The following is a 55,768-nucleotide window of genomic DNA, read 5'->3' as shown; positions in this document are numbered from 1 at the left end:
CCTTGCCGGACGACGGGGGGCGTGGGGGGCCGCACGGCCCTCACCCATGGTTCGTAGCCGACGCCCCCTTAGATGCCGATCAACCGCACGGACCGGCCGCGGTCACTCCCGGAAGGACGGCCCCAGCAGTTCGGCCAGCACCTCCTGCGGTTCGCGGCCCATGCTGCGCAGCACCACGGTCTCGTACCCCTCGTCGCCGAGCGCCGAGCGGACGGTGCTCTCGTAGTGGACGCGCACCGGGCCCAGCTCCGGCGTGCCGCGCTGGGGGTGCCCGACCGAACTCCACAGGGTCTCGCCGACGGCGTAGGCCTGCGCCGCGGGCTCGGCGGAGCCCTCGGCCGCGAGCGCCGCCGCCAGCACGTCCAGGCCCAGCGCCAGCCCGAAACCGTCACCGATGCGGCGCTTGCCGTCCAGCATCGAACGGGCGTACGTGACCGCCTGCGGCGCACGGTCCTGGAAGAGCGAGATGAGGGCCAGCTGGTAGTCGGTGTAGGCGCGGGTCCACCACTCCCCGAGCGCGACGCAGTCCGCGCGCAGGGACTCGGCCTCCTCCCGCGCCCGGTCCAGGAAGCCCTGGCCGGTGAGGGCGAAGACCCGGACGAGGCGGCACATCATCGCGCCCGGGGTCGGGGCACCCGCCGACCGCGCCAGCGTCAGGTCGGCCGTGTGCCCGGCGGCCATGGGACGACCCGTGAGCAGATGGATGAGACCCACCAGGTACGCCGACCGCAGCCGGCCGTCCGCGTCCCCTTCCTGCTCGGCCTCCCGCCCGCAGGCTTCCGCCAGGTCGCCGGCGACCTGGATCTCCCCGCGCAGGACCTGGGCGACGCCGAGCGCCCACAGCGCCCGGACCCGCGCCGGGCCGGGCGCCCCGGGAAGGGCGAGGGCGTCCTCCAGATAGTCGGCGGCCTCCGGGAGGTGGCCGCAGCAGCTCCAGAAGAACCCGAGCAGGCCGGTCAGCTCGACCGCCGCGCAGGAGCGCGTGGTGAGGTAGTGGTCGAGCGCGGCGCACAGATCGGCGTGTGCTTCCTCTATCCACCGGTACCACCGGGTCTGGTCCGGGCCCAGCCAGCCCGCGTCGGCGAGGCGCGCCTGCTCCAGGAAGAACCCGGCGTGCCGCTCGGACACCTCCCGCGTCTCCCCCAGTTCGTCGAGCCACATCCGCCCGTACTCACGGACGGTGTCGAGCATGCGGTGGCGGCCGCCCCGCACGGTCAGGACCGACCTGCGCTCCAGGCCCTGGAGCGCCGACGCCAGCTGCGGCGGGGTGAGCGGGCCGCCGCCGCACACGGCGTGCACGGTGCCGGCGTCGACCGGACCGCGGAACACCGACAGCCGCGCCCACAGCAGGCGCTCCGTCGGGGTGCACAGCTCGTGGCTCCAGCCCACGGTGGTGCGCACCGCGCGGTGACGCGGCGGTCCGGCGCTCCGGTCCGCGGCGATGTCCAGGCGGGAGAGCAGCGCCTCCTCGACCGCCTCGATGTTCTGGTCGGCCAGCTGGCCCGCCACCAGTTCGACCGCGAGCGGGACGCCCTGCAGCCACCGGCACAGGCGGCCGGCGGCGAGCAGATCCGTGGTTCCGTCCAGGGCGACGCCGAGCGCGGCGGCCCGGTCGCACAGAAGTCGCACCGCGTCCGTCTCCGCGGGGAGCGGGTCGACCTCTATGACCCGTTCACCGGCCAGACCGAGCGGCTCCCGGCTGGTCGCCAGCACCGTCAGCCCCGGACTGGCCCGCAGCAGCCGGTCGACCAGGTCGCGGCAGCCGCTCGTGACGTGCTCACAGGAGTCCAGGACGAGCAGGCGTTCCTGGTCGGCCAGCCATCTGCCCAGCGCGTCGACCGGGTCGATCGCCGTGTGGTCGGAGAAGTCGAGCGCGTCCGCGACCGTGGCGGTGAGCAGCCGGTCGTCGGGCAGCGGCCAGAGATCGGCCCACGCGACCGCCCGGCCGCCCGCGTCGTGCACCCGGTCCGCGGCCTGGAGGGCGAGCCGGCTCTTGCCGACCCCGCCCACCCCCGTGAGGGTCACCAGGCGCGGCTCGCGCAGCGCCTCGTCCAGGCGGTCCAGTTCGTTCGCGCGGCCGACGAAACCGGTCGGTATCTCAGGGAGGTTGCTCAGCACGTACCCAGTCTGGCGTGCCGGTCCGCGTTCGGGGGAGACCTTCGGCCACGGAGCGACCCGCCGCACGCGGCCGTGTCACCCGACCGGGGGACGATCGAAACCGGCCTCGAAGGCATCCGTCATCGACATCGGGGCATCCGCCACGTACGGCAACTCAACCGGACGGAAACAGAGATGAGAGTGACGACGTGTCGTTTCCCGAACACCCCGCATCTTCCGGCGACGCCCACCAGACGCACCACGACGCCGACATGAGGCGCTCCAACGGCATGGCGGTCGCCGCCCTCGTCCTCGGCATCCTGGCCGTCCTGCTCTTCTGGACCGTCATCGGCGGGGCCCTGCTCGGTCTGCTGGCCCTGATCTTCGGCATCATCGGCGCGCGCAGGGCACGCGGCGGACGGGCGCCGCGCCGCGGGATGTCCATCGTCGGCGCCGTACTCGGCGTGCTCGGTCTGATCGCCTCCGTGGTGATCATCGCGATCGGCGCGTCGATCCTCAACTCGGACGAGTTCAAGGACTTCGACGACTGCGTCCAGCACGCCGATTCGCAGAGCGAACGGGACGCCTGCGCCGACGACTTCGAGCAGGACGTGAACAACTGACGCGGCCCGCCGGCGACGAGGCCCGCCGCGTCAGCCCGGCCGCTCCGTCAGGAGGTCGCTCGGACGCTCGCCGGGAAGGAACGTCACCTGGGGCGCGCCCGTACGCGGATGCACGCTCACCTCTCCCACGACCCCGTACACCTCGACGAGCAGCGACGGCGAGAGCACCTCGGCCGGCGGGCCCGAGGCCACGACCTCCCCCTCGCGCAGGACGTGGAGGCGGTCGCAGTAGTACGCGGCGAGGTTGAGGTCGTGCAGGGCGAGCAGCACGGTCGCCGGCAGCCGGCGCAGCACGCCGAGGACGTCCAGCTGATGGCGGATGTCGAGGTGGTTGGTCGGCTCGTCGAGGACCAGCAGGGCCGGCCGCTGGGCGAGGGCGCGGGCGATGAGGACCCGCTGGCGCTCGCCGCCGGAGAGCCGGTCGAAGGGACGGTCGGCCAGCCGGTCGGCGTCCACCGCGGCGAGGGCGTCGTCGATGATGGCGGCGTCCTCGGCCGTGTCCCCGGCCAGCATCCGCTTGTGCGGCGTGCGGCCCATGGCCACGACCTCCCGGACGGCGAGGTCGAAGTCCGCGGCCGAGTCCTGCACCACGGCCGCCACCGTGCGGGCGAGTTGCCGCGCGGGCATCGACCAGGTGTCGGCGCCGTCGACGCGGACCGTGCCGGTGTCCGGGCGCAGGACGCGGTAGACGGCCCTGAGCAGGCTGGACTTGCCGCTGCCGTTGGGGCCGACCAGGCCGATCACCTCGCCCGCCGAGGCGGTCAGCGAGACGTCGCGCACCAGGTGGCGTGCTCCGGCGGTGAGGGTGACGCCCTGGACGGACAGGTCGGTCGCGGCGCTCATGCCCCTCCTCGGTCGGTACCGCGCCGGGCGTCCCGGCGCATCAGCCACAGGAAGAACGGCCCGCCGCACAGCGCGGTGAGCACGCCGACCGGGATCTCCTGGGGCGCGGCGACGGTGCGTGCGGCGATGTCGGCCCAGATCAGGAAGACCGCTCCGGCGAGCGCGGCCGTGGGCAGCACCCTGCGGTGGTCGCCGCCGACGAACAGCCGTACCACGTGCGGGAGGATCAGGCCGACGAAGCCGATCGGGCCGGACGCCGCGACGAGTACGCCGGTGACCAGGGACAGCAGCACGAACATGCGGGCCCGGAAGCGGGCCACGTCCAGGCCCATCGTCGTCGCCGCCTCCTCACCGGCCAGCAGCAGGTTGAGGTTGCGGGCCTGCACCAGGAGCACGCCGATGCCCAGCAGCACCGCCAGTCCCGGCAGCCACAGGGTCTCCCAGTTGACGCCGCCGAGACCGCCGAGGGTCCAGGCGAGCACCGCCCGGGCCTCGTTGCCGCGGTCGGTGGTGAGCAGCAGCAGGTCGAGGACGGCCGTGAGCACCGCCGCGATCGCCACCCCGGACAGGACCAGGCGCGTCGAGGTGATGCGCCCGCCGGTGCGGGCGGTGGCGTACACGATCGCCAGCGCGCCGAGGGCGCCGGCGAACGCGGCGGCGGACAGCGACAGGGGACCGAGGAAGCCGACGCCGAAGACGATGACCGAGACCGCGCCGAGGGAGGCGCCGGAGGAGACGCCGAGCAGGTACGGCTCGGCGAGCGGGTTGCGGACCAGCGCCTGGAGGGCGGTGCCGACCACCGCGAGACCCGCTCCGGTCACCGCTCCCAGCAGGACGCGCGGCGCCCGTACGTCGAGGACGATGGTCTCCCGCGCGCGGGACCAGTCCGGTTGGGTGAAGTCGGCGCCCAGGGCGTGCGTCACGATCCCCCAGACCTGGCCGGGCGGCACCTGGACCGAGCCGATGGCCAGCCCGGCCGTCACGGAGGCCACCAGCAGGGCCGCCAGCGCGAGCGACGTCCCCGCCATCGTCGTACGCCCCGCCCGGCGCGACCGGGCGGCCGACGGATCCTGTTCTGCTACCGCCTTGGTGGCGGTGCCCGTCACCGGAAGCTCTCGGGGTGCAGTCCGCGGGCGAGGTCACCGACGGCGTACGCCGACCGGATGCCGACCAAGGTCGCGGTCAGCGGCAGGACGACGAACCGCTTGTTCTTGACGGCGGGGACGTCGGCGAGGGCCGGCTGGGAGAGCAGGAACTTCTTCTTCTGCTCGACGCTGCCGGCTCCGGCGTAGTCGTAGATCGCGATGACCTCGGGCCTGCGCTCGACGACCTGTTCCCAGGAGACGTCGCCGAACACCTCGTCGAGGTCGCCGAAGACGTTCTTGCCGCCGGCCAGCCGGATCAGGTCGGTGCCCAGGCCCTTGCCGCCCGCGGTGAAGGCGCTCTTGTCGCCGCTGTCGTAGACGAAGACCGGCACCTCCGGTTCGCCCTTCACGGCGGCGGACGCCTTGGCCACGCGGCTCTTCAGGTCGGCGATCAGCTTGTCGGCGCGGTCGGGGACGCCGAAGACGCTCGCGACGGTACGGATCTCGGCGTAGGTGTCCTCCATCGTCACCCGCCTCTTGCCGCAGTATTCGCGGTTGAGGTAAGTGTCGATGCCCGCGTCGGCGAACGCCTTGCGGGAGCGGCCCTCGTTCTCGGCGAAGGCGCTGCCATAGCCGCCGTAGACGAGGTCGGGCTCGGCGTCGAGGATCTTCTCGAACGACGGTTCCCGCTCGGCGAGTTCGGGAATCGCCTCGTAGTCCTTCTTCAGCTCCGGCAGGACGGCCGAGTCGGGGAAGGCGGTGCCGACCATGCGGTCCTTCAGACCGAGCGCGAGCATCAGCTCCGCGGGGTGCTGATGGATGGTGACCACGCGGGACGGCGGCTTCTCGTAGGTCGTCTTCACACCGCAGTTGTCGATGGTGACGGGGAAACCGGCGAGGGACGACGCCGATGCCGAATCGTCCTTGCCGGCGTCACCGGCCCCGTCGGACGAGCCGCACCCGGCGGTCGCCAGGGCCGCCGACAGGGCGAGCGCCGCGGCCGTGCCGCGCAGGCTCCGGCGGCGTCGGGCAGGGGAGAACAGGGCTGACACGTAAGCCTCCTGGGGAGTCCGCGCTCCTCGGATCGGGCCCGCGACAGGCCAGTGTCCTGACTCCCGGGCCGACGGCCCCCGGCTGCCCGCCCGGTGGGCGCGGGGCAGGTCGAGGGCGTGATGCCCGGTCACAGTGGCGGGACCGTGCCGGATTCGCACCGGCTTCCTGTCTCCCGTCGCGGCTATGACCTGGCGATATTACGTTCCTTTGAGCCGGGCGCAAAGCGCGGGTGTTCAGCGGGCACGCGGTGCCCGTCCACGGGGCGGGGCCCGCTGACAGCTCCGGCGACGGGATGCGAGGATGCCCGGAGCAATTGGGCGACGGCGGCCCGAGGAAGCCGGTGCGATTCCGGCGCGGTCCCGCCACTGTGATCGGCGAGCGAGCCCCCACACGACCACTGCCCGCACCGGGTGGGAAGGGGTGGGGCGAGCGACGACCCGAGAGCCAGGAGACTCACGCGGTCGCCTCCTCGACGGACCACCGGGGCGGATCTCCCCGGGGAGAGGGACGATGCCGTATGCCCGCCCAAGCCGGCCCGGCCGAAGCGACGCCCGGCGTACCCGCGGACCCGACGCCCTCACGCGTCGTCGTCTGCCGGGACTGCTGCTGCGGCACCCCGAAGATCATCGGCGTCGACCACGCGGCGCAGACGGCGCGTCTGCGGGCCCGGGTGCCCGTGCGGGTGTCGGACTGCCTCGACGTGTGCGAACAGGCCAACGTGATCGTCGTCCAGCCCTCCGCGGCGGGCCGCGCCGCCGGTGCCCGCCCCGTCTGGCTGGGACTGGTCAACGACCCGGACGCCACCGAGGACATCGCCGACTGGGTCAGCGCCGGCGGCCCCGGCGTCGCACCGCGGCCGGACATCCTCGACCTGTACGCCATCACGCCCCCGCGACGCGGTACGGCCTCCTGACTCAGCGCTCACGAGGAGCAACCGGTGTCCGGAAACGTTCAGGCGCCGCCCGCCGACGTCACCGCCGCCCTGCACGACGTGGCCGCCCTCGGCGGCTTCTTCGTCCTGCGCGTCGGCGGCGAGGACGCGGGCTGGCATCCGCTCCACCTCTCCTACGCGCGGGGATTCACCGACCTCGCCGAGGCCGTCGCGGACCGCCACCGCGCGCCCGAACCGCGGATCGGCGTGTCCATCGCCCACCTCGGCCACGCGGCACGCCTCTGGTCGCCCGCCCTGGCCTGCGTACTCCTGCACGGCATCGTCCTGGACCTGAGCCGGCTGGAGCGGGCCGACGACGGCCCGGCCCTGCGCATGCCGTACCCCGCCGGTCTGCGCGGCGGCGGGGCACGTCCGTCTCCCGCCCGCGCGCTGTACGAGCAGGTGACGGCCCACCTGGAGGCGCTGGCCCAAGGGCTCCGCGTGAAGGTCGCGCCACGACTGCTGGACGGCAACGCGGCCTCGGCGCTCGTCGAGGCAGCCCGCGCCCTGCTGGCGGCCCACCCCGCGCTGCGTGAGCCGCTCACCGGCCTCACCACCGAGCTGCTGAACACCGGACGGCTCGTGGGCACCGGAGAGATCACCGGACCGGATCTCACGTTCCGGCGCCGCAGTTGCTGCCTCTACTACCGCGCGCCGAACGGCTCGAAGTGCGGCGACTGCTGTCTGGCGGGGTAGCGGGGGCGGTCACCGGCCGTCGGGGCCGAGGGCGTTCAGCAACTGTTCGGTCCAGATGACCTTGCCCTGCGCGTGGTACCGGGTGCCCCAGCGCTGGGCGCACTGGGCGACGAGGAACAGGCCGCGGCCTCCCTCGTCGGTGGTGGCGGCCATGCGCAGGTGGGGTGCCGTGCTGCTGCCGTCGGAGACCTCGCAGATCAGGCTGCGGTCGAGCAGCAGCCGGACGCGCACCGGTTCCGCCGCGTGCCGGATGGCGTTGGTGACCAGCTCGCTGAGGATCAGCTCGGTGGTGAACGCCGTCTCCTCCAGGCCCCACTCGCTGAGTTGGCGCGTCGCGTCGGCCCGGACGCCGGCGACGGCCGCCGGGTCGCGCGGCACGTGCCACTCGGCGACCCGGTCGGCGGGGAAGGCCCGGGTCCGGGCCACGAGGAGGACGATGTCGTCATCGGGGCGGTCGGGGAGCAGCGCGTCCAGCAGCGCGGCACAGGTCTCGTCCGGTGTCCGGTCCGCGTCGGCGAGTCGGCTGCGGAGCAGGTCGAGGCCCGCCTCGATGTCCCGGCCCCGGTCCGTCACCAGCCCGTTGGTGAACAGGACGAGCCGACTGCCCTCGGGGAGCCGGAACTCGGCCGGCGTGAAGGGCAGGCCACCGAGGCCCAGCGGAGGGCCGGGCGGCAGCTCGGGGAAGTCCACGCTGCCGTCCGGGCGGACGACGGCCGGCGGCGGGTGCCCGGCGCGGGCCATGGTGCAGTCACCGGAGACCGGGTCGTACACGGCGTAGAGACAGGTGGCACCGACGATGTCCGAACCGCTGCTCGTCCCGGTGCGGTCCCGGTCGAGGCCGGCCACCAGTTCGTCGAGGTGGCCGAGGAGTTCGTCGGGAGCCATGTCGAGACCGGCGAAATTCTGCACGGCGGTCCGCAGCCGGCCCATGGTGGCCGCGGCGTGCAGACCGTGACCGGCCACGTCGCCCACCACGAGGGCGACCCGCGCGCCGGACAGCGGGATCACGTCGAACCAGTCGCCGCCCACGCCCGCCTGCGCCGGCAGGTAGCGGTAGGCGATGTCGAGGGCGTTCTGCACCGGCAGCCCGTGCGGCAGCAGGCTGCGCTGCAGAGCCACCGCGACGGTGTGCTCGCGGTGGAAGCGCCTCGCGTTGTCGATGGCGACCGCGGCCCGCGACGCCAGTTCCTCGGTGATGGACAGGTCCTCCCGCGTGAACGGCTCGGAGCCCGCACCGCGCCAGAAGTTGGCCACGCCGAGCGCGACGCCCCGGGCGCTCAGGGGAACCGAGATCAGTGAGTGGATGCCGTATTCGAGGACCCTGGGGGCGCGGACGGGATCCTGGTGCTGCCAGCAGGTCTCCGCGCGCAGGTCGGCGATGAGCACCGCGTGACCGGTGTCGAGGCCCGTCGTGGCGGGCGTACCGGGCCGAATGACGACCGCCTCGCCGACCGGGATCAGCGGAACGTCGTCGCGGACGCCGTGCCGGGCCACGCGGTGCATGACCAGGTCGCCCGGGGCGGGCTCCTCGCCGCGCCGCACCGCGTCCAGCAGTTCGACGGTGACGAAGTCCGCGCAGCGGGGCGTCGACGCCTCGGCCAGCTCCTCGGCGGTGCGCACCACGTCCAGTGTGGTGCCGATCCGGGCACTCGCGTCGTAGAGGAGCTCCAGCCGCTTGTGGGCGCGCTCCGCCCTGCTCCGCTGGAGGTACAGCTCGGTGGTGTCCCGCAGCGTGGCCACGGAGCCCGAGGCCACGTCGTCCCGGTCCACCCGGCGCAGGCTGACCGCCAGGAGCCGGTCCCCGGCCGTGTGCATCTCGTCCGTGCGGGTGTCGCCCGAGGCGAGCAGCTCGACGATCCCCGGGTCCAGTCCGAGGCGGCCGAGGGGGAGCCCCTCGCACTTCTCGGGGAGACCGAGGAGGCGCCGCGCCTCGTCGTTGGCGAGTACCAGGCGGTCGCCGTCGACGATCAGCACACCCTCCCGGATGGTGTGCAGCACCGCGTCGTGGTGCTCGTACATGCGGGTGATCTCGACCGGTCCGAGACCGTGGGTCTGCCGCCGCAGCCGCCGGCTCACCAGGGCCGCGGCGCCGAGGGCCAGTGCGAGTGAGGCGGCGCCCGCGGCAAGGAGGGCGGGCAGTTGGCGGTGGGCCGACTCGTTGACGTTGGTGATCGTGATGCCGACGGCCACACCGCCCACCACGCGGCCGTCCGCGTCCCGCACGGGGACGTCGGCGTTCACCGTCGGGCCCACGCTCGTGTCGAACGACCGGGTGACCGTCCGGCCGCCGAGGACCTCCTCCAGCAGTCCCGGTGGGCCGACGACGCGCGTCCCGATCAGCGCCGGGTCGGGGTGGGTGAGGCGGATGCCCTCGTCGTCGAAGACCACGACGTAGTCGACGTCGGAGGCCTCGCCGACCGCCTGGGTACGGGGCTGGAGCACCGCGGTGGGGTCGTCTCCCGTGACTGCCGTCGCCGTGCCCGGGGCCGTGGCGAAGGACTCCGCGACGCCCAGGGCGGTGCGGCGGGCGTCGTCGGTGCTGTCGCGCTGCGCCTGGAACACCAGGAACACCACAGCGGTGACGATGAGCAGCAGTGTTGTGCCGACCTGCAGCAGAAAGACCTGGCCGGCGATGCTCCGCCGTGGCAAGCGGTCCATAGCGTCAGTTTTCATCACTCACGCAGGTGCGACCAGTCAGGCCGCGCCGGGACCGAGGCGTGACCGGGAGGCTCAGAGGGGAAGCGGCGCCTCGGACCGGGCCGGATGGCGCGGGCCGAGGAAGACGACGATGCCCCGGCCGTCGGGGGAGGGGTGGGTCACCTGGGTCCAGCCCCGGCGGCGGTAGAAGGCGAGGGCCCGTCCGCCGCGGACCGACGTCAGCAGCCAGGCGCGTCCCCCGGGCGCGTCCTCGGTCACCGCGTCGAGCAGGCCGCCCGCGAGGCCGGAGCCGCGGTCCGCTCGGCGGACGGCCAGTTCGTCGATCTCCCGGGCGCCGCACAGCCACTCGGCGGTGCGGTCGGCGCCGAGGCCCGCGGCGGCCTGCGGGTGGCAGCGGTCGGTGGGGAAGGACGCCGGGGTCGTCCACGCGGTGGCGAAACCGACGACCTCCCCGTCCCGCACGGCGGTCGCCGCGGTGAACCCGGGCCGGCCCACGTCCACCCGCAGCCGCGCCGCGAACTCGCTCGCCCGCTCCTCGTCCTCGTTCCAGGGCGGCGCGCAGAAGGCGTCGACGTACACCGAACGCAGCGCTTCGGTGTGCGCGAGCAGGCCGGTTCCGCGGTGGACACGGATGCCGGAGGTCATCGGGCGGTCACCGGCAGCGGAGGGGGAGGAGGGCGGCGCGAGGATCCCCCGCTCGCGCCGCCCGGTCGATGGCCGGCACCCAGCCGGCACCCATGGGCACGACAGCACCCACCCCTTCCTGCGCAGGACAAGCTGTTGCGAACAGTGTGCAATAAGAACGGGGTGATGTGCACGGGTGATGTGCACCCGAGCGGCCCCGCGCAGGTGGGCGCCCCGTAGAGTGCGTCTTCGGCAGAGCGCGTCTGCCGCGTCTCCCGGACCCCGAGGTACTCAGCAGTGACCACCGCCCAGACCCCCGCCCCGGCCGTCGTCGGGATCGGCGCCGACGGCTGGGAAGGGCTCGCGGACACCGCGCGAGGGACCCTGCTCGACGCGGACGTCGTGATCGGCGGCGCACGCCAACTCGATCTGCTGCCCCGGGAGTGCACCGGGGAACGGGTCGCCTGGCCCTCCCCGCTGCGGCCCGCGGTCCCCGGCCTCCTCGCCGCGCACGCCGGCCGCAGGATCGCCGTCCTGGCCAGCGGCGACCCCATGTTCTACGGCATCGGCCGCGCCCTCACCGAAGAACTCGGGCCCGGCGCCGTGCGCGTCCTGCCGCACCCCTCGTCCGTCTCCCACGCCTGCGCCCGCCTCGGCTGGCCCCTGGAGGACGTCGAGGTCGTCACGCTCGTGGGACGGCCCGCGGCCCGCCTCGCCGCCGCCCTGCACGACGGCCGGCGCCTCCTCGTGCTCAGCGCGGACGCCACCACCCCCGACGAGGTCGCCGCCCTGCTCAGGGACCGGGGCTTCGGCCTAAGCCGGATGCGGGTGCTGGAACAGCTCGGCGGCGCGAAGGAGCGCACGACGACGCCGGCCACCGCCGACGACTGGCCGCCGCCGCACCCGCCGGGCGACCCCCTCAACATCGTCGCCGTCGAGTGCCGCCGGGCCCCGGACGCCCTGCGCCTGGGCGCGGTGCCGGGCCTGCCGGACGCGGCCTACGAGCACGACGGGCAGCTCACCAAACGGCACATCCGTGCCGCCACGCTCGGCGCGCTCGCCCCCGCCCCCGGCGAACTCCTGTGGGACGTCGGCGGCGGCTCCGGCTCGATCGCCGTCGAGTGGATGCGTACGCACCCCGCATGCCGGGCGATCACCGTCGAACGCGACCCCGCCCGCGCCGAGCGCATCACCCGCAACGCGGAACGGCTCGGCGTCCCCGGTCTCCAGGTGGTGACCGGTGCCGCCCCCGACGCGCTGGCCGGGCTGCCCCGGCCGGACGCGGTGTTCGTCGGCGGCGGCCTCACCGCCCCCGGACTGCTGGCCGCCTGCTGGGACGCGCTGCCGGACGGCGGCCGCATGGTGGCCAACACCGTGACGCTGGAATCCGAGGCGCTGCTGGCCGACGCCCACCGCCGCCACGGCGGCGAACTGGTCCGCCTGGCCGTGGCGCACGCCGTCCCCGTGGGCGGCTTCACCGGGTGGCGGCAGGCGATGCCGGTCACCCAGTGGGCCGTGCAGAAGACCGTCGAACCATCCGCAGGAGCAGACACATGACCGTGTACTTCATCGGTGCCGGCCCCGGCGCCGCCGATCTGATCACGGTGCGCGGCGCCCGGACGCTCGCCGCCTGCCGGGTCTGCCTGTACGCGGGCAGCCTGGTGCCGCGCGAACTGCTCGCGGAGTGCCCCACCGACGCGAGGCTGGTGGACACCGCGCAACTCACCCTGGACGAGATCACGGCCGAACTGGTCCGCGCGCACGAGGACGGCCACGACGTCGCCCGGCTGCACTCCGGAGACCCCTCCGTGTTCAGCGCGGTCGCGGAGCAGATGCGGCGGCTGGACGCGGCCGGGGTGCCGTACGAGGTGGTCCCCGGCGTTCCGGCCTTCGCCGCCGCGGCGGCCGCCCTGAAGCGGGAGCTGACCGTGCCGACGGTCGGGCAGACCGTCATCCTGACCCGCGTCGCCCAGCAGGCCACCGCCATGCCCGAGGGCGAGGACCTCGCCACCCTCGGCCGCAGCGGCGCGCTGATCGTGCTGCACCTCGCCGCCCGGTACGTGGACCGCGTGGTGGACGAACTGCTGCCGCACTACGGCGCCGACTGCCCCGCCGCCGTCGTCGCCTACGCCTCCCGCCCCGACGAGCTGGTCCTCCGCGGCACGCTCGACGAGATCGCCGGGAAGGTGAAGGACGCGGGGGTGCTGCGCACGGCCGTCATCATGGTCGGGCGGACACTCGGCGCGGAGCAGTTCCGCGACAGCCACCTGTACTCGACGGAGAGGGACCGGCATGTCTGCTGAATCCGCCGCACCGGCCGAAGAGGTCATTCCGATCCTGCGGGTGCGCGACGCCGCGGCGGCGGTGCGCTGGTACGCCCGGCTGGGCTTCGTCCAGCAGTGGGAGCACCGCTTCGAACCGGGATTCCCCGTGTTCACCGAGGTCGCCGGCGGGCGGGTCCGGCTCTATCTGTCGGAGCACGAGGGCGACGCGCGCCCGGACACCCTGGTGTACCTGCGGGTCGCCGACCTCGACGCGGTCGCCGCCGAGTTCGGCGTCGCACCCGAGGAGCAGCCCTGGGGACGGGAACTCGCCCTCCGGGACCCCGACGGCAACCGCCTGCGGGTGGGCCCGGTGCGGGACGAGACGGGCGACGCGGACGGCTAGTCCCCCTGTCCCGCGTTCAGGCCACCCCGCTGCGGCCCACCACCGTCCCCGCGCGGTCGACGCAGATCACGTCGACCGCGACCGGCGCCCCGCGCAGCACGGCCAGCGACTGGTCGCGGGCCGCCCTCGCCACCAGGTCGCCCAGCGGCACCCCGGCCGCCCGGCACAGCTGGAGGGCGGCGAGCCCGGTGTTGGCCCCCGCCACCTCGGCGGCCAGGGCCTCGTCGGCGCCGCCTCGTCGGGCGAGCCCGGCGAGGAAGCCCTTGTCGACCTGGGAGCGCGCGGAGTGCAGGTCGAGGTGGCCGGCGGCCAGCTTGGAGAGCTTCGCGAAGCCCCCGCACACCGTCAGGCGGTCCACGGGATGACGGCGTACGTACTTCAGCACGGCACCCGCGAAGTCGCCCATGTCCAGCAGCGCGTCCTCGGGCAGCCCGTACTCCTCGACGACCGTCCGCTCCGAGGTGGAGCCGGTGCACCCCGCGACATGCGTACGCCCCGCCGCACGGGCCACGTCCACCCCGCGCCGGATCGAGTCGATCCACGCCGAGCACGAGTACGGCACCACGATCCCGGTGGTGCCGAGGACGGAGAGGCCGCCGAGGATGCCGAGCCGGGGGTTCCAGGTGGAGCGGGCGATCTCCTCGCCGTCGTCGACGGAGACGGTGATCTCGACGTCGCCGCTGCCGCCGTACCGCTCGGCGACGCGTGCGACGTGGTCGCGCATCAGCTGCCGGGGCACGGGGTTGACGGCCGGTTCGCCGACCGGCAGCGGCAGGCCGGGGCGGGTGACCGTGCCCACGCCCGGGCCGGCGCGGAAGACCACCCCGGCCCCGGCGGGCAGCCGCCGTACCGTCGCCCGGACCAGCGCCCCGTGCGTGACGTCCGGATCGTCGCCCGCGTCCTTCACGATCCCCGCCATCGCGTACCCGTCGGTCAGCTCCTCGGCCGCGAGCACGAAGGACGGCGTCTGTCCCCTGGGCAGCGTGATCGTCACCGGGTCGGGGAAGTCACCCGCCAGCAGCGCCGTGTACGCGGCGGTCGTCGCCGCCGTCGCGCAGGCACCCGTGGTCCAGCCGGGACGCAGACCGGTGTGCTTGAGTTGGGCGCCGCGACCGCCCCTGGCCTCGCCGCTCACGTCCCGCTCACCCGGATCCCGGTCGAGGGACGAAACCGCAGAAAGGGAACGACCCTGCCGTGCACGTACTGATCCTCGGCGGCACCACGGAGGCCCGCCGGCTCGCCGAACTCCTGGCGGCCGAACCCCTGTCGGGGCTCCGCGTGACGAACTCCCTGGCCGGTCGGGTGGCCGCGCCCCGGACGCCGCCCGGGGAGGTGCGCGTCGGCGGCTTCGGCGGAGCCGAGGGGCTCGCCGTCTGGCTCGGCGAGCACACCGTCGACCTGCTCGTCGACGCCACCCACCCGTTCGCCGGCACCATCAGCTTCAACGCCGCGCGGGCCGCCGCCACCGCCGGGGTTCCCCTGCTCGCCCTGCGCCGCCCCGGCTGGGCGCCGGTGGACGGGGACGACTGGCACGAGGCCGGGTCCCTCGCGGAGGCCGCCGCGCTGCTCCCCGAGCTCGGCGGGCGGATCTTCCTCACCACCGGCCGGATGGGTCTCGCCGCCTTCGCCGGTCTGCGCGACCTGTGGTTCCTCGTGCGGTCGGTCGACGCGCCCGACGCACCGCGTCCGCCCCGCATGGAGGTACTGCTCGACCGCGGCCCGTTCACCCTCGACGGCGAGCGCGAGCTGCTGCGCCGGCACCGGATCGACGTCCTGGTCACCAAGGACAGCGGGGGAGAGGCCACCGCGCCGAAGCTGGCGGCCGCCCGTGAGGCCGGGGTGCCGGTGGTCGTGGTGCGCAGGCCGCCGGTGCCCGGGGGCGTGCCGGTCGTGAGCGGGCCCCGGGAGGCGGCGCGGTGGGTCCGGGAGGCACACGCGAGGCGTCGGCCGCCGGGCGCCCCTCACGTCTCCGGGTAGCGGCGGGGCGTCCACACGACCTCTTCGCCGTCGCCGCGCCGCACCACCCGGGTCTGGGACGAGCCGACCAGCAGGATCGTGCGCATGTCGACCTCGGCCGGATCCAGGTCCGCCAGCCGCACGATCCGCACCCGCTCGCCGGAACCGCCCACGTCCCGGGCGACCACGACGGGCGTGTCCGGCGCCCGGTGCTCGAGGAGCAGCTCGCGGGCCTTGCCGACCTGCCAGGTCCGGCTGCCGGAACCCGGGTTGTACAGCGCCAGCACCAGGTCGGCGCCGGCCGCGGCCCGCAGCCGCTCGGCGATGACCTCCCACGGCTTGAGCCGGTCGGACAGCGAGAGGGCGGCGTAGTCGTGCCCGAGCGGCGCCCCCGCGCGGGCGGCGGCCGCGTTGGCGGCGGTCACCCCGGGCAGCACCCGCACCGGAACGTCCGCGTGCTCCTCGGCCGAGGCGGCCTCCAGCACGGCCGTGGCCATGGCGAAGACCCCGGGGTCGCCGCCGGAGACGACCGCGACCCGGCGCCCCCGCCGGGCGAGCCCCAGCGCGAACTCCGCGCGCTCGGCCTCCACCTTGTTGTCCGATCCGTGGCGCCGCTGACCGGCCCGGACCGGGACACGGTCCAGGTAGGTGGTGTAGCCGACCAGGTCGTCGGCGGCGGCGAGCGCGCCCCGCGTCTCGGGCGTCAGCCACAACGGCCCGGCCGGCCCCGTCCCGACGACCACGACCTCCCCGACGGCACCCGGCTCCGGCACCGGCGGCTCGGCGTCCACCTGGCTCGGCAGCACCGCCACCGAGAAGTAGGGCACCGACTCGGCCTCCACGTCGGCCAGCTCCGCGAGGCGCTCTCCCGCCATCGTGGCCCGCTCGACATACCGCGCCCCGGCGAGCCGTCCCGACCCCTCCAGCGCGCGGCGCACCTTGGCGAAGGTACGGCCCAGCTTCATCACCACGGCCGAATCCGTCGCGGCGAGCCGGGCCGTCAGCTCCTCCTCGGGCAGCGTGCCCGGCAGGATGGTCAGCACCTCCTCGCCCTCGACGAGCGGCGTGCCCAGCCGGGCCGCGGCGGCGGACACGGACGTCACACCGGGGATCACCTCGGTGTCGTACCGGTCGGCGAGCCGCTTGTGCATGTGCATGTAGGAGCCGTAGAAGAGCGGGTCGCCCTCCGCGAGGACGGCGACCGTGCGGCCCGCGTCGAGGTGGGCGGCGAGCCGCGCCGACGCCTCGGCGTAGAAGTCGTCCATGGCGCCCTGGTAGCCGCCCGGGTGGTCGGTGGTCTCGACGGTGAGCGGGTAGACCAGCCGTTCCTCGACGTGGACGGCGCGCAGGTGCCGCTCCGCGATGGAGCGGGCGATGGACCGTCCGTGCCGGGCGCTGTGATACGCGATCACGTCCGCCTCGGCGATGGCCTCGACCGCGCGCACGGTCATCAGGGACGGGTCGCCGGGACCGAGCCCGACCCCGTACAGCTTGCCGCTCATTCTTCCTCGCTCGCGATCGCGTTGAGTGCGGCGGCGGCGATGGCGCTGCCTCCGCGACGGCCCCGGACGACCAGGTGCTCCAGGCCCGAGGGGTGGGCGGCCAGGGCGTCCTTGGACTCGGCGGCGCCGATGAAGCCGACGGGCACGCCGATGACGGCCGCGGGCCTCGGTGCCCCCTCCTCGATCATCTCCAGGAGCCGGAAGAGGGCGGTGGGCGCGTTGCCGACGGCGACCACGGAGCCCTCCAGGCGGTCGCGCCACAGCTCCAGCGCGGCGGCGCTGCGCGTGGTGCCCAGCTCCGCCGCCAGCCCCGGGACGGCCGGGTCGGAGAGGGTGCACAGCACCTCGTTGTCCGCGGGCAGCCGCTTGCGGGTCACACCGCTGGCCACCATCTGCACGTCGCAGAGGATCGGCGCACCGGCCAGCAGGGCCTCGCGGGCGCGGGCCACCACCGTGGGCGTGTGGCCGATGTCGCGCACGAGGTCGACCATGCCGCAGGCGTGGATCATCCGGACGGCGACCCGGCTGACGTCGGCGGGCAGCCCCGTGAGGTCCGCCTCCGCCCGGATCGTGGCGAAGGACTGGCGGTAGATGGCCGCTCCGTCCTTCTCGTATGCGTGCGTGGTCACGGTGCTCTTCCCGCTGCTCTCGGTCGTCGTACGGCTCATGGGGTGATCGCCGCCAGTGCGGTGGCGAGATCGGAGGGGTCCGTCAGGACCGTGGTGCGTGTCGGTCCGCCAGGCGGGCCGACGGTGAGGCGGTAGCCCCCCTCCGGGACGGCGACCAGGTCGATCCGCTCGCCCCGCGGGTGGCCGCAACGGCGTTCGCAGCCGGACCAGTACAGGGGGAGCGGGGACCTGCCCGCGGCGGACAGGCTGTCGGCCGCGTCGGCCCGCACGTCGGCGTGGGACTTCCCGCACCCCGGGCGGCCGATGCAGGCGCCGACGCGCGGCCAGGGGGAGGCGGCGTCGGTGACGAGACCGGCGGCGGAGAGGAGGGCGAGGGCGTCGGCGGTGTCCGTCGCGCCCAGGCCCCCGACGGGGACGACGACGCCGCGCCACGGCGTCAACCGCAGTTCGGCGTCCCGCGTCAGGGCGGCGACGCGCGTCAGCTCCCGCCACTGCGGGCCGGTGAGACGGCCCAGCGGTACGTGCACGCACAGGGCGTCCCCGACGAGCCCGGGAGGAGGCCCGTCCGTGCGGGTGGTGTGCGTCCGCTCCTTGACGTGGGCGACTCCCGCCTCGGAGAGACGGCGGTCCACCGCCCGCGTCAGGACACGCGCCGGTACGGCGAGTTCGTCCACCCGCCACACCCGCGCCCCGGACTCGCGCGCGACGTCGAGGAAGGCCTCGGCCGCCAGCAGCGCCGCCCGGGACGCCTCGCCCGCGGCCACCCGCCAGGCGTCGTCCACCGAGCCCAGCGCGACCAGCGCGTCGTCGTCGCCGACCGCCCGCACGGTGACGTCGGCGCCGAGCCCGGTCACGTCCCCGCGCCCGTCGTCGAGCGCGAACAGGAACCGGCCCGACAGCTCCCGCGCCCGCTCACTCGCGCACAACGCGGCGTCCAGGGCCGACAGCCAGGGCCGTACGTCCCGGAGACCGCGCCCGTCGAGGCCGGACAGCGGTGAGGCGACGATGTTGCGCACCCGTTCGTGCCCCGGCGAGGGCAGCAGCCCGGCCGCGTCCAGCAGCCCGGCGAGCTCCCCGCCGCAGCCGTCGCGCAGCCCCCGCAGCTGCACGTTGCCCCGGGACGTCAGATGAAGGTCCCCGTCGCCCAGCCGCCGGGCCGCGTCCGCCAGCGCCTCGGCCTGTTCCACGCCCAGGACCCCGCCGGGTATCCGTACGCGGGCGAGGGCACCGTCGTCGGCGGCGTGCAGCCGCAGCGTCCCCGGGCAGGCGTCACCACGGTCCCGTGAGACCGCTGTGGCCTGGGAGGATATGGAAGGGAGCGCCGAGGACATGGCGGCGAGCATACCGACCATCACACCGGTGGCACCCCCCGCCCTTCTCGGCGGGACCCTTACTATGCTCCTGGGTGGATCATCCGGTCCGCCCGCCGCCAGACGGCGACAGGGGAGGAAGCCCGGTGTGAATCCGGCGCGGTCCCGCCACTGTGAGTCCGGCCACCCTGAGGGGCCGGACGAGTCAGAAACTCCCGCCGTCTCTCACCGCCCGGGGCGCGGACCCCGAGGAAGGGCAGACGCCGCATGCCGCATTCGTCCGGGGAGCGTGCCTCGCACCCCAGCATCCTGCTCCTGTCGACGTCCGACACCGACCTGCTGAGCGCCCGCGCCGCCACCGGCCCGGTCACCTACCGGTTCGCCAACCCCGCCCGCCTCCCGCTCGACGACCTGCCCGCCCTGCTCGACGGCGTCGGACTGGTCGTCGTACGCCTCCTCGGCGGCCTGCGTGCCTGGCGCGAGGGTCTCGACCTGCTCCTCGCCGACGGCCGCCCCGTCGTGGTGCTCAGTGGCGAACAGGCCCCGGACGCCCAGCTGATGGAGGCCTCCACCGTCCCCGTCGGCCTCGCCGCGGAGGCCCACGCCTATCTCGCCCACGGCGGCCCCGCCAACCTGGAGCAGCTCGCCCGCTTCCTCTCCGACACCGTGCTGCTCACCGGCCACGGTTTCGACCCGCCGACGCCCGCCCCCACCTGGGGCCCGCTGGAGCGCGCGCCGCGCCCGGACGCGGACGGCCCGACCGTGGCCGTGCTCTACTACCGCGCCCACCACATGAGCGGCAACACGGACTTCGTGCACGCCCTGTGCGACGCGGTCGAGGACGGCGGCGGACGGCCGCTGCCCCGTTACGTGGCCTCGCTGCGCGCCCCCGAGCCCGAACTCATCGAGGACCTGCGGGCGGCCGACGTGATCGTCACCACCGTCCTCGCGGCCGGCGGCACCAAGCCCGCCGAGGCGTCCGCCGGCGGCGACGACGAGTCCTGGGACGCCGGCGCCCTCACCACCCTCGACGTCCCCATCCTCCAGGCCCTGTGCCTGACCGGCTCCCGCGCCGACTGGGAGAGCAACGACGAGGGCGTCTCCCCGCTGGACGCCGCCAGCCAGATAGCCGTCCCCGAGTTCGACGGCCGCCTGATCACCGTGCCGTTCTCCTTCAAGGAGATCGACGCGGACGGCCTCCCCGCCTACGTCGCCGACCCCGAGCGCGCCGCCCGCGTCGCCGGCATCGCCGTACGCCACGCCCGCCTGCGGCACATCCCGGCCGCCGACAAACGCCTCGCCCTGGTCCTCTCCGCCTACCCGACCAAGCACTCCCGCATCGGCAACGCCGTCGGCCTGGACACCCCCGCCAGCGCGGTGGCCCTGCTGCGCCGACTGCGCGAGGAGGGCTACGACTTCGGCGCCGGCACCGACGCCGAGGTCCCGGGCCTCGCCTCGGGCGACGGCGACGAACTGATCCGCGCGCTCATCGAGGCCGGCGGCCACGACCAGGACTGGCTCACCGAGGAACAGCTCGCCCGCAACCCGGTGCGCATCCCGGCCGCCGACTACAAGCGCTGGTACGCGACCCTGCCCGGCGAGCTGCGCACGGCCGTCGAGGAACACTGGGGCCCGGCACCGGGCGAGATGTTCGTCGACCGCAGCCGCAACCCGGAGGGCGACATCGTGCTCGCCGCCCTGCGCCGCGGCAACCTGCTGATCCTCATCCAGCCGCCGCGCGGCTTCGGCGAGAACCCCATCGCCATCTACCACGACCCCGACCTGCCGCCCTCCCACCACTACCTCGCCGCCTACCGCTGGATCGCCGCGCGGGCCGAGGACGGCGGCTTCGGCGCCGACGCGATGATCCACCTGGGCAAGCACGGCAACCTGGAGTGGCTGCCCGGCAAGAACGCCGGCCTGTCCGCCGCCTGCGGCCCCGACGCCGCCCTCGGCGACCTGCCCCTGATCTACCCCTTCCTCGTCAACGACCCCGGCGAGGGCACCCAGGCCAAGCGCCGCGTGCACGCCACCCTCGTCGACCACCTCGTGCCGCCGATGGCCCGCGCCGATTCCTACGGCGACATCGCGCGCCTGGAGCAACTCCTCGACGAGTACGCGCAGATCGCCTCCATGGACCCGGCGAAGCTCCCGGCGATCCGCGCCCAGATCTGGACCCTGATCCAGGCCGCCAAGCTCGACCACGACCTTGGCCTGGCGGACCGCCCGGACGACGACGGCTTCGACGACTTCCTGCTGCACGTCGACGGCTGGCTCTGCGAGGTCAAGGACGCGCAGATCCGCGACGGACTGCACGTCCTCGGCAACCCGCCGGCCGGCGCCGACCGGGTCAACCTCGTCCTCGCCATCCTGCGCGCCCGCCAGATCTGGGGCGGCACCACCGCCCTGCCCGGCCTGCGCGAAGCCCTCGGCCTCGACGAGTCCGCCGCCACCCGCACCACGGCCGACGCCGCCGAGGAGCAGGCCCGCGCACTGGTCCAGGCCATGGACGACGCCGGCTGGGACCCCGCCGCCGTACCGTCCGAGCACGGCGAACAGGTCGCCGCGGTACTGGAGTTCGCCGCCCGCGAGGTCGTCCCCCGGCTCGCCGCCACCACCGCCGAGATCGACCACGCCGTGCACGCCCTGAACGGCGGCTTCGTCCCCGCGGGACCCTCCGGTTCACCCCTGCGCGGGCTGGTCAACGTCCTGCCGACCGGCCGCAACTTCTACTCCGTCGACCCCAAGGCCGTCCCCTCCCGCCTCGCCTGGGAGACCGGCCAGGCCCTCGCCGACAGCCTCCTGGAGCGCTACCGCACCGACAATGGCGCATGGCCCACCTCCGTCGGCCTGTCCCTGTGGGGCACCAGCGCCATGCGCACCGCCGGCGACGACGTCGCCGAGGTCCTCGCGCTGCTCGGCGTGCGCCCCGTCTGGGACGACGCCTCCCGCCGCGTCACCGGCCTCGAAGCCATCCCGTACGAGGAGCTGGGCCGCCCGCGCATCGACGTCACCCTGCGCATCTCCGGCTTCTTCCGCGACGCGTTCCCGCACACCGTCGGCCTCCTCGACGACGCGGTACGCCTGGCCGCGTCCCTGGAGGAACCGGCCGAGGCCAACCACGTCCGCGCCCACGTCCAGGCCGACCTCGCCGAACACGGCGACGAACGCCGCGCCACCACCCGCATCTTCGGCTCCCGCCCCGGCACCTACGGGGCCGGTCTGCTCCAGCTCATCGACTCCCGCGACTGGCGCACCGACGCCGACCTGGCCGAGGTCTACAGCGTCTGGGGCGGCTACGCCTACGGCCGCGAACTCGACGGCCGCCCTGCGCGCGACGAGATGGAGACGGCGTACAAGCGGATCGCCGTGGCGGCCAAGAACACGGACACCCGCGAGCACGACATCGCCGACTCCGACGACTACTTCCAGTACCACGGCGGCATGGTCGCCACCGTGCGCGCGCTGCGCGGCACCGCCCCCGAGGCGTACATCGGCGACTCCACCCGCCCGGAGACGGTCCGCACCCGCACCCTGGTGGAGGAGACCTCCCGCGTCTTCCGCGCCCGCGTGGTCAACCCCAAGTGGATCGAGGCGATGCGCCGCCACGGCTACAAGGGCGCCTTCGAACTCGCCGCCACCGTCGACTACCTCTTCGGCTACGACGCCACCACGGGCGTGGTCGCGGACTGGATGTACGACAAGCTCACCGAGGCGTACGTCCTGGACCCCGCCAACCGCGAGTTCCTCCAGCAGGCCAACCCCTGGGCCCTGCACGGCATCGCCGAGCGCCTGCTGGAGGCGGAGTCGCGCGGCATGTGGGAGAAGCCCGACCCGGCCGTCCTGGAAGCCCTGCGGCAGGTGTACCTGGAGACCGAGGGCGATCTGGAGGGGGAGGACTGACGCCCCGTCGGGGGCGGGTGCACGACGCCGGACCTAGGACCAACGGCTGATCAACAATCACCACTGACGCTGTTAGCGTGCAACTGCACATCATTGGCAATAACGTCGGAGGATGTTGGACATGGCGGTGTACTCGCTCCCGGAGCTTCCCTACGACTACTCGGAACTCGAGCCGGTCATCAATCCGCAGATCATCGAGCTGCACCACGACAAGCACCACGCGGCCTACGTGAAGGGCGCCAACGACACGCTGGAGCAGCTCGCCGAGGCGCGGGACAAGGAGCAGTGGGGGTCGATCAACGGCCTGGAGAAGAACCTGGCCTTCCACCTCTCCGGGCACATCCTGCACTCCATCTACTGGCACAACATGACCGGTTCGGGCGGCGGTGAGCCGCTGGCCGCCGACGGCGTGGGCGACCTCGCCGACGCCATCACCGAGTCGTTCGGCTCCTTCGCAGGTTTCAAGGCGCAGCTCACCAAGGCGGCCGCGACCACGCAGGGCTCCGGCTGGGGTGTGCTGGCGTACGAGCCGCTGAGCGGCCGTCTGATCGTCGAGCAGGTCTACGACCACCAGGGCAACGTCGGCCAGGGCTCCACGCCGGTCCTGGTCTTCGATGCCTGGGAGCACGCCTTCTACCTGCAGTACAAGAACCAGAAGGTCGATTTCATCGACGCCATGTGGGCCGTCGTCAACTGGCAGGACGTGGCCAAGCGCTACGCCGCCGCCAAGGAGCGCGGCGACAGCCTCCTGCTCACTCCGTGACCGCACCGCTCGGACGCGGGGCCTCCGGCCGGGAACTCCACCCGGCCGGGGGCCCTCCGCGTCAGGAGAGCACGCGGTAGGTCACGTGCGTGACCTGGGTCGCCGCGCGTGAAGCCACCTGCTCCAGCCGCAGCGACGGGACACCGTCGAAGAGCCGGGTGCCGGCGCCGAGCGTGAGCGGCACGATGTGCAGCCGAAGCTCCTCGATCAGGCCGGCCGCGAGGTACTGGTTGACGGTGGTCGCGCCGCCCTGCACCTGGACGTCGCCGCCGTCGGCCGACGCCCGTGCCTGTGCCAGCGCCGACTCGATCCCGTCGGTGACGAAGTGGAACGTCGTGCCCCCGGCCATCGCCTGCGGCTCGCGCGCGTGGTGGGTGAGGACGAACACCGGTGCGTGGAACGGCGGATCGTCGCCCCACCAGCCGTTCCACGGCCGGTCCCACTCGCCCCGGACCGGACCGAACATGTTGCGTCCCATGATGAACGCCTTGGCGGCGGCCATCCGGTCCAGCTCTGCCCTGTTCTCGTCGGGCGTGTCGAACATCCAGGCGTGCAGCTTCTCGCCCGAGCCGTCCCCGCCGTCGTCGCCGAACGGGCGTTCCTCACTCTGGCCGTGCCCAGCCGCGTACCCGTCGGCCGTGACCGTGATGTCGCAGATCACCTTGCCCGTGTGTGTGGTGATGGCACTCTCCTCGTCGTGAGGGTCGCTACGTCCGTACCGACCAGACCTCCGGACCTCCGCCGCGCCATTCGATCAGGTCCGAGGTCTCCACGTCGACGTCCTCCAGCCCGGCCCGCCGCAGGAACTCCTCGACATCCCGCACGCCGTACGCCAGTCCGAGGATCTCGCCGTCCGCACGGACCCGCCGACCGCCGCTGGGGGACGGCCGGCCCACCACCACGGGACGCCTGGCCATGCCTCCAGGTTCCGCTTTAATCTTGTTTGATGCGAGTTGTCCCCAGATGGGTCCTGCTCACCTCAGGGTGCGCGCCCGTCCTGCTGATCGGAGGCTGGACGGGCGCGGCGCTGTTCGAAGGGCCTGCCTACGACCCCGTCTCCCAGACGATCAGCGTCCTGGGTGCCTACGGAGCCCCGGGATTCTGGGTGATGTCGGCGGCGTTCCTCGCCCTGGGCGCCTGCCATCTGCTGACCGCCTGGGGGCTGCGGGCCGCCGCCACCGCCGGCCGGGTGGCCCTGGCCGGCGGCGGTCTCGCCGCCCTGGGCGTGGTGGTGCTTCCCGCGCCGAGCAGCGGGGGATCCCTGCGCCACGGCGCGGTGGCGGTCGTCGGATTCACCCTGCTGGCGGTGTGGCCGGTCCTCGCCGCCAACGGTGGTTCTGCCGCCCCCTGGGCGCTGCGGCTGATGCCCTCGATCACGGTGACGGTCTTGATGGCGGTCGGCGGGGCGTGGTTCCTGATCGAGATGCACCGGCAGGGCGACGTCGGCATCGCGGAGCGGGTCGTGACCGCCGTGCAGGCGTTGTGGCCGTTGATCGTGGCCGCCTCCTGCCTCCGCCACACCGGGAACCGGGTGCGGCGGACATCGGGCGGCCCGTAGCCTTCGCGGCGGTCGGGGTCACAGGGAGGTGCCGCGGCCGGAATGGCTCCCGGCCCGGACCGCGGGGGTGCGGTCCGCCCACGGCCGGGCCCGTTCGAGGTGCCCCGCGAGGCGGAAGAGCAGGTCCTCGCGTCCGTGGTCGGCGGCGAACTGCATGCCGATCGGCAGCCCCGTCCCGGGGTCGGCGGTCAGCGGCACGGACATGGCCGGGTTGCCGGCCACGTTGAACGCCAGAGTGAACGGCGAACGGTCGTTGAGCCGGTCGATCCAGCCGGCTCCGTCCAGCGCCGACGCACCCTCGGTGTAGGCGCCCAGCCGCATCGGAAGCTCCGGGAGGGTGGGGGTGAGAAGGACGTCGTGGGTGGCGAAGTACCGCCCCAGGCTCCGGGCGACCGCGTTGCGTATCGCGAGGGCGGCGACGAACCGAGGGCCGCTGACGCGCTGTCCGTAGTGGTAGCTCGTGAGGGTGGCCGGCTCGAGGGTGGAGGCGTCGGCCGGCCGTCCGAAGGCGGTGGCCACGGCGTCGACCGTGGCGGCGAGGTTGGCCGTGAACAACTGGGCGGTGGCCGACACGAACTCCTCCCAGTCCGCTCCGAGACCGACCGTGGTCTCCTCCACCCGGTGGCCGAGCGATTCGAGCAGCCGCACGGTGCGGGTGAGCGCGTCGGTCACCGGCGGGGCGGTGCGACGTCCGCCCCAGGCATGGGTGAGGACGCCGATCCGCAGTGCACCCGGCTCGCGGGTGACTTCCTCCAGGTAGGGGCGGGAAGGCTGTCGGGCGGCGTAGGGGTCGCCGGGTTCCGGTCCGAGGATGCGGTCGAGCAGCGCCGCGCTGTCACGGACGGTCCGGCTCACGCCGCCCTGCACGGCGAGGCCGTTGAAGGTCTCGTCGGCGTCCGGGCCCAGGGAGACGCGGCCGCGGGTGGGCTTCAGTCCGAAGAGCCCGTTGCAGGCGGCGGGGATCCGCAGCGAGCCGGCGGCGTCGGTGGCGTGGGCGAGCGGAACTACCCCGGCGGCGACGGCCGCGCCCGCACCCCCGCTGGATCCGCCCGCGCTGCGCTCCAGGTCCCACGGGTTGCGGGTCGGACCGTACAGCAGGGGCTCCGTGGTGATGCTGTAGGCCAGTTCCGGCGTCGCGGTACGGCCGAATGTCACGAGGCCGGCGCGGCGGAAGCGCCGCATCAGGAAGGAGTCGGCGGGGGCGACGTTCCCGGCCGCGAGGCGGCTGCCCAGCTCCGAGCGCCTCCCGGCCATGGTGACTCCGATGTCCTTGATCAGGAAGGGCACCCCGGCCAGCGGCGTACCGCCCGGGGCCGGCTCGTCGTCGGTGGGCCAGGTCTCCACGACGGCGTTGACCCGCCCGTTGACCTCGAGCGTGGCCTCGCGTGCGGCCGCTTCGAGTTCGGCGGGGGTCACCTCGCCCCGGGCCACCAGCCGCGCGAGGCCGACCGCGTCGAGACGCGCGTACTCGTTCACTTTCATCGTCACTCCACAGGAGAGTCGGTACCGGACGGTCCCGGACGATACCCAACGGTATCGTCCGGGACGGACTGGTACCGTAACAGGAGGTGAGAGGGTCCCAGCCGAACGGACGCCGCGGAGGAGTCATGACATCGACCGTCAGAAGGCCGAGCAGGGTGGCGAAGCTGCCCCCTCGCGAGCGCATCCTCGACGCGGCCGAAGAACTCTTCCAGAGCGAGGGGATCCGGCGCGTGAGCGTCCAGGCCATCGCCGACAGGGCCGAGACCACCAAGATGGCGGTCTACCGGCACTTCGCGACCAAGGATGCCCTGGTGGCGGAGTGGCTGCGGATCGTCGCTGCCGACTACCAGGCCGCCTTCGACCGCGTCGAGGCCGACCATCCCGGCCGGCCGAAGGAGCAGATCATGGGCCTGGCCCGCTTCATCGCCGAGGGACTCCCGGCGATCTCGCACCGGGGCTGCCCCTTCATCAACTCCCTCGCCGAACTCCCCGACCGCGCCCACCCCGCACGGCAGGTGATCGAGGAACACAAGGCCCGCCAGACACGCAGGCTGACCGCCATGTGTGTCGAGGCCGGGATGCCGGACCCCGACCAGACCGCGGCCCAGATCACCTTCCTCCTGGAAGGCGCGCAGGTCAGCACACAGAACGGCAGCATCGACCAGGCGGGGGACCGGCTGTTGAGGATCATCGAGGGGATCGTGGACCCGCACGCCACCCTCGGCTGAGGGGGCTCAGCCCGCCGAGGCGATCGCCCTCACGCGACTGATTCCCCGTCACGGCGCGCGCCCCGCTTCCGGCCTGCCGGGGCCTCAGGAGAGCGGCCAGGTGCGCAGGAAGGCGTCGGCCGCCTCCTGCAGTTCGTCGCGGCAGACGCCGCTCGCGGCCTGTACGGCGAGGCCGAACGCGAAGGTGGTGAGGCAGCGGGCCAGCAGCCCGGGATCGGTCTCCGGAGGCAGGTCGCCCTCCTCGACGGACCGCCGGAACCGGTCGCGGACGGACGCGTGGCTGTCGTTGCGCCAGCCGATGAGCAGCTCACGGACCTCACGCCCGGCGTCGCTGGCCGTCAGGGCGCTCTGGACGCCCAGACACCCCTGCGGATGGGACGGGCGAGTGGTGGTGCGAACGGTGCCGGCCAGGATCGCGGTCGCGACGCCGAGGGCGGTCGGCTCCTCCAGGGCCCGGGCCAGGTACGCGCTCGGGCCCCCGGTGTAGCGCTCCAGGGCCTTGCGGAACAACTGCTCCTTGTTGCCGAAGGCCGCGTACATGCTGGTGGTGGAGATGCCCATGGCGCGCGTGAGGCAGGACAGGCTCGCTCCCTCGTAGCCGTGCTCCCAGAAGACCAGCATGGCGCGCTCGAGAGCCTGATCGGTGTCGAACCCTCGCGGTCGGCCGGCGGGGCAGCTCTGTTTCGTCTCCACCCCCGCACTCTATCTCTTCCGCATCGATCGCTACAGAAGTGCTACGGTGCTAATTCCGCATCGATCGATGCGGAAGTGGGATCGTCGATGGGAAACTCATGACCGTCACCCTCATCACCGGGGCCAACAAGGGCCTCGGCTTCGAGACAGCCAGACAGCTCCTGGACCTGGGTCACGTCGTCTACATCGGCGCGCGTGACGCCGAGCGGGGGGAGAAGGCCGCGGCGACGCTCGGCGCGCGGTTCGTGCAACTCGACGTGACCGACGACGCGTCGGTGAGCGGCGCGCTGGCGGCGATCGACGCGGCCGAGGGCCGGCTCGACGTCCTGGTGCACAACGCGGGCATCCTGGGAGACGGAGCCCTCGACGGCCCCACGGCTCTCCGGGTGTTCGACACCAACGCGGTGGGCGTAGTACGCGTCACGGAGGCGGCGCTGCCGCTGCTGCGCAGATCATCGAACCCCACGGTGGTCACCGTCTCCAGCAGCGCCGGGTCGTTCTGGGCGGTGAACAACCCCGACCGGCCGGAATACCACCTGCCGACCACGCTCTACTCCGCCTCCAAGTCGGCGGCCACCATGCTGACGGTCCAGTACGCCAAGTCCCACCCGGGCATCAGGTTCAACGCGATCGAGCCCGGCTTCACCGCCACCGACATGACCATGACCGCGGGGTTCGAAGGCGGCCGGACACCGCAGGAGAGCGCCAGGACCATCGTGCGGCTGGCGACGCTGGGCGCGGACGGTCCGACGGGGACGTTCCAGGACGAGAACGGGGAGTTGCGCTGGTAGGCGCGGAAATCGGATTGCTTCGCAAGGGACGGCTGGCTTGGCTGGGCGCATGACCGAACTGCGTACCGATCGCCTCGTCCTCCGCCGCTGGCGCGACTCCGACCTCGCACCGTGGGCGGCGATGAACGCGGATCCCGAAGTGCGAGAGCACCTGGGCGACCCGCTCACCCGTGAACAGAGTGACGCCTCCGTCGCCGGCTTCCAGGCCGACTTCGACCGGCGGGGCTACGGATGGTGGGCCGTCGAGGTCCGGGCCACGGGCGAGTTCATCGGTTTCGCGGGGCTGGACGAGGTGGAGGAGGGGCTGCCGTTCACCGGTGTGGAGATCGGCTGGCGGCTCGCCCGGTCGGCCTGGGGCCGGGGTTACGCCAGTGAGGCCGCGCGGGCCGTGCTGGCCCACGGCTTCGAGGTCCTGGACCTGCCCGAGATCCTCGCCGTGACCACGGCGACCAACGTCCGTTCCCAGGCGGTGATGCGCAGGATCGGCATGACCCGGGACGCGGCCGACGACTTCGACGACCCGGATGCGCCCGAGGGCCCCCTGCGTCCGAACGTGCTGTTCCGCATCGCCCGCGACGCCTGAGGTACGCCCCGGTCTTCCGGCTCACGTGTCCTCGTAGCGGGCGACGATCGCGGCGGCGCGGTCGCGCAGGGCGGTCCGCAACGACTGCGGGGCCAGGGCTTCCGCGTCCGTACCGAGCTGCCACAACGCCCACTCGGCGTGCCGGGTGTCCTGGAAGGTCACCTCCAGCCGCAGCCGGCCGTCCGCGTCGGGTTCTTCCGCGCGGACGGCCAGCGCGGTGTCCAGCAGGTCCTCGCGCCGCGCCGGGCTCAGCCGTACGAGCACGGTGACGTGGTCGCCGCCGGCGAGGAACCGCGCGGAACGTTCCCGCCAGATCCGGTCCAGATCGACCCGGTCCGGCCGCTCCGCGGCTTCGGGGAGTTCCTCGGCGGCCCGCATCCGGGACAGCCGGTAGGTGCGGTCCGCCCCCGATCGCGTGGCCAGCAGGTAGCTCTGGCCGCGCACGGTGACCAGGCCGATCGGGTCCACCGTGCGCCACTGCGGGCTCTGGTCCACCGCCGCGTAGTGGATGCGCAGCTTGTGTCCGGCGAGCACCGCGCGCCGGACCTCGATCATCGTGGTGTTGGGCACCTGCTCGGTCGGCAGCCGACGGGAGAGCAGGTCGGTCTTCGGGTCGACGAGAAACCTTTGCGCCGCGTCGCTCGCGGTGGTCCGGTGGTTCTCGGGCAGCGAGTCGACCACCTTGCGCAGGGCCGAAGCGAGCGCCGGGCCGAGGCCGAACACCTGCTCGCCGCGGCTCGATCCGGTGGTCAGCAGGGCGAGGGTCTCGTCGTGGTTGAGGCCGGTGAGCTCGGTCCGGAAACCGGGTGCCAGCGCGAAACCGCCGTGCCGGCCGCGTTCGGCGTAGACCGGGACGCCGGCCGTGGACAGCGCCTCGATGTCGCGCAGCACGGTGCGAGTGGACACCTCCAGCTCGCGAGCGAGCGTGTCCGCGGTCAACCGACCGCGCTGACGCAGCAGGAGCACCAGTGAGACCAACCGGTCGGCGCGCACGCGGGAACTCTATCCGAGTACATGACTATCGGTGTCGTGATTCGTTGGCACGCTGGCTGACACAACGTCGAAGCCGGCGACAACCCGGCCGGCGGTCGTCCGTACTCCCGATGAACCGAATGGAGCCGACGTGGCAGTGGAACGAACCCCGGTCAATCCGGTGACCTGGTCGAAGGACCTGGGATTCAACCAGGGGGAGGTCGTCTCCGGGCACACCCGGACCCTGTACATCTCGGGCCAGACCGCGATGAACGGCGACGGCAAGCCCCAGCACGACGGCGACATGGCCGCGCAGTTGGCACTGAGCGTCGACAACCTGGAGGCCGTGCTCGGCGAGGCGGGCATGTCCCTCGCGAACCTGGTCCGGCTCAACGTCTACACGACCGACGTCGATCTCCTGCTCCCGCACTACGGCGTGCTGGCAGCGCGATTGGGCGCCGCAGGGGTGGCGCCCACCTCCACGATGCTCGGCGTCTCCCGACTGGCGATCCCCGGCCAGCTGGTCGAGCTGGAGGGAACCGCCGTCGCGTGACGTGACCCCGCCGCGCGCCCCTGCTGGTCGCGCCGGACGCCGGACTCAGGTGGAGAAGCGCTCCGGAGCCAGCGTGGTCAGCAGGGAGCGGATCACCAGGTCCGTCGAGGAGGCCATCTCGACGGAGTCGGGGTCGAGCAGCCACTGGACCTGGAGTCCGTCCATGACGGCGATGATCGCGTTCGCCGCGTCGTGCGCACGGGCCGCGTCCGACTCCGCCAGGCCGCAGGCCTCGGTCAGCGCGTCGGTGACGAAGGCGCGCAGCCCGGTGTAGCGGTCGCGGAAGTAGGCCTGCGCGGGGTGCTTTTCGGTGACGGACTCCGCCGACAGGACCGCGTAGAGCCGGACGAGACCCTCCCGCTCGGCGTTGCGCAGGGCGGTGTCGACGAGATGGCGCAGAAAGGCGAGGCCCCGCGGGCGCTCGGGGCCCAGCTGCTCGATGTCCCCCTGGTCGCGCAGTTCGAGGACGCTGGTGAGCAGCAGCGCCTTGGACCGGAAGTAGTGCAGGACGCCGGCCTGGGTCAGTCCTGCGCGGTCCGCGATCTCCGCCAGTGAGGCGTTGTTGTAGCCGCGGGCGGCGAAGGTGTCGGTGGCGATCTCCAGGATGTCCTGCTGGCGCCGCCGGGCCTCGGGGCTGCGGGGGGTGCGGGGCCCGGTCTTGGGTCTGCGCGTGGGCCTGCCCACTGATTGGTCGCTCACCTGCGACAGCCTACGTTCCGTCCGGCGGCCCGACCGGTGGTCTTCGAACGGGTTGCGCGAGTGTGACGCACGCCACTTACTAAGTACTTAGTAGGTGTGCTTTCATGGCGCCGTCATTCAGCTGAGGCTCCGTTCTCCGCGCCGGGTGCCGACCGGCTGGGCCGCTCCTCCGCACCGCCGTTCCGGGCCGCCGGTACGCCCCGCTCCCCACCGAAGCGAAGGAGATCCGCACCGTGTCGACCAGTACGAGAACCCGCCTTCCGAGATCCCGTTCCCGATCCCGTGCCTTAGCCGCCGCCGCCCTGGCCCTCGCCGGTCTCGGGGCGGGCCTCACCGGGTCCGGAACCGCGCAGGCCGCCGACCCCGTCGCGCAGGTGTGGGTCACCACACCGGACGGCACCAAGAAGCTCGCGGCCGAGGGGAGCGTCCCCTTCACCGGCACGCCGCAGTCCGTCGACATCCGCATCGACGCCGGCAGCAGGGGCCAGCGGTTCACGGGCGCGGGCACGTCCGTGACGGGCGCCTCCGCCCGCCTGGTCCAGAGCCTCCCGCAGGACAGGCGCGGCGAGTTGATGCGGTCGCTGTTCTCCACCGCCGGTGACGGCATCGGACTGAACTACCTGCGCCAGCCGCTGGGCAGCACCGACTTCGACGCGACGAACAGCCCCTACTCCTACGAGGACACCCCCGGCAGCTTCTCCATCGACCGCGACCGTGCCGAGATCATCCCCGTCCTCAAGCAGGCCACGGCCGTGAACCCGCGGATCCGCTTCATGGGTTCGCCCTGGTCGCCGCCCGCGTGGATGAAGAGCGGCAACTCCCTCAACGGCGGCAGCCTCAAGCCGGAGAACTACCCGGCGTACGCCGACTACCTGGTCAAGGCGATCAGGGCGTACCAGCAGGAGGGCCTCGCACTCACCGACCTCACGGTGCAGAACGAGCCCGAGTTCGCCACCAGTTACCCCTCGATGTCGATGACGTCGGCACAGCAGGCCGACTTCCTCAAGGTCCTCGACCCGAAACTCACGGCGGCCGGACTGCCGACCAACATCCTGGCCTACGACCACAACTGGGACCATCCGAACTATCCGCTGGACGTGTTCTCCCGCACGGCGGGCATCAACCGCGTCATCGGGGCCGCCTTCCACTGCTACGGCGGACAGGTCTCCGCGCAGCAGCAGGTCGTCGACGCCGGCAAGCGCGTCTTCTTCACCGAGTGCTCCGGCACCGACAGCTCCGACACGAGCCGGACCTTCGCCGACACCCTGCGCTGGCACGCCGAGAACCTCGTCGTGCAGAACTTCCGCCACGGCGGCGAGACGGTGCTCACCTGGAACCTCGCCCTGGACCGGAACGGCGGCCCCCACCAGGGCCACTGCACCAACCGGTGCAACGGCGTGGTCGAGATCGCGGGCGGCAACGTGACCCGCAACGCCGAGTACTACGTGCTCGGCCACGTGAGCAAGTTCGTCGAGCCCGGCGCCACCCGCATCGGTTCCAGCAGCCAGGGCGCGGGAGGCGTGCAGAACGTCGCCTTCCAGAACCCCGACGGCTCCCGCGTCGCCTACGTGGTCAACACCGCCTCGTCGTCCCAGCGTTTCTCCCTCACCGACGGCGGCAAGTCGCTGGCCTACACCCTGCCCGCGGGGGCCGTCGCCACCTTCGTGTGGAGCGACACCGGGGGCGAGCCGACCGGTCCGATCGACCCCGCCGCCTGGTACCGCGTCGTGAACACCGGCAGCGGCGCGTGCCTCGACGCCGCCGACTGGGGGACCGCGAACGGCACCGCCTTGCAGCAGTGGGCCTGCGGCACCGGCGCCAACCAGTCCTGGCAGTTCCGCCCCACCGGAGACGGGTACTACCAGGCCGTCAACCGCCACAACGGCAAGGCGTGGGACGTGGACGGCGGCTCCGGCGCCACCGCCGACGGCACCCGCGTCCACCTGTGGGACTACGTGGGCGGCACCAACCAGCAGTGGCGCCCCGAACCCACCGGCACCGCGAACCGGTACCGCTTCGTCGCCCGCCACAGCGCCAAGTGCCTGACCGTCGACAACGCCTCCACGGCCAACGGAGCCCGCCTCTCCCAGCAGCCCTGCTCCCAGTCGCCCGCCCAGACCTTCACCCTGACCGGCTGACCTGCACGCTCCCGCGACCGGCGGACAGGCCCGGACATCTCGGCCTGCCGCCGGCCAAGAGCGGGCGGCCTCCGGAACGTGCGGTGTTGCCTCCCGCTATGAACTAAGGCTAGCCTCGCCTAAGTTCAATCGAAGGAGGAGTCGTGACCAACCCGTTCGACGACGAGAACGGCGTGTACCTGGTACTCGTCAACGACGAAGGGCAGCACTCCCTTTGGCCCTCCTTCGTCGAGGTGCCCGCCGGCTGGACCGTCGCCCACGGTGAGGACACCCGTGCCGCGTGCCTCGAGTACGTGGAGAAGAACTGGGCCGATCTGCGACCCAGGAGCCTGATCGAGAGCATGGCGTCCGACGCCTGACCCCCGCCTGCGGAGCGGCCTCGTGCCCGCCACCCCCAACGAGGCGACGAGGCGGCTGCCTGGAGTAAGCGCGGGCATGACTCGGTGATCGGCAGGGCAGTCGACACCTTGTCCGTGTCAGCCGCCCCAGGGGGAATCTCGTGACCAAAGCCGGAAGCGACGCCGCCGCCTCCCCGGGAGGAGCGGACGACACCCCCCTGAAGCGGGCCATCGGCCCCAAGCTGCTGATCCTCTTCGTCATCGGCGACATCCTCGGCACCGGCATCTACGCCACCACCGGCCAGGTCGCGGGCAAGGTCGGCGGCGCGCTGTGGCTGCCGTTCGCCATCGGATTCGTGGTCGCCATCCTGACGGCCGCCTCGTACGTCGAACTGGTCGGCAAGTACCCGAAGGCCGCCGGCGCCGCGCTGTACACGCAGAAGGCGTTCCAGGTGCCGTTCCTCACCTTCATCGTCGCCTTCATGGTGATGTGCTCGGGCCTGTCCTCGGCGAGCGCGGCGGCCCGGGCCTTCAGCGGCGACTACCTTTCCGAGTTCACGGACTTCTTCCCGCCCACGCTCATCGCGATCCTGTTCATCCTCGCCCTCGCCGCCCTCAACCTGCGCGGCGTGTCCGAGTCGGTGAAGACCAACGTCGTCCTCACCCTGGTCGAACTGACCGGCCTCTTCGTGATCCTCGCCGTCGGCGCCTGGGCGGTCATCACCGGGGACGGCGAACCCTCCCGGCTCGGCCAGTTCGAGGCCGGCGGCTCCGGCTACGCGCTGGTCACCAGCGTGCTCGGCGCGACGGCGCTGGGCTTCTTCGCCTTCGTCGGCTTCGAGGACTCCGTCAACATGGCCGAGGAGACCAAGGACCCGGCACGCACCTTCCCGCGCGCCATCTTCATCGGCGTCACCGTCACCGGCACCATCTACGTCCTGGTCGCCCTGATCTCCTCGCTCCTCGTCGACTACCGCGTGCTGGAGGACTCCAGCGGACCGCTGCTGGAGGTCGTCAAGGCCGGCGGACTCGACTTCCCGCCGAAGCTGTTCGCGCTGATCGCCCTGTTCGCGGTCACCAACTCTGCGCTGATCAACATCATGATGGCGTCCCGCCTCTGCTACGGCATGGCCAACGAACGCATCCTGCCCCGCGCCCTCGGCCGCGTCCTGCCCCGGCGGCGCACACCGGTCGTCGGCATCGTCTTCGTGTCGCTGCTCGCCATCGGCCTGGTCTCCACCGGGGAGATCGCGGGCCTCGGCGACACCACGGCCTTCCTGCTGCTGTGCGTCTTCGCGGTCGTCAACGTCGCCGTCCTGGTCCTGCGCCGCGACCCGGTGGAGCACAAGCACTTCCGCACGCCCACCGTCCTGCCGGTACTGGGCGCGATCACCTCCCTGACCCTGGCCAGCCCGCTCTCCGACCGGCCCGCGGACGTGTACATCCGCGCGGGCGTGCTCGTCGCCATCGGCATCGGGCTGTGGGCGCTGAACAAGACGGTGATGAAGGCCCGGGGCGAGGAGTGAGTGAGCCACCGCCTTTGACCGCCCCGGACCGTCCGGCGGCCGGAGGGGTCAGCGGGCGACGCGGGGGATGCGCCGCTCCCAGGTGCGGTGGAAGACGACGTCCTCGCCGTCCCGGCACACCACCTCGTTCGACGTGACGAAGTCGTCGGCGTCGCAGGTGATCTCCGACCGGGTCTCGACCCGCGCGTCCCAGCCCCGCTCCGGCCGGTGCAGCCGCACGGTCCACTCGGACCGGGCCCGCGCCGACAGCGGGTCGTCCTCCCGGACGGTGTAGGTCTCCAGCGCGTCCTCGGCGAACTCGAGACCGTCCGGGTACACGCGCGTGCCGCCGTAGCGCGGGTCGACCTCCAGCCGCCACTCGCCCTTGGCCACGTCCCGCACGACCAGCCGCTCCGGGCGCTCCTCCTCCAGTGTCGCCGGTGACACCACCTGCAAGGGCTCGGACTGCTCGGGGGTCTCGAAGCGGATGCCGGTGTCCTCGGGGTGCTCCCCGGCGTTCCGCACGGGGAGTTCGAGCGCCGAGCCGGCCGGCTCCAGGACGAAGCCGTCGGAACCGGCCTGCGGCCAGATCCACGGCCAGTACGCCGAGGAGACGGCGAGCCGGATGCGGTGTCCGGCGGGGAAGGTGTGACCGATGCCGTTGAGCCGGAAGGTCACCGTCTCCGTGGCCCCCGGCGTCCACGGCACGTTGCGGTCCCGGCCCTCGCGCGCCGCGAGGTTGAGCGCGCCGCGGGTCACCAGGGTCGACGAGCCGTCCGGCGCGACGTCGCAGAGCCGGGCGACGGCCTGCCCGTACGGCACGTCCATCCGCAGGCGCAGGGTGACCTCGGGGCGTCCCAGGATCTCGATGGGGGCGTCGGCGACGGGGAACTCGAAGCACACCGAGCGGCCGTCCTCCTCCCGCTGGTCGGGCGGCAGGTCGGCGTCGTTGCCGAAGGGGAAGAACCGCCCGGCGTCCACGCCGGTGTGCTGGGGGGACCGTACGACGACCGCGTCGCCGCCGAGGGCATGGGTGGTGGGGGTGACGTACGGGGACGGCCAGGACGGGTCGCCGACCCAGCGGCCCGGCAGTTCGGGGTAGACGGTGGCCGGCCGGTGCGACTCGCTGATCCAGGAGCGCAGCCGGGGCTCGTCCATGACGCCGGTGTCCTCGCCCTTCAGGTGCTGGTCCCACCAGCGCAGCGTCTCCTGGAGGAAGCCGATCGGCGGGCCCGGCGGCAGGCCGCGGTCCGGGTACTGGTGCGACCACGGCCCGATCAGCCCCCGCACCCGGTCGTCGGGCAGGTGCTCCACGAGCCGCAGCACGGTGTCGCGGTACGGGTCGTGCCAGCCGCCGACGGCGAGGACGGCGGCGTCGATCGCGGAGTAGTCCTCGCAGACGCTGCCGTGCTTCCAGTAGTCGTCGCGGAGCTGGTGGGCCAGCCAGGTGTGGATGAACGGGTCGACGGACTCCAGCCGTCGCAGCCACATCTCCCGCCACTCCGCCCCGGCGTACTCCGGGTCCGGCGGGCGGCAGACGAAGGCGAGCATCGTGGCGGCCCAGGCGTGCATGTCGACGCCGAGGACGGAGCCGCCCATGTAGTGCACGTCGTTGTCGTACCGGTCGTCCGCCGAGCAGACGGTGACGACGGCCTTCAGCGGTTCGGGGGCGAGCGCGGCGATCTGGAGCGAGTTGAAGCCGCCCCAGGAGATCCCGAACATGCCCACCTTGCCGCTGCACCAGGGCTGCGCGGCCAGCCACTCGACGACCGCCACCCCGTCGGCCAGCTCGGTGGCGTCGTACTCGTCGCCGGGCAGGCCCTCGCTGTTGCCGTGCCCGCGCACGTCGACGCGCACGGAGGCGTAGCCGTGTCCCGCGTACCAGGGGTGACGCTGGCTGTCGCGGGGCGCCGTCCAGTCGCTGAGGCGGTACGGCAGGTACTCCAGCAGGGCCGGGACCGGCTCCTCGGTGACCGGCCGCCAGATCCGCGCGTAGAGCCGGGTGCCGTCCGGCAGCGGGATGCGGATGTCCTCGTGGGTCGTCTCGTACGGGAAGTCCGTGCGGATGCGCATGGGGCGGTACCTTCCGGCGTGCCGGTGGTCAGTGGACAGGGTGCATGGTGCGCCGCAGCCACGGCGCGAGGGCGACGACGACCAGGCCGAGCACGACCGCGATGCCGCCGTTGACGCCGAAGTACACGGGGTGGGACACGTCGTCGTAGATCTTCACGACCTGGGCCTGGATCCCGTTGGCGAGGGCCAGCGACAGGAACCACAGGGCCATGGTCTGGCTGGAGAACGCCTTCGGCGCCAGCTTGCTGCTGGCCGAGAGGCCCGAGGTCTCCAGGAGCACGTCACCGAGGCCGAGCAGCAGGTAGGAGCCGACGATCCACCAGGCGGCCATCCGGTAGTCGGTGCCCTCGTGGCCCGCGGTCGGCACCACCATGAGCAGGAACGACAGGCCGCCGAGGATCACCCCGAACGCGATCTTGTTGGAGGCGTGCGGCTGGCGGCGGCCCATCCGCACCCAGACGGCGGCGACCACCGGGGCCAGCGCCACCTCGAAGGCACCCAGCGCGGAGGCGTACCAGCTGGACGGGAAGTCGAAGCCGAGGATGTTGGTGTTCGCGTTCGTCGACGCGAGCAGCATCATCGTCGAGTACGCCTGGAAGAGGATGAAGTTGAAGACCACCGAGGCCAGGAAGAGCACGATGTAGGGCCGCAGCCGGCCCCGCTCCTCGGTGGTGACCCGGGGGCTGGTGAACATGATCCAGAAGTAGACGGCCGGCGCGACCACCGAGGCGAGGGTGAGCACGTCGACGAAGCGGTCCATGGTCAGCCAGCCGACCCCAGCGAGCAGCCCGCACAGCGCGGCGAAGGCCAGGGTCCCGCCCACCATCAGCCACACGGCCCGCCGCATCGCCGCCGGGGCCAGCGCGAACTCGGCGGCGTGCTTGCGCCCGGCGAGGTGCCGCCGCCCGACGACGTACTGGATCAGCCCCAGGGTCATCCCGAACGCGGCGGCCGAGAAGCCCCAGTGCCAGCCCTGGTGCTCGCCGAGCCAGCCGGTGATCAGCGGACCGGCGAAGGCGCCGATGTTGATGCCCATGTAGTAGAGGGCGAAGCCGGCGTCACGGCGGTCGTCGTCCGTGCGGTAGAGCTTGCCGACCATGGCGGCCACGTTGGGCTTCAGCAGGCCGGTGCCGGCGCTGATCAGGCCCAGGCCGACCCAGGTCATGGTGGCGGTGGGCACGGCCATGGAGTAGTGGCCGAGGGCGATGAGGACGCCGCCCCACAGCACCGCCCGGTAGGAGCCGAGGATGCGGTCGGCGAGCCAGCCGCCGCCGACGGAGACCAGGTAGACGAGGGTGCCGTAGGCGGCCGACACCGACGCGGCGGTGCCCGCGTCCATGCCCAGGCCCTCGTTCGCCACCGAGTCGGCGAAGTACAGGACCAGGATCGCCTGCATGCCCAGGAACGAGAAACGCTCCCAGACCTCCAGGCCCGACAGGGTGAGCAGACCCTTCGGCTGTCCGAAGAAGGCACGGTCGTCCCCCGCCGGCGGCTGCTCGTCGTCGGCCGTCACGGGGTGGGCACGGTCTGTCATGGGTCCTGTCGCCGGTCGGGGATGGGGCTGGGACCGCCGCCCAGCGAACCGGCCGGCAGTCCCACGTTGCTGGTCAGGAGATCAGGGATCACCCCTGGTTCGCAACTGCATACGCCCAGGCCGGGGGCGTCCGGAGGGCGCGGAGACTAGTGGAGCGCCATGTTCTTCGTCTCCGGGGCCCAGACGACCGACGCGGCCAGCCCCGCGACCAGGACCAGGGTCAGCACCAGCATGGTGGGGGAGAAGCCGAGGTGGTCCAGGCTCAGCGGGAGCAGGAACGTACCGATGGCCGAGCCCACCCGGCTGAGCCCGTTGAGCAGGCCCACGCCGGAGCTGCGCAGGTCAGTGGGGAACAGTTCGGCCGGGTAGACCTGGTCCAGGTTGACCGCGGCCGACATGGTGAAGGTGAAGACCAGGAACAGCGGGAAGAGCACCGCGGTGGGGGCGTCCGGCCAGATCGCCATCGGGGCGAGCGAGGCGATGAGGACGACGAAGGACCAGATGGTCAGGCCACGACGGGACGCCTTGGCCACGAACCAGAGGCCCGCGAGGCTGCCCGCCAGCAGGAAGACGTTCAGCATGCCGTCGCTGGTGGTGTCCTCCTCGCCGACCCCCATCTTCAGCAGGACCAGCGGCAGGAACGTGTAGATCGCGAAGTACGGCACCACCTGGGCGTTGTAGAAGACCACGCCGAAGGCGGTGTGCCGCCAGTGGTCGCGGCCGAACAGATCCCGGTAGCGCGCCTTCGCCGCACCGCCCGCGGCCTGGGTGGTGCGCACCAGCGAGGCGAACGCCTCCGTGTCACCGCCGAGCCGGGTGACGACCGCGCGTGCCTGCTCGACCCGGCCCTGCGCCAGCAGCCACCGCGGCGACTCGGGCACGCCGATGCGGAGCAGGACCACGGCCATCGCCGGTACACAACTGGAGGCGAGCAGCCAGCGCCAGGCGTCGTCGCCCAGGGAGACCACGTAGTTGCCGAGGAAGAAGGCCACGACGTAGCCCACCGTCCACAGGACGGTCAGCGAGGCGAGGAGCCCGCCGCGGTACCGGCGCGGCACGAACTCGGCGACGAGCGTCGGTCCCAGCGCGTAGTCCGCGCCGATGCCGATGCCGATGAGCAGCCTCAGCACGAACAGCTGGGCCGGTCCGGTCACGAAGAACTCTGCCGCGGACGCCACGGCTATCAGCACGAAGTTCCAGGTGTACAGCCGCTGGCGGCCGATCCGGTCGGCGGCCCAGCCGACGATGACACTGCCGAGGAAGATGCCGATCAGGGCCGACGCGCCGAGCAGCCCCTCCCAGACCGTGCCGAAGCCGAGCTGCGAGGCGATCAGGGGCAGGGCGATGCTGATGATGCCCAGCTCGTAGCCGTCGGAGGCGTTGGCGCAGAACGTGAGTGACGTGATGCGCAGGTGGAAGCGGTTGAGCGGGGCGTCGTCGAACGCGGTGGCCGCCGCCTCGCCTCCGACGGGGACGGCCGAGTCACTCCCGGAGGAAGAGGTCGTGCTCTGCGGCATAGTCTTCGAAACCTTCCAGTCGTTGCCGGGCGAGGGCGCCGGCCGCGTCGGCCATCGCCTCCACCAGTGCCACGGACAGCGAGACCACCGCGGCGTGGGAGTCGAACACGAACTCGGAGGCGACGCCCGCGCTCAGCACGTCGTCGGCGAGGGGGGTGAGCGCCGAGACGAGCCGGTCCGTGATCAGAAGAGTGTGCAGGCCCAGCTCCCGGGCCTGATCGAGGGCGGCCGCGCACTCCCGCGGGTAGCGGGGGAGCGCGACCAGGACGAGTGTGCGGGCGCCGCTCCGGTGGGCGTGCCGCAGCTGGTCCCCGAACACGCTGCCGGAGTCGGTCAGCAGCCGGACGTCCGGGTGAATCTTGGTCGCCAGGTAGGCGAAGGACGCCGCCTGCGCCGCCGACACGCGGTACCCCGCGACGACGAGCGGCGACGATTCCATCAGCCGCGCGGCGAGCGCGCGCAGCCGGGTGTCGTCCGACAGCTCCGCGCGCAGGGCGACGATGTTGCGCAGGTCCGCGTCGATGGCGGCCTGGAACTTGTTGCCCCCGCGCTCCACCTCGGGCACGGCCGTCGCCGTACGGAGATAGCGGCGGAACTCCCCGTACCCGTCGAAGCCCAGCAGCGCCACGAACCGGGTCACGGACGGCTGGCTGACCTGGGCGCGCTCGGCCAGCTCGGCGCTGGTGAGCGCGGCGGCGTCGACCGGTCGCTCGGCGAGGTAACTGGCGATGCGCCGCTGCGCCGGTGTGAGCCGGTGGGCAGTGAGCAACTCGTGCAGCGACCGGGGCACCGGGATCTCCTTCTTGCCAGTCCGACGAATCAAGAGTTACATGCTATTCGCAGGAATGAATGAAGACTTGTCAAGAGGAGGGGTGATGATCGATACCAGCCGGATCGAGATCAGCGGCGCAGGGCTCCGCTGCACCGACGTGGTCCGCGCGGCCCGGCGCAGTGCGTGGACGGAGCTGACCCCCGACGCCCTGACCAGGGCCGAGCACAGTTACGAGCTGGCGGTCGAGCTGGGCGCCAAGGGAGCGGTCTACGGCAGGACCACCGGGGTCGGCGCCAACCGCCACATCGTCGTCGACCCGGGAGCGGCGGACCTGCACGGACTGCGCCTGCTGCGCAGCCACGCCGGCGGCTCCGGGGAACCCCTGTCCGACGACGCGGTGCGGGCCGTGATGGTGATCCGCCTCAACCAGCTCGCCGCCGCCGGCAGCGGCGTCCACCCCCGGCTGCTGCGCGCGCTGGAGCAGGCCCTGCGGGTCGGCGCGCTGCCCCTCGTGCACACCCGTGGCGCGATCGGCACCGGCGACCTGACGGCCCTGGCGGAGATCGCGCTGACGCTCGCCGGAGAACTGCCCTGGGCGTCCGGCGGCATCGAACCGGTGCCGATCAGCCCGGGGGACGCGCTCGCGTTCATCTCCAGCAACGCCGCCACCCTCGGCGAGGCCGTCCTGGCCTGGCACGACCTGAACCGCCTGCTGGCCGCGAGCCATGTCGTGACCGCGCTGACCTTCCGCGCCCTGGGCGGCTCGGCCGAGGCCTACGACGAACGCGTCCACGCCGCCCGGCCGCACCCCGGCTCGGTGCGCTGCGCCGCGGACCTGCGCCGGCTGCTCACCGGCTCCGGCGACCCGGTCCCCGGGCGGCGGTTGCAGGACCCGTTCGGGCTGCGGGCCTTCCCCCAGGTGCAGGGGGCGGCACTCGACGCGGCCGCCCGGGTGGGGGAGGTGCTGGAGGTCGACGTCAACGCTGCCGCGGAGAACCCGTTGATCGACGCGGAGACCCACCAGGCCTACCACCACGGCCAGTTCTCCACGGCCCAGGTGGCGCTCGCCTTCGACTACCTCCGAGCCGCGCTGCACCACATCGCGGAGCTGTCCGCCGCCCGGCTGAGCGACCTGGTGGAGCCGGACCTGAGCGGACTCCCGCCGTTCCTCGCGGACGGCCCCGCAGGCAGCTCGGGCATCATGATCCTGGAGTACGTCTCCCACGACGCCCTCGGCACCCTGCGGCACGCCGCGTCACCGGTGACGCTGGGCACCGCGGTGATCTCCCGGGGCCTGGAGGACCACGCCAGCTTCTCGACCCACGCGGTACGCAGCACGGTCACCGCGACGGCCGCCTACCGCACCGTCCTGGCCTGTGAACTGCTGGGCGCGGTACGGGCGTTGCGGATGGCCGGTACGGAACTGCCCGACACCCCGCTGCGCGAGGCGTACCGGCTGGCCACGTCCGCGCTGCCGCACATCGTCGAGGACCACCCCCTCAGCTCGGAGATCCAGCAGGCGGAGCGGCTCCTGGACCGTTTCTCGACCCTGTGAGGTACGCGCCTGTGAGGTACGCGCCCACCGTCACCTGATGCGGTGGGCCTCCCAGAAGGGGCCGAGGTCCTGGTCCGTCATCGACTGGGCGGCCTTCTTGAAGCCGGCGGTGGTGGAGACGCCGTACCAATGGTCCTGGGCGTACCGCTTGAGGAGCCGGGCCATGGTGCCGGCGCCGAGGGTGCGCTCCAGGTCGGCCAGCGCGCAGGGCCCGGCCGTGTAGACGAGGTGGTACGAGCCCCGGTGAGCCGCCCAGTAGTCCATCGAGGCGGTCAGTGCGGCGCTGTCGTCGGGCCAGTACACGTCCGCCCAGCAGTCGCGGGTCTCCCAGCCGTAGAAGCGGGCGTTGGCGTACTGGGCGAAGCTCTCGTCCAGCCACGGTGAGCCGTACTCGTCGTTGCCGACGATGCCGTACCACCACTGGTGCGCCAGCTCGTGGACGACCGCGCTGCCCTCCTCGGTGGTGCCGAGCAGGACGAGGCCGGGATACTCCATGCCACCGCCGAAGCCGGGGGTCATCACCAGGTCGATCTCGCCGTACGGATAGCGGCCGAACTCGTCGCCGAACCGGTCGATCGCGGCGACGGCGTCCGTACGGTTGAGGCGCACGCCCGCGGCGGAGGTGCCGTCCGCCCAGTACGACTTCACGCGCACGCCCCCGGGCGAGGTGTCCGTCGCCGTGCGGAACGGGCCCGCGGCCCAGGCGAAGTCCCGCACCCGGTCCGCGACGCCGAGCGTGACCGTACGGCCAGGGACGCCCGCGGCAACGGTCCGGGTGCGGCCGGTCGCCGGCACCTTGAGGTCCGACGGGTGGTCGAGACGTACCCGGAAGTCGCTCGTCAAGGCGTAGAAGCTCTCGCCGACGGCCACATACGGGTCGAGGTGCCACCCCTTCGCGTCGTGCACGGCGAGCACGGGCAGCGCGTTGCCGAGGAAGCGGTAGGCGTCCTCGCGGCCGAAGCGGGCGTTGCGGCCGGGGACGGTGATCGAGACGTCGAAGGCGACCGAGGCCCGCTCGCCGCGCCCGAGCGCCTTCGGCAGGGCGATGCGCAGAGCCGTGCAGTTCACGGACAGCCCGCCCGCCGAGCCACCCCGCACGTTCGCCACGGTGACGGGGGACGGCGCACCGGCCGTGCCGCACCCGTCCTCGCCGTTGCCCCACAGGCGCAGGTACACCTCGCGCAGGGGCCGGTCGGACGCGTTCCGGAACGACACCCGCTGCCGTCCGGTCCAGCGGCCGCCGTCGGAGTCGGAACGCAGGGCCACGTCGTAGCGGGCCCGGTCCGGCGTCGCGGCGACCCCGGGCTTCCCGGCCCGGCCCACCGCACCGGCGCTCGTCACACCGGTGCCCACCAACGCGAACACCACGAGCACCACGAACAGCACGACGAACGGACGACGACCGGACCTGGACGACCACACGGCTATCGGCGACATGGCAGCGAATGGTGCCACAACGCGACGCTGAACGGGCGGAGTTGGCTCAGTTCCGCGTGGACCGGCGGGTGAAGCGGCGCAGCCCCCGGCGGGTGGGCTTGAGCGGCCTGTCCTCGGGGGCCGCCGGTTCCGGCGCCGCGGTCAGGGCAGCCGCCGCCGGCGCGGGGGCCGGGTTCTCCACGTACCGGCTGCCCCGTTCGAGCCGGGTCCGGACGGCCTCGGCCATGGCGTGGTGGGACGGTTCCTGCAACAGGCCCTCCGCGGACAACCGCTCCCACATCCGCAGCAGTTCCTGCCCCCGGGTCGCGACCTGGCCCTCGTCCCACAGCCGCTGCCACGCCGCGGTGGCCCGGGCGACCTCGGGCGCGGCCCGGGTCAGGTCGGTGCGGCAGCGGATCCGCGCGACGGTCAGGGCCAGCACGGTGGAGATCATGTACTCGCCCCGCAGATAGGCGATGTACGCCTCGATCGCCCTTGCCTCCAGCGAGAGTTCGTCCTCGGCCCCCCTGCGCAGGGTGAGGTGCTCCCGCAGCGCGCTGGCGAGGACGAACGCCGCGTGCAGCTCCTCGCGCTGCGCGTGCTGGATGATGCGCTCGACGCGGGCGAGCGGAGGAAACGCCTCCTCCTCCGCGGCGGTACGCTCGCGCCCGGGCGGCAGATCCTCCTCCTCGGCGATGGTCCGGCTGGAGCCGTCGGGGTACACCCGAAGGCGCGCCACCTGCTGTGCGGGGCGGTCGATGACGGTCGCCGCCACCGGGGCCCCCAGGGTCCGGGCGAACATCGCGATGGCGTCGAGGATCGCCTCGTTGGCCGGGCGCATGCCGCCCATCTCCAGCAGATGGCCGTTGACCACCGTCGACCCGTCCTCGGCCACGTACGCGTCGAGTCGGATCAGCGGCGGTGCGCTGAGCACGGGCAGGTTCCCCTTGTCACGGGGTGTCAGCGAGTGGGGCATACGCTCAGACTCCGGGTCGGACCACACCGAGGATGGGCATGGAGGCGGCCGGCGCGGTCGTGATCGAGCGTCCGGGCCGTGGGGCGTGGACCATCTGGCCGCCTCCGATGTACATGCCCACGTGCGTGGCGTCGTTGTAGTAGATGATCAGGTCGCCCGGGCGCGCGGACGACAGGCCGACCCGGGTCAGTCCCTGCCACTGCGCCTGCGAGGTACGGGGAATGGGGTGCCCGGCGGCGGCCCACGCGGCGGAGGTGAGTCCCGAGCAGTCGTACGACGAGGGGCCCACGGCTCCCCACACGTACGGTTTGCCGATCTGGGCCATCGCGAAGCCGACGGCTTTCCCGGCGGCCCCGCTCACGGTGGTCCTGCCGCCCGAGCCGCCCCCGGTGGAGGAGCCGCCGCCGTCCGAACCGGAGCCCCGCCACTTGGACTTGGCCTCCTCGGTCCGCTGCCTCTCCAGCGCGGCCAGCCTGCGGGCCTCTTCCTCCTCGAGACCGGCCTCTATGCTCTCGGCCTCGGCGATCTTCTTCTCGATCTTCTCCTTCGACCCGGCCTTGTCCGCGCGCGTCTTCTTCAGCTCGCGCAGTTCCTCCGCGGCGGCCTCGGTCTGTCCGTCCAGCTCGGCGCGGACGGTCTGCTGGGTCTCGGAGACGTTGACGAGGCCCCGCATGGCCTGGCGGGCCTGCGACGCCTCGTCCAGGGCCTGGTCGGGGTGGTCGCCGAGGAGTAACTGGATGCCGGTGGAGGCCAGATGGCCCCCGCGGTACTGCGTCCGGGCGGCAGCGCCGGCCAGGTCGTGCAGGTCGTCCACCCGGTCCTCGGTGCGGGCGAGGTCCTTGCGCAGCGACGCCAGCCGCTTCTCCTGCTTCTTGGCCTTCTCGTTGGCAGCGTTGTACGCCTCGGTGGCCACCTCCGCCTCGCGGTAGAGGCCGTCCAGTTCCGCGCGGATTCCCTCGATGGAGGTGTCGTCCCGCGGGTCGGGATCGTTGGGTGCCGCGTAACTCGGGCCGGGTATCAGGGCTATCGCGCAGACGATTGCTGCTACGGTGGCCCGGCCCCGCAGCCGTCCGCCGCCGGTCGACACGTTCATCGGCTCCACTTTCAGAGGTCGTGTGCGGGCAGCTCGGACGGGCGGCCTCCGGCCAGCGCGGTCGCCACCACGGGTCACACGGAGATCCGTTCGACCTGTGAACACATTACCCTCACCTGAATGGCCCACCCCGGTATCCCCGGGCGTGTCAACGTCCCCGTAGGCAACTCGCCCACCGCGGTTGGCCGGTTCTTGTCCGTGCCGACGCCGAACCTCAGTGGCGCCTCGTCGCGGTGAGCCGTCGCAACGCCGCCTGTGCGGGCGGACCCCAGGACGGCTTGCCGCCGGGGAGACCGCGGACACCGGCGTCCGCGATGAGGAGGCCGCCGAGCGCGTTCGCCGCCGCGTTGCCGCGGGCACGGCGGAGGGTGGCGCTGTCCGGGGAGGGCCGGTAGGCGTCGTGGAAGGGGCCGGTGGCGCCGTCCGGCAGGAGCACCCAGGCGGCGGCGAGATCGCTCGCCGGATCGCCCGCGCAGAGGTCGCCGAAGTCGATGACACCGCAGAACGTGCCGTCCGCCGTGAGGATGTTGGCCGGATGCAGATCGGCGTGGACCCACACGGGCGGGCCGTCCCACGGGGGAGCGTCGAGTGCGTCCTCCCACACCGCGCGGACGGCGTCCGGGTCGGGGAGCAGGCCCAGGTCAGTGGCCTTGGCAAGCTGGTCGGCGAACCCTTCCGCGCGGTCGGCCAGGGCCCCCGCACGGCCGCGGCCGACCGGGGCCCCGACGGGTGCGGGCTGGTGAAGTGCCGTCAGGAAGGCGGCCAGGGCACCGGCCGCGTCGGCCGCGCGCGTGACGGGGGCGCGGTCGGCCGGCGTCCCCGGTACCCAGGTGGTGACGATCCACGGCCGCGGGAACAGCTCGGAGGGCTCGCCCAGGCGCTGCGGCACGGGGACGGGCAGCGGCAGGTGCGGGGCGAGCGCGGGCAGCCAGGCGTGTTCCTTCAGCAGGAGCGCGTCCGCGCTCTCCGTCGCCCACGGAAGCCGCACGGCGAGGTCGTCCCCGAGCCGCCACAACTGGTTGTCCCAGCCGCGCGCGCCCAGCCCCAAAGGCCGGTCCGCCAGGTCCGGGTGCTGTTCCTTGAGGAGATCGCGGATCAGGTCCGCGGTGATCTCGGCCTCGGTGTGGGACATGGGGAGCAACAGTAGCCGGACGACGCCCCCGGTGGCGCGGGACCGAATATCGCCTACGGCCCCTCCGGAGGCCGTAGGCTGCCCGGCGGCTCCCGGTCGACGGAGCCTCGGTGAAATGGGGGGCGCGCAGGTGAGCAAGGTCGATCCGTCGGTCAGGGCCCGGTCGTTGGCCCGTTACGCGTTGCTCGCCGCCGCGGCGGCCGTCCTCGTCGTCCTGCTGTCGCTCCTCGACGCGGGCCCCGTGATCATCCTGGGCGGACTCGCGGGACTGGCGGTGTGCGCGGTCGGCGCCTGGTGGTTCCTGGCCCATCGGGGTGCCGTGCGGGCGCTGGGCGCGGGGCTCGCCGTGGGCGCGTTGGTGGCCGTGCTGGCGTTGTTCCTGAACGGCGGCCTCTGGTTCACGGCGCCGGTCGGGGTGGGGCTCTGGGCCGGGGCCCTGGCCTCTGCCCGCGGTGCCCTGCGGGCGGACCGGCGGCCGGATCCGGCACGCGCCGCCGTACCGCCGCGCCGGCTGCCCCGGCAGGCGGTCCTCATCATGAACCCGGCCTCGGGTGGCGGGAAGGTGGCCCGGTTCGGGCTCGTCGCACGGGCCGAAGCGCTCGGCGCCCGGGTGATCCTGCTGCGGCCGGGCATCCACACCGACGTCGAGGAACTCGCCCGCAAGGCCGTCGCCGAGGGCGCCGACCTGCTCGGCGTCGCGGGCGGGGACGGCACCCAGGCCCTGGTCGCGGCGGTGGCGGCCGAGCACGACCTGCCGTTCCTGGTCATCTCCGCCGGCACCCGCAACCACCTCGCCATGGACCTCGGCCTGGACCGCACCGACCCGTCCCGGTGCCTGGACGCCCTCACCGACGGGGTGGAACTCAGGGTGGACCTGGGGGACGTGGCGGGCCGGGCGTTCGTCAACACCGTGTCGTTCGGGGTGTACGCGGCGATCGTGCAGCGCCCCGAGTACCGCGACGCCAAGGCCGGCACGGCCCTCGACGCGCTGCCGGACCTGTTGGCCGGCGGTGCCGGTGAGCGCCTCGACGCCCTCGCCGACGACCGGCCGGTGGACGGCCAGCAGGCGCTGCTGGTCAGCAACAACCCCTACTCCTCGGCCGACCCGCTCGACGTCGGACGCCGGCCCCGGCTGGACGGCGGCGAACTCGGCGTGCTCGGTATCCGCGTGGACGGTGCCGCGCAGGCGGCCGACCTCGCTGTGCGGGGCTCGATGTCTCCGGCGCTGACCATGCTGACGTCGCGCCGGGTGGAGGTCCGCGCCGCTGCCGCGAGCATCCCGGTGGCCGTCGACGGTGAGGCGCTGACGCTGCCCACGCCGGTGGTGTGCACCCTGCGACCGCGTGCCCTGCGCGTCCTGGTCCCGCGCGACCGTCCGGGCGCGGCGGACCAGGTCCCGAAGCTGGACTGGCGGCGGATCGCCACGCTGGCCCTCGACCGTCCCGCCTCCGGCGCCCGTCGCTGAGCGGCGCTGCCGGACGTCCGGCGCCTCAAGCGCCGGTGCGCGCCCGCAGAATCCCCTCGACGCCCTGGAGGAAGGTCTCCGAGACCAGTTCGGGGTCGAAGAGGCACCCCGCCGCCATGGCGCCGTCCCGGAGCATGACGAGGTGCCGCCCGTCCGCCTCGGCGGGTGCGTCGCCGGTCCGTGCCAGCAGCTCCGTGACGGTGTCCAGGAACCACGCCCGGTGGGCCAGGACGGCCCGGTGGATCGGGTGGGTGGGGTCCGGGTACTCGGCCACCGCGTTGAGGAAGGCGCAGCCGCGGAAGCCGGGGGAGCGGATGCCCTCCGTGATGGACCGCGCGACGGCCCGGACCTCGTCGGCCGACGACCGGGCGCCCGCGCGGGCCTCGGCGACCTGCCCCCGGATGCCCCGGTCGGCCAGGTCGAGGTACGCGAGGACGAGGTCCTCCTTGCCCGAGAAGTGCCGGTACAGCGTCGCCCGGGTCACCTTCGCCTCGGCGGTGATCCGGTCGATGCCGACGGAGTGGATCCCCTCCGTGTAGAAGATCCGAGTCGCGGTACCGAGCAGCCGCTCCCGCGCTTCCGACGTGCTGCCGCCTTCTGGGCTCCTACTCATGCGGACCAAGGTACCAAATCGATGAGGTAGAACGTTCGGTCTTGACAAGCGTCGCGCCGACCCTCTTGTATCTCAAGGAAGAACGAACGTTCTCCCTCATGACTGCAAGCGAAAGGTACTTCCGTGGACACCCTTGTCAGCAGCACCTCCGCCACCGCCCCCGTGGCCCTGCGCAAGCTGTACTTCCTGCGCTTCGTGTTCGCCGCGGTGTGGGCCGCGCTGCTCTTCGCGGCCGGCGACACGCTCGGACCGGCCGCCGTGACCCTCCTGCTCGTCTATCCCCTGTTCGACGTGGCGGCCGCGATCGTCGACATCCGGTCCGCCAGGGCCGACGGCGGTACCGCGCCCGCGCTCCACGTGAACATCGCGATCAGTTCACTGGCCGTCGTCGGGCTGGCCGTGGCGGCCACGTCGGGTGTCCCGGCCGTGCTGCGCGTCTGGGGCGTCTGGGCGATCACCTCGGGCATCGTCCAGCTCGTCGCGGGCGCCACCCGCCGGAAGCTGGGCGGCCAGTGGGCCATGATCATCAGCGGCGCCATCTCCACGCTCGCGGGCGCCTCGTTCTTCGCGCAGGCGGGCGGCGACGGCGCCTCGCTGACGAGTCTCGCCGGATACGCCTTCCTCGGCGGCGTGTTCTTCCTCGTCTCGGCGCTCCGGCTGAACCGCGCCCGCAATGGGGCGTGAACGTCAGGCGACCGCCCAGGCCGCCTCGATCATCCGGAAGATCTCGTCGACGGCGGCCTCCGGATCGGCCGCCTCCCGGGCCAGCGCATAGGCGTCGATCACGAACCGCGCGATCGTACGGCAGGCCGTCGTGGTCCGGGAGAGCGAGGGGTCGGCCGCGATGGCCACCGCCAGCGACTCCGCGTGGCGCAGCCGCATCGACTCCTCGTACTTCCGCAGGGCCGGTGATCCGTCGATCATGCGCCAGACCGGAGCGGCCTCGTCCGCCGTGCAGTGGCGCACCAGGGCCAGGATCTCGTGCCGCAGCGCCGGCATCAGTGGCTCGTCCGGTGCCCGGCCGCTGACGGCGCCCGTGAGCCGTGCCTCGAAGTGCTCGTCCTTCTCGAAGACCAGGGCCTCCTTCGAGGCGAAGTGCGAGAAGAGCGTGGTGACCGCCACGTCGGCCTCGGCGGCCACGTCGCGGATGCCGACCTTGTCGTACCCGCGTTCCAGGAAGAGTGCCATGGCGGTGTCGGCGATCTTCTGGCGGGTCGCGGCCTTCTTGCGCTCGCGGCGTCCGGTCGGTTGCGGCATGAGCTCACGCTATCAGCTGCAAAGGTGTAACCGTTGTTAAAAACTAACCGTTAGTGCTACGGTCGCGGCATGAACAACATGAAGAAAGTGAGCTTCGCCGAGTTCGGCGGTCCGGAAGTGCTGCGCCTCATAGACGCCGAGGAGCCCCAGGCGGGCCCCGGTCAGGTCCGCATCGCGGTGCGGGCGGCGGGTGTGAACCCCGCCGACTGGAGGATCCGCGAAGGCCAGATCCTCGGGGCCCATCCGATCGAGTTGCCCTCCGGAGTGGGGCTGGACGCCTCCGGGGTGGTGGACGAGGTCGGCGAGGGTGTCGAAGGGGTCGCGGTCGGCGACCACGTCTTCGGTGAAGGGGCGAGTACCTACGCCGAGTTCGCCGTGCTGTCCGCCTGGGCCCGGATGCCCGACGGGCTGACCTTCGAGGAGGCCGCCGGCTATCCCTCCGTGGTGGAGACCGCGCTGCGCCTCATTCGCGAGATCGGTGTGCGACCCGGGCAGACGCTACTGGTCAGCGGCGCCTCCGGCGGAGTCGGTTCGGCGGTGCTGCAGATCGCCCGCGAGCGGGGCATCACGGTGATCGGCACGGCCGGCGCCGCGAACCAGGACTATCTGCGTGGCATGGGTGCCCTCGCCACGACGTACGGCGAAGGCTGGGTCGAGCGGGTGCGGCGGCTCGGGCAGGTCGACGGGGCGCTCGACCTGGCCGGCTCGGGCGTGATCCGTGAACTGGTCGAGCTGACCGGGGACCCGCGGAAGGTGATCTCCATCGCCGACCTCGACGCGCCGAAGCTCGGCGTCCGGTTCTCCGGCGTCGCCGGGAGCATGCCGGACGCGCTGGCCGAGGCCGCCGACCTCATCTCACGCGGGAAGCTGCACATTCCGGTCGAGAAGTCCTACACACTCGCCGAGGCCGCGGCGGCGCACGCCGACAGCCGCGCGGGTCACACGCGCGGCCGTCGGGTCGTGATCGTCTGAGCGGAGCGGGTCAGACCCGGTCGGCCGCGATCAGCAGGTACTGGAAGCTGCCGTTGCGGTAGGCGTTGAGGAACGTGTCCTCGATGCCCGTGACGAGGTGGTCGGCCTCGCGGCGCAGCTCCCAGTAGGGGATCGTGGCCGCGGTCAGGTCCTGGACGTGGACAGGGACGAGCCGGTTGCGGGCCATCGCCCGGAAGTACGCCGAGCGCGGGTGGATGTCGCAGATGTAGTGGGCGTTGATGAGGGACACCTCACGGGAGGCCTGTCCGTAGGTGTCGTTGTAGCAGCCGGTGATCACCACGTACCGGCCGCCGCGGCGCAGCAGGCGGGCGTGCTCGGCGAAGAGCAGGTCCAGCTCGACGTACATCGTGGACTCGTTGTTCCAGGAGGCCGCGTAGGCGCCGGTGGCGAGGCCAGTGTCGAGCATGTTGCGGTGGTGGTAGCGCACCTTGCCGTCGATGCCGCGCTTGCGTGCCTGCTCGTTGGCGAAGTCCGCCTGCTTGGCCGAGATGGTGACCCCGTCGGTGTGGCAGCCGTGCCGCAGATGGGCCACCACGCTGCCGCCGCCGCGCCCGCACCCGGCGTCGAAGACCCGGTCGCCGGGGGAGAGGTCGCCGAGGTGGGAGGCGAGGAACTCGGCCTGGGCGTGCTCCAGCCGGTGCAGTTCGTGCGTGATCCTCTCCCGGCGCCGGTCCGCGTCCGGTTCGTTCAGCACCGAGGTGTCGGCGTCCCCGATGCCGTAGTGGTGGTGGTACAGGTCGTCGACTCGGCCGAGTTCGAGGTTGACCGGGTTCTCTTCGGCGTTCCAGTAGTCCGCGACACGGTTCTGGTACGTGGACTGGGTGGGTACCGGCGCGGCCTTGGCGCCGGTCTGGGCGGTGGTCAACTATGGCTCCCTGGTGCTGTGGTGCGTGTTCCGTCGTGCCGTGTGCGTTTGGTGCCGGGCGTCGGTCACCAGTAGTCGGGCAGGCTGTAGCGGTCGCTGTTGCTCGCGTGCCACTCGTGGTTGCCCGACACCCAGTCGGCCAGGCCGCGGGCGTATCGCTCGACGAGGGGCGAGGTGGTGGACAGCAGGGCGGACTCCGTTTCGAACGCTTCCATGATCTGGTTGTGGATGTCGACGCTGCGGAGATAGGCGGCCTTCAGACCGCACCGGTCGTTGGCGGCGACCACCTGGGGCAGGTTCAGGTGCTCCGGGTCGCTCGCCAGTTCCTTGGTGAACGAGTACAGGTCGTTGACGATGGTGGTGGCGTTGCAGGCGAGGACGGTGATCCGCTGAACCTCGGGGCGGGCGTAGACGGCTTCGGGCAGTTCGTAACCGTCCACCGTGTCGACGATGGACAGACAGGGCCGGAAGTTGTTGAACTGCCGCATCACCAGGTACTCCCAGACGGGCGGCCGGTGACGCGTCTCCGACCAGGAGGCTTCCGCCAGGTACCCCAGGTGCAGCCGGGCGAGGTCGTGCACGAGCCTGGTCGTCTGGCTGGGCGTGGCGAGCGCCGCGTAGTCCTTCAGGGCCCAGTGGTACGACCGCAGCGGACCGTCGGCCTGGACGCCCTGGCGCCAGTCGTTCTCGGCGTCGGGGGTGGAGTGGAAGGGGTCGAGGGCGGACTGGGCGATGATCAGCCGCCCGCCGAGGCCGCGTCGCGCGCCGCCCCGGCCCTCGTCCTCCTCGCAGTAGCAGCTGTCGACGATGTTCTCCGCCAGCAGCAGCTTGCCGGCGACGGTGAGCCGTTCCATGTCGACCGCCTCGGGGTGCTGCAGCGCCACGGCACGGCCGAACTGGAACTCTGAGAAGTCCCCGCTCCACTCCGGCGGGAACAGGTCGAGCGCTCGCGCCCAGGCCTCCAGTCTCTCGTCGATCTCGGCGGCCTTGTCCGGGTCGGCTGGTGCGACGGGCCGGTGCTTCAGGCCGGGGATGGTCTTCTCGCGCCGGGCCCGCATGGACCGGGCGGGGTTCGGCGGGCCGGGCAGTGAGAACGCGGCCGTGCCGTTCGCGGAGGTGCTCATGGTCGTGTGCTCCAACTGGTCAGTCGGCAACCCGGCCGAGTTGGACGTTCTCCAGGAGGCCGGCCGCGTCGGGTACGAGGATGGCCAGCGAGTAGTAGGCGGTCACTAGGTAGTTGGTGACGGCGTTCCGGTTGACGCCCATGTACCGGACGTTCAGCCCGGGTTCGTACTCCTCGGGGATGCCGGTCTGGTAGAGGCCGACGACGCCCTGGTCGGCCTCGCCGGTGCGCAGCGCGAGGATGCTGGTGGTGTGGGAACGGGAGACGGGGATCTTGCCGCACGGGAAGATCGGAATGCCCCGCCAGGCGGGGACGTGGTGCCCGTTCACCGTCGCGGAGCCCGGCACCAGCCCGCGCTGGTTGCACTGCCGGAAGAACGCCGCGATCGCCTTCGGATGGGCGAGGAACAGCCCCGTCCCGCGGCGCATGGAGAGGAGTTCGTCCATGTCGTCGGGTGTGGGCGGCCCCGTGCACGTGCCGATGCGCTGTTCGTGGTCGACGTTGTGCAGCAGCCCGAAGTCCCGGTTGTTCACCAGCTCCCACTCCTGGCGCTCGCGGATCTCCTGGATGGTCAGCCGCAGCTGCTGCCGTGTCTGGTCCATGGGATCGCTGAAGAGGTCGGCGACCCGGGTGTGCACGCGGAGCACCGTCTGGGTGAGGGACAGCTCGTACTCGCGCGGGGCGAGGTCGTAGTCGACGAAACCCCCGGACAGCGTGGGCTCACCGCTGTGACCGGCCTGGACCGGCATGTCCGCCTCGCCCCCGCGGTTCGTCGGCAGCCGCTGCCGCTCCTCGTACGCCGCCAGGTGCGCGGCCAGGGAGGGCGCCCGGTCGGTGAATTCACGCAGCGCGTCCCGCGGCAGCGCCAGCACCACGGCCGCCGTCTGGGCACGCAGCGACGCCGGCCACAGCGGCTCGGACCGGCCGATCGCCTCGTCCCCCACCGGTTCGCCGTCGCCGACGACACCGACCACCGCCTCCCCGCCGTACTGCCCGACGGCGAGCCGGGTGAAGCGGCCGTGGACGACCAGGTAGATCTCGGTGACCGGCCGGCCGGCCTCGCACAGCACCTGCCCCGCCCGCACCTCGCGGACCGAGAAGCGGCCGGCCAGCTCCGTCAGGACCTCCTGGTCGCCATAGCCCCGCAGCGCGGGCAGCTCGGTGAGGGTCCGCGGAACCACCCGGACGTCGTCGGCACCGTTCTGCTCGAACTGGACCCGCCCCCGCCCGATCCGCAACTGCAGGCGGCGGTTGACCCGGTAGGCCCCGCCCCTGACATCCACCCACGGCAGTTTCCGGATCAGCCACCGGGAGGAGATGCCCCGCATCTGGGGCTCGGACTTGGTGGTGGTCGCCAGCTGACGCGCGGCACGGGTGCCGAGGCTGGTGGGCGGGTTCTCGGCGGATGCCGCGGGACCGTGGTCCGGGGTGACCAGACCTGTGGCGCTGTCCTGAGCGGACACGTTCCCTCCAGGAAGGGCGAGCGGTAGTGAGCGGAACGACCCGTGATGCACAAGTGGACCGTGCGCTTCAGCAAGACAACCAGCGCCGGGCAGCCTGCCGGTAGGCGCGAAGGGGGGCGGTCTTCACACCACGAGGCACAAACATCCCTGATGAAGCGCAGCCCGCGCGAAGCGCCCACCCGCACGCCCCACCTCCACTCCGCATCACCCGCGGGCCCGGGGGCTCGCGCGGTGGGTCGACACCGACGGCGCGTGAGCCGCTTGCTGCCACCAGCCACTGACAGCGCCTCGGCGAGCGCCGGAACGCGGCCCGTACCCGTGGATAGGCTGAACCGATCACTGCCGTGTATCGCGGCACTTGTGACAGATGTGGAGCCCACGCCATGACCACAGCGCACGACCTGACGATCGTCTCCCTGGAGGCGCGCACCGAGTACCCCGTCGAGCCCGGCGATCTCTCGCTGGCCCTCGCCGGAGCCGAACTGGCCGACCTGCTGGAAGCCGGCGCGGTGTCCCTGGACGGGTCCGTTCTCCGCCCGGT

51 protein-coding genes and 3 riboswitches (1 of these 54 running past the window's edge) are annotated in these 55,768 nt (G+C 72.8%); of the genes, 22 read left to right on the top strand and 29 right to left on the bottom strand.

The window, feature by feature from the left end; genetic code table 11:
- Positions 1–102: 102 nt before the first annotated feature.
- Positions 103–2,118 carry an AAA family ATPase gene (locus ACFC1X_RS11975; protein WP_376351583.1) on the bottom strand — a complete coding sequence of 672 codons (2,016 nt, stop codon included), beginning with the start codon at positions 2,116–2,118 and terminating at the stop codon, positions 103–105.
- Positions 2,119–2,306: 188 nt separating this feature from the next.
- Here ACFC1X_RS11975 and ACFC1X_RS11970 point away from each other — a divergent pair, with 188 nt between their 5' ends.
- A complete protein-coding gene (locus ACFC1X_RS11970; RefSeq protein ID WP_376351581.1) occupies positions 2,307–2,720 on the top strand; it encodes a DUF4190 domain-containing protein in 414 nt (137 codons plus the stop codon).
- 30 nt (positions 2,721–2,750) lie between these two features.
- Here ACFC1X_RS11970 and ACFC1X_RS11965 read toward each other — a convergent pair whose 3' ends face one another.
- Genes ACFC1X_RS11965 through ACFC1X_RS11955 form a run of 3 tightly spaced genes read right to left on the bottom strand, consistent with a single transcriptional unit; the run spans position 2,751 to position 5,691 of the window.
- Complete coding sequence (locus tag ACFC1X_RS11965) at positions 2,751–3,563, bottom strand: ABC transporter ATP-binding protein (RefSeq protein WP_376351578.1); 813 nt, start codon at positions 3,561–3,563, stop codon at positions 2,751–2,753.
- Entirely contained in the window at positions 3,560–4,669 is a 1,110-nt protein-coding gene (locus tag ACFC1X_RS11960) for a FecCD family ABC transporter permease (RefSeq protein ID WP_376351575.1), read from the bottom strand. Before ACFC1X_RS11960 ends, ACFC1X_RS11965 begins: the two co-directional genes overlap by 4 nt.
- On the bottom strand, positions 4,666–5,691 hold the full coding sequence (locus ACFC1X_RS11955) for an ABC transporter substrate-binding protein (RefSeq protein WP_376352157.1): 1,026 nt from the start codon (positions 5,689–5,691) through the stop codon (positions 4,666–4,668). Before ACFC1X_RS11955 ends, ACFC1X_RS11960 begins: the two co-directional genes overlap by 4 nt.
- Positions 5,692–5,728: 37 nt before the next feature.
- A riboswitch (cobalamin riboswitch) is annotated at positions 5,729–5,908 on the bottom strand.
- Positions 5,909–6,031: 123 nt separating this feature from the next.
- Positions 6,032–6,156, top strand: a riboswitch (cobalamin riboswitch).
- Between the two features lie 62 nt (positions 6,157–6,218).
- On the opposite strand from ACFC1X_RS11955, the gene ACFC1X_RS11950 reads away from it, so the two are divergent.
- Together ACFC1X_RS11950 and ACFC1X_RS11945 are read left to right on the top strand one after the other, a co-directional pair.
- A complete protein-coding gene (locus ACFC1X_RS11950; RefSeq protein WP_376351572.1) occupies positions 6,219–6,614 on the top strand; it encodes a (2Fe-2S) ferredoxin domain-containing protein in 396 nt (131 codons plus the stop codon).
- A 24-nt stretch (positions 6,615–6,638) separates the two neighbouring features.
- The gene (locus ACFC1X_RS11945; protein ID WP_376351569.1) at positions 6,639–7,328 is read left to right on the top strand and encodes a (2Fe-2S)-binding protein; all 690 of its coding nucleotides are present in this window, start codon (positions 6,639–6,641) and stop codon (positions 7,326–7,328) included.
- Positions 7,329–7,337: 9 nt separating this feature from the next.
- Here the strand turns inward: ACFC1X_RS11945 and ACFC1X_RS11940 are convergent, their stop codons facing one another.
- Complete coding sequence (locus tag ACFC1X_RS11940; RefSeq protein WP_376351566.1) at positions 7,338–9,986, bottom strand: SpoIIE family protein phosphatase; 2,649 nt, start codon at positions 9,984–9,986, stop codon at positions 7,338–7,340.
- A 72-nt stretch (positions 9,987–10,058) separates the two neighbouring features.
- Positions 10,059–10,631 carry a GNAT family N-acetyltransferase gene (locus tag ACFC1X_RS11935; RefSeq protein ID WP_376351563.1) on the bottom strand — a complete coding sequence of 191 codons (573 nt, stop codon included), beginning with the start codon at positions 10,629–10,631 and terminating at the stop codon, positions 10,059–10,061.
- 276 nt (positions 10,632–10,907) lie between these two features.
- On the opposite strand from ACFC1X_RS11935, the gene cbiE reads away from it, so the two are divergent.
- From cbiE to ACFC1X_RS11920, 3 genes are read left to right on the top strand one after another with little or no spacing between them, the layout of a single operon-like run.
- Positions 10,908–12,167, top strand: a complete 1,260-nt coding sequence (gene cbiE, locus ACFC1X_RS11930) for a precorrin-6y C5,15-methyltransferase (decarboxylating) subunit CbiE (RefSeq protein ID WP_376351560.1) — start codon at positions 10,908–10,910, stop codon at positions 12,165–12,167.
- Entirely contained in the window at positions 12,164–12,913 is a 750-nt protein-coding gene (gene cobM, locus ACFC1X_RS11925) for a precorrin-4 C(11)-methyltransferase (RefSeq protein ID WP_376351558.1), read from the top strand. The genes cbiE and cobM overlap by 4 nt, the downstream gene beginning before the upstream one ends.
- On the top strand, positions 12,903–13,277 hold the full coding sequence (locus ACFC1X_RS11920; protein ID WP_376351555.1) for a glyoxalase superfamily protein: 375 nt from the start codon (positions 12,903–12,905) through the stop codon (positions 13,275–13,277). The genes cobM and ACFC1X_RS11920 overlap by 11 nt, the downstream gene beginning before the upstream one ends.
- Before the next feature lie 16 nt (positions 13,278–13,293).
- Here the strand turns inward: ACFC1X_RS11920 and ACFC1X_RS11915 are convergent, their stop codons facing one another.
- Positions 13,294–14,412 carry a cobalt-precorrin-5B (C(1))-methyltransferase gene (locus tag ACFC1X_RS11915; RefSeq protein WP_376351553.1) on the bottom strand — a complete coding sequence of 373 codons (1,119 nt, stop codon included), beginning with the start codon at positions 14,410–14,412 and terminating at the stop codon, positions 13,294–13,296.
- A gap of 59 nt (positions 14,413–14,471) precedes the next feature.
- On the opposite strand from ACFC1X_RS11915, the gene ACFC1X_RS11910 reads away from it, so the two are divergent.
- Positions 14,472–15,254, top strand: a complete 783-nt coding sequence (locus ACFC1X_RS11910; RefSeq protein ID WP_376351551.1) for a cobalt-precorrin-6A reductase — start codon at positions 14,472–14,474, stop codon at positions 15,252–15,254.
- Here the strand turns inward: ACFC1X_RS11910 and ACFC1X_RS11905 are convergent.
- From ACFC1X_RS11905 to cobG, 3 genes are read right to left on the bottom strand one after another with little or no spacing between them, the layout of a single operon-like run.
- Positions 15,239–16,735 carry a precorrin-2 C(20)-methyltransferase gene (locus tag ACFC1X_RS11905; protein WP_376351548.1) on the bottom strand — a complete coding sequence of 499 codons (1,497 nt, stop codon included), beginning with the start codon at positions 16,733–16,735 and terminating at the stop codon, positions 15,239–15,241. The two genes, ACFC1X_RS11910 and ACFC1X_RS11905, sit on opposite strands and share 16 nt — an antisense overlap.
- A complete protein-coding gene (locus ACFC1X_RS11900; RefSeq protein WP_122617922.1) occupies positions 16,732–17,403 on the bottom strand; it encodes a precorrin-8X methylmutase in 672 nt (223 codons plus the stop codon). Before ACFC1X_RS11900 ends, ACFC1X_RS11905 begins: the two co-directional genes overlap by 4 nt.
- Positions 17,400–18,707: a precorrin-3B synthase gene (cobG, locus tag ACFC1X_RS11895; protein WP_376351544.1), complete on the bottom strand. Its 1,308-nt coding sequence runs from the start codon at positions 18,705–18,707 to the stop codon at positions 17,400–17,402. Before cobG ends, ACFC1X_RS11900 begins: the two co-directional genes overlap by 4 nt.
- A 55-nt stretch (positions 18,708–18,762) precedes the next feature.
- Positions 18,763–18,912: riboswitch (cobalamin riboswitch) on the top strand.
- Between the two features lie 29 nt (positions 18,913–18,941).
- Here cobG and cobN point away from each other — a divergent pair.
- Both cobN and ACFC1X_RS11885 read left to right on the top strand, forming a co-directional pair.
- A complete protein-coding gene (gene cobN / locus ACFC1X_RS11890) occupies positions 18,942–22,577 on the top strand; it encodes a cobaltochelatase subunit CobN (protein WP_376351541.1) in 3,636 nt (1,211 codons plus the stop codon).
- A gap of 121 nt (positions 22,578–22,698) precedes the next feature.
- Positions 22,699–23,340, top strand: coding sequence for a superoxide dismutase (locus tag ACFC1X_RS11885; protein WP_376352154.1), 642 nt, complete (start codon positions 22,699–22,701; stop codon positions 23,338–23,340).
- Positions 23,341–23,401: 61 nt separating this feature from the next.
- Here the strand turns inward: ACFC1X_RS11885 and ACFC1X_RS11880 are convergent, their stop codons facing one another.
- Both ACFC1X_RS11880 and ACFC1X_RS11875 read right to left on the bottom strand, forming a co-directional pair.
- Complete coding sequence (locus ACFC1X_RS11880; protein ID WP_376352151.1) at positions 23,402–24,022, bottom strand: dihydrofolate reductase family protein; 621 nt, start codon at positions 24,020–24,022, stop codon at positions 23,402–23,404.
- 25 nt (positions 24,023–24,047) lie between these two features.
- Positions 24,048–24,257 (bottom strand): hypothetical protein, encoded by a 210-nt coding sequence (locus ACFC1X_RS11875; RefSeq protein ID WP_122617925.1) that lies wholly within the window; start codon positions 24,255–24,257, stop codon positions 24,048–24,050.
- A gap of 29 nt (positions 24,258–24,286) precedes the next feature.
- Here ACFC1X_RS11875 and ACFC1X_RS11870 point away from each other — a divergent pair, with 29 nt between their 5' ends.
- Entirely contained in the window at positions 24,287–24,898 is a 612-nt protein-coding gene (locus tag ACFC1X_RS11870) for a DUF998 domain-containing protein (protein ID WP_376351538.1), read from the top strand.
- Positions 24,899–24,916: 18 nt separating this feature from the next.
- On the opposite strand, the gene ACFC1X_RS11865 is transcribed toward ACFC1X_RS11870, so the two are convergent.
- A complete protein-coding gene (locus ACFC1X_RS11865) occupies positions 24,917–26,380 on the bottom strand; it encodes an amidase (RefSeq protein ID WP_376351536.1) in 1,464 nt (487 codons plus the stop codon).
- A 125-nt stretch (positions 26,381–26,505) separates the two neighbouring features.
- Between ACFC1X_RS11865 and ACFC1X_RS11860 the strand changes: the two genes are divergently transcribed.
- The gene (locus ACFC1X_RS11860; RefSeq protein ID WP_376351533.1) at positions 26,506–27,108 is read left to right on the top strand and encodes a TetR/AcrR family transcriptional regulator; all 603 of its coding nucleotides are present in this window, start codon (positions 26,506–26,508) and stop codon (positions 27,106–27,108) included.
- An 84-nt stretch (positions 27,109–27,192) separates the two neighbouring features.
- Here the strand turns inward: ACFC1X_RS11860 and ACFC1X_RS11855 are convergent, their stop codons facing one another.
- Positions 27,193–27,801: a TetR/AcrR family transcriptional regulator gene (locus ACFC1X_RS11855; RefSeq protein WP_376351531.1), complete on the bottom strand. Its 609-nt coding sequence runs from the start codon at positions 27,799–27,801 to the stop codon at positions 27,193–27,195.
- 98 nt (positions 27,802–27,899) lie between these two features.
- On the opposite strand from ACFC1X_RS11855, the gene ACFC1X_RS11850 reads away from it, so the two are divergent.
- Positions 27,900–28,592, top strand: coding sequence for an SDR family NAD(P)-dependent oxidoreductase (locus tag ACFC1X_RS11850; protein WP_376351529.1), 693 nt, complete (start codon positions 27,900–27,902; stop codon positions 28,590–28,592).
- A gap of 49 nt (positions 28,593–28,641) precedes the next feature.
- Complete coding sequence (locus ACFC1X_RS11845; protein ID WP_376351526.1) at positions 28,642–29,175, top strand: GNAT family N-acetyltransferase; 534 nt, start codon at positions 28,642–28,644, stop codon at positions 29,173–29,175.
- 21 nt (positions 29,176–29,196) lie between these two features.
- On the opposite strand, the gene ACFC1X_RS11840 is transcribed toward ACFC1X_RS11845, so the two are convergent.
- Positions 29,197–30,168, bottom strand: a complete 972-nt coding sequence (locus ACFC1X_RS11840; RefSeq protein ID WP_376351523.1) for a helix-turn-helix transcriptional regulator — start codon at positions 30,166–30,168, stop codon at positions 29,197–29,199.
- Between the two features lie 136 nt (positions 30,169–30,304).
- Between ACFC1X_RS11840 and ACFC1X_RS11835 the strand changes: the two genes are divergently transcribed.
- Positions 30,305–30,700: a RidA family protein gene (locus ACFC1X_RS11835; RefSeq protein WP_376352148.1), complete on the top strand. Its 396-nt coding sequence runs from the start codon at positions 30,305–30,307 to the stop codon at positions 30,698–30,700.
- Positions 30,701–30,745: 45 nt separating this feature from the next.
- Here the strand turns inward: ACFC1X_RS11835 and ACFC1X_RS11830 are convergent, their stop codons facing one another.
- A complete protein-coding gene (locus ACFC1X_RS11830; RefSeq protein WP_376351520.1) occupies positions 30,746–31,399 on the bottom strand; it encodes a TetR/AcrR family transcriptional regulator in 654 nt (217 codons plus the stop codon).
- 302 nt (positions 31,400–31,701) lie between these two features.
- On the opposite strand from ACFC1X_RS11830, the gene ACFC1X_RS11825 reads away from it, so the two are divergent.
- The 3 genes from ACFC1X_RS11825 to ACFC1X_RS11815 all read left to right on the top strand — a co-directional run bounded on the left by ACFC1X_RS11825 (position 31,702) and on the right by ACFC1X_RS11815 (position 35,401).
- On the top strand, positions 31,702–33,537 hold the full coding sequence (locus ACFC1X_RS11825; protein ID WP_376352145.1) for an RICIN domain-containing protein: 1,836 nt from the start codon (positions 31,702–31,704) through the stop codon (positions 33,535–33,537).
- Positions 33,538–33,680: 143 nt separating this feature from the next.
- The gene (locus ACFC1X_RS11820) at positions 33,681–33,896 is read left to right on the top strand and encodes an MbtH family protein (RefSeq protein WP_376351517.1); all 216 of its coding nucleotides are present in this window, start codon (positions 33,681–33,683) and stop codon (positions 33,894–33,896) included.
- Positions 33,897–34,036: 140 nt separating this feature from the next.
- Complete coding sequence (locus ACFC1X_RS11815; protein ID WP_376351516.1) at positions 34,037–35,401, top strand: APC family permease; 1,365 nt, start codon at positions 34,037–34,039, stop codon at positions 35,399–35,401.
- A 48-nt stretch (positions 35,402–35,449) separates the two neighbouring features.
- On the opposite strand, the gene ACFC1X_RS11810 is transcribed toward ACFC1X_RS11815, so the two are convergent.
- The 4 genes from ACFC1X_RS11810 to ACFC1X_RS11795 all read right to left on the bottom strand — a co-directional run bounded on the left by ACFC1X_RS11810 (position 35,450) and on the right by ACFC1X_RS11795 (position 41,327).
- Positions 35,450–37,453: a CocE/NonD family hydrolase gene (locus ACFC1X_RS11810; RefSeq protein WP_376351514.1), complete on the bottom strand. Its 2,004-nt coding sequence runs from the start codon at positions 37,451–37,453 to the stop codon at positions 35,450–35,452.
- 28 nt (positions 37,454–37,481) lie between these two features.
- Positions 37,482–38,987, bottom strand: a complete 1,506-nt coding sequence (locus tag ACFC1X_RS11805) for a peptide MFS transporter (RefSeq protein WP_376351512.1) — start codon at positions 38,985–38,987, stop codon at positions 37,482–37,484.
- Between the two features lie 146 nt (positions 38,988–39,133).
- Entirely contained in the window at positions 39,134–40,504 is a 1,371-nt protein-coding gene (locus ACFC1X_RS11800) for an MFS transporter (protein ID WP_376351509.1), read from the bottom strand.
- Positions 40,470–41,327: a MurR/RpiR family transcriptional regulator gene (locus tag ACFC1X_RS11795; RefSeq protein WP_376351506.1), complete on the bottom strand. Its 858-nt coding sequence runs from the start codon at positions 41,325–41,327 to the stop codon at positions 40,470–40,472. The genes ACFC1X_RS11800 and ACFC1X_RS11795 overlap by 35 nt, the downstream gene beginning before the upstream one ends.
- 52 nt (positions 41,328–41,379) lie before the next feature.
- Here ACFC1X_RS11795 and ACFC1X_RS11790 point away from each other — a divergent pair, with 52 nt between their 5' ends.
- A complete protein-coding gene (locus tag ACFC1X_RS11790; RefSeq protein ID WP_376351503.1) occupies positions 41,380–42,831 on the top strand; it encodes an aromatic amino acid ammonia-lyase in 1,452 nt (483 codons plus the stop codon).
- A gap of 30 nt (positions 42,832–42,861) precedes the next feature.
- Here ACFC1X_RS11790 and ACFC1X_RS11785 read toward each other — a convergent pair whose 3' ends face one another.
- The 4 genes from ACFC1X_RS11785 to ACFC1X_RS11770 all read right to left on the bottom strand — a co-directional run bounded on the left by ACFC1X_RS11785 (position 42,862) and on the right by ACFC1X_RS11770 (position 47,448).
- Positions 42,862–44,268, bottom strand: a complete 1,407-nt coding sequence (locus ACFC1X_RS11785) for a M1 family metallopeptidase (protein WP_376351501.1) — start codon at positions 44,266–44,268, stop codon at positions 42,862–42,864.
- A 46-nt stretch (positions 44,269–44,314) separates the two neighbouring features.
- Positions 44,315–45,223 carry a hypothetical protein gene (locus ACFC1X_RS11780; protein ID WP_376351498.1) on the bottom strand — a complete coding sequence of 303 codons (909 nt, stop codon included), beginning with the start codon at positions 45,221–45,223 and terminating at the stop codon, positions 44,315–44,317.
- A 4-nt stretch (positions 45,224–45,227) separates the two neighbouring features.
- The gene (locus tag ACFC1X_RS11775; RefSeq protein ID WP_376351496.1) at positions 45,228–46,316 is read right to left on the bottom strand and encodes an NlpC/P60 family protein; all 1,089 of its coding nucleotides are present in this window, start codon (positions 46,314–46,316) and stop codon (positions 45,228–45,230) included.
- Positions 46,317–46,530: 214 nt separating this feature from the next.
- Positions 46,531–47,448 carry a phosphotransferase gene (locus ACFC1X_RS11770; RefSeq protein WP_376351493.1) on the bottom strand — a complete coding sequence of 306 codons (918 nt, stop codon included), beginning with the start codon at positions 47,446–47,448 and terminating at the stop codon, positions 46,531–46,533.
- 115 nt (positions 47,449–47,563) lie between these two features.
- Here ACFC1X_RS11770 and ACFC1X_RS11765 point away from each other — a divergent pair, with 115 nt between their 5' ends.
- Complete coding sequence (locus ACFC1X_RS11765) at positions 47,564–48,913, top strand: diacylglycerol/lipid kinase family protein (protein ID WP_376351491.1); 1,350 nt, start codon at positions 47,564–47,566, stop codon at positions 48,911–48,913.
- Between the two features lie 25 nt (positions 48,914–48,938).
- Here the strand turns inward: ACFC1X_RS11765 and ACFC1X_RS11760 are convergent, their stop codons facing one another.
- Complete coding sequence (locus ACFC1X_RS11760; protein WP_376351489.1) at positions 48,939–49,526, bottom strand: TetR/AcrR family transcriptional regulator; 588 nt, start codon at positions 49,524–49,526, stop codon at positions 48,939–48,941.
- A gap of 123 nt (positions 49,527–49,649) precedes the next feature.
- Here ACFC1X_RS11760 and ACFC1X_RS11755 point away from each other — a divergent pair, with 123 nt between their 5' ends.
- Positions 49,650–50,210: a hypothetical protein gene (locus tag ACFC1X_RS11755; RefSeq protein ID WP_376351486.1), complete on the top strand. Its 561-nt coding sequence runs from the start codon at positions 49,650–49,652 to the stop codon at positions 50,208–50,210.
- A 3-nt stretch (positions 50,211–50,213) separates the two neighbouring features.
- Here the strand turns inward: ACFC1X_RS11755 and ACFC1X_RS11750 are convergent, their stop codons facing one another.
- Positions 50,214–50,783, bottom strand: a complete 570-nt coding sequence (locus tag ACFC1X_RS11750) for a TetR/AcrR family transcriptional regulator (RefSeq protein WP_376351484.1) — start codon at positions 50,781–50,783, stop codon at positions 50,214–50,216.
- Positions 50,784–50,861: 78 nt separating this feature from the next.
- Between ACFC1X_RS11750 and ACFC1X_RS11745 the strand changes: the two genes are divergently transcribed.
- Positions 50,862–51,755 (top strand): NADP-dependent oxidoreductase, encoded by an 894-nt coding sequence (locus ACFC1X_RS11745; RefSeq protein WP_376352142.1) that lies wholly within the window; start codon positions 50,862–50,864, stop codon positions 51,753–51,755.
- 10 nt (positions 51,756–51,765) lie between these two features.
- Here the strand turns inward: ACFC1X_RS11745 and ACFC1X_RS11740 are convergent, their stop codons facing one another.
- The 3 genes from ACFC1X_RS11740 to ACFC1X_RS11730 all read right to left on the bottom strand — a co-directional run bounded on the left by ACFC1X_RS11740 (position 51,766) and on the right by ACFC1X_RS11730 (position 55,227).
- A complete protein-coding gene (locus ACFC1X_RS11740; protein ID WP_376351481.1) occupies positions 51,766–52,641 on the bottom strand; it encodes a geranyl diphosphate 2-C-methyltransferase in 876 nt (291 codons plus the stop codon).
- A gap of 65 nt (positions 52,642–52,706) precedes the next feature.
- On the bottom strand, positions 52,707–53,765 hold the full coding sequence (locus ACFC1X_RS11735) for a family 2 encapsulin nanocompartment cargo protein terpene cyclase (RefSeq protein WP_376351478.1): 1,059 nt from the start codon (positions 53,763–53,765) through the stop codon (positions 52,707–52,709).
- Positions 53,766–53,784: 19 nt separating this feature from the next.
- Positions 53,785–55,227, bottom strand: a complete 1,443-nt coding sequence (locus tag ACFC1X_RS11730; RefSeq protein WP_376351475.1) for a family 2B encapsulin nanocompartment shell protein — start codon at positions 55,225–55,227, stop codon at positions 53,785–53,787.
- A 383-nt stretch (positions 55,228–55,610) separates the two neighbouring features.
- Between ACFC1X_RS11730 and ACFC1X_RS11725 the strand changes: the two genes are divergently transcribed.
- A protein-coding gene (locus tag ACFC1X_RS11725) for a GPP34 family phosphoprotein (RefSeq protein ID WP_376351472.1) crosses the window boundary here: on the top strand, positions 55,611–55,768 show its 5' end (the start). The gene runs 445 nt beyond the window's last position; the window shows 158 of its 603 coding nt (coding positions 1–158); the start codon lies at positions 55,611–55,613; its stop codon lies off the right edge, out of view.

This window comes from Streptomyces sp. NPDC056128, from assembly GCF_042263835.1.
In the GTDB taxonomy this organism is placed as follows: domain Bacteria; phylum Actinomycetota; class Actinomycetes; order Streptomycetales; family Streptomycetaceae; genus Streptomyces.
The sequence above is the reverse complement of the archived record's forward strand: the minus strand, read 5'-3'. Positions and strand labels throughout refer to the sequence as shown.

Bases quoted from the DNA above. Each gene is read 5' to 3' on its own strand.
- ACFC1X_RS11770 (WP_376351493.1), bottom strand. From the start codon at position 47,448: ATGTCCCACACCGAGGCCGAGATCACCGCGGACCTGATCCGCGATCTC.
- ACFC1X_RS11940 (WP_376351566.1), bottom strand. From the start codon at position 9,986: ATGGACCGCTTGCCACGGCGGAGCATCGCCGGCCAGGTCTTTCTGCTG.
- cobG (WP_376351544.1), bottom strand. From the start codon at position 18,707: ATGCTCGCCGCCATGTCCTCGGCGCTCCCTTCCATATCCTCCCAGGCC.
- ACFC1X_RS11760 (WP_376351489.1), bottom strand. From the start codon at position 49,526: ATGAGTAGGAGCCCAGAAGGCGGCAGCACGTCGGAAGCGCGGGAGCGG.
- ACFC1X_RS11845 (WP_376351526.1), top strand. From the start codon at position 28,642: ATGACCGAACTGCGTACCGATCGCCTCGTCCTCCGCCGCTGGCGCGAC.
- ACFC1X_RS11870 (WP_376351538.1), top strand. From the start codon at position 24,287: ATGCGAGTTGTCCCCAGATGGGTCCTGCTCACCTCAGGGTGCGCGCCC.
- ACFC1X_RS11805 (WP_376351512.1), bottom strand. From the start codon at position 38,987: ATGACAGACCGTGCCCACCCCGTGACGGCCGACGACGAGCAGCCGCCG.
- ACFC1X_RS11875 (WP_122617925.1), bottom strand. From the start codon at position 24,257: ATGGCCAGGCGTCCCGTGGTGGTGGGCCGGCCGTCCCCCAGCGGCGGT.
- ACFC1X_RS11765 (WP_376351491.1), top strand. From the start codon at position 47,564: ATGGGGGGCGCGCAGGTGAGCAAGGTCGATCCGTCGGTCAGGGCCCGG.
- ACFC1X_RS11950 (WP_376351572.1), top strand. From the start codon at position 6,219: ATGCCCGCCCAAGCCGGCCCGGCCGAAGCGACGCCCGGCGTACCCGCG.
- ACFC1X_RS11850 (WP_376351529.1), top strand. From the start codon at position 27,900: ATGACCGTCACCCTCATCACCGGGGCCAACAAGGGCCTCGGCTTCGAG.
- ACFC1X_RS11745 (WP_376352142.1), top strand. From the start codon at position 50,862: ATGAAGAAAGTGAGCTTCGCCGAGTTCGGCGGTCCGGAAGTGCTGCGC.
- ACFC1X_RS11790 (WP_376351503.1), top strand. From the start codon at position 41,380: ATGATCGATACCAGCCGGATCGAGATCAGCGGCGCAGGGCTCCGCTGC.
- ACFC1X_RS11800 (WP_376351509.1), bottom strand. From the start codon at position 40,504: ATGCCGCAGAGCACGACCTCTTCCTCCGGGAGTGACTCGGCCGTCCCC.
- ACFC1X_RS11900 (WP_122617922.1), bottom strand. From the start codon at position 17,403: ATGAGCCGTACGACGACCGAGAGCAGCGGGAAGAGCACCGTGACCACG.
- ACFC1X_RS11810 (WP_376351514.1), bottom strand. From the start codon at position 37,453: ATGCGCATCCGCACGGACTTCCCGTACGAGACGACCCACGAGGACATC.
- cobN (WP_376351541.1), top strand. From the start codon at position 18,942: ATGCCGCATTCGTCCGGGGAGCGTGCCTCGCACCCCAGCATCCTGCTC.
- ACFC1X_RS11780 (WP_376351498.1), bottom strand. From the start codon at position 45,223: ATGCCCCACTCGCTGACACCCCGTGACAAGGGGAACCTGCCCGTGCTC.
- ACFC1X_RS11965 (WP_376351578.1), bottom strand. From the start codon at position 3,563: ATGAGCGCCGCGACCGACCTGTCCGTCCAGGGCGTCACCCTCACCGCC.
- ACFC1X_RS11735 (WP_376351478.1), bottom strand. From the start codon at position 53,765: ATGAGCACCTCCGCGAACGGCACGGCCGCGTTCTCACTGCCCGGCCCG.
- ACFC1X_RS11750 (WP_376351484.1), bottom strand. From the start codon at position 50,783: ATGCCGCAACCGACCGGACGCCGCGAGCGCAAGAAGGCCGCGACCCGC.
- ACFC1X_RS11885 (WP_376352154.1), top strand. From the start codon at position 22,699: ATGGCGGTGTACTCGCTCCCGGAGCTTCCCTACGACTACTCGGAACTC.
- ACFC1X_RS11935 (WP_376351563.1), bottom strand. From the start codon at position 10,631: ATGACCTCCGGCATCCGTGTCCACCGCGGAACCGGCCTGCTCGCGCAC.
- ACFC1X_RS11865 (WP_376351536.1), bottom strand. From the start codon at position 26,380: ATGAAAGTGAACGAGTACGCGCGTCTCGACGCGGTCGGCCTCGCGCGG.
- ACFC1X_RS11920 (WP_376351555.1), top strand. From the start codon at position 12,903: ATGTCTGCTGAATCCGCCGCACCGGCCGAAGAGGTCATTCCGATCCTG.
- ACFC1X_RS11785 (WP_376351501.1), bottom strand. From the start codon at position 44,268: ATGTCGCCGATAGCCGTGTGGTCGTCCAGGTCCGGTCGTCGTCCGTTC.
- cobM (WP_376351558.1), top strand. From the start codon at position 12,164: ATGACCGTGTACTTCATCGGTGCCGGCCCCGGCGCCGCCGATCTGATC.
- ACFC1X_RS11860 (WP_376351533.1), top strand. From the start codon at position 26,506: ATGACATCGACCGTCAGAAGGCCGAGCAGGGTGGCGAAGCTGCCCCCT.
- ACFC1X_RS11775 (WP_376351496.1), bottom strand. From the start codon at position 46,316: ATGAACGTGTCGACCGGCGGCGGACGGCTGCGGGGCCGGGCCACCGTA.
- ACFC1X_RS11905 (WP_376351548.1), bottom strand. From the start codon at position 16,735: ATGAGCGGCAAGCTGTACGGGGTCGGGCTCGGTCCCGGCGACCCGTCC.